We start from the raw sequence: 55,794 nt of genomic DNA on the forward strand, positions 1-55,794 counted from the left end.
GGAGTTTATGACATGGCCGAAATTACTCTGTTAGATGGCTCGATCGGGCAGGAGCTGGTCAATCGCAGCGGTAATCAACCGACGCCGCTCTGGTCGACGCGGGTGATGATGGATCAACCGGAATTGGTGCGCGAGGTTCATGCCGAATACTTCCGGCGCGGGGCCACAGTTGCGACAACCAACACCTATGCCGTCCACCGCTCGCGCCTTGTGCGCGAAGGGATCGAGGACCAGTTGGCGCAATTGATCCACACCGCCGTGTCTCAGGCCGATCTGGCGCGCGCAGGGAATGGCGGGCGCATTGCCGGAGCGCTCGGGCCGCTATTGGCCTCCTACAGACCCGATCTCGAGCCTGATCCGGAGGAGGCCGGACGCAAATTCGCTGAACTGGTCGCGCTTATGGGGGATGGTGTGGACCTGATCCTGATCGAAACCGTCTCGTCGGTGATGGAGGCCGAAGGCGCCCTGAGGGGCACTGCTGGCTGCGGGAAACCTGTGTGGCTGGCCCTGTCTCCGATGGATGAGGACGGAACGCGTCTGCGATCCGGCGAGCCTTTGGATCAGATTGCCCCCTTGGTCGAGCGTTACAATCCGCAAGCGGTGTTGATCAACTGCACCCGTCCCGAAGCGGTGCCAGCCGGGCTTGAGATATTGTCAGGGATGGGGCTGCCCTACGGCGCCTATGCCAACGGCTTCACGCATATCGCCGAGGGGTTTTTGCAAGACGCTCCCACGGTTGATAGTCTCGCACAGCGCCACGACCTAAGCCCCGAGGCCTATGCCGACCACGCGATGGCCTGGGTCGACCAAGGCGCAACAATCGTTGGCGGATGCTGCGAGATCGGCCCGGATCATATCGAGGCCCTCGCGCGTCGCCTGGAATCAGCCGGTCATCGGATCGTCTGAACCGACAAGGGAACGGTATGTCCGAGACACTATCGCCAGCCCCCACCACGCGTCCGACCAGCCCCGTGCATTTCGACATTCTGGTGGCGCCGGGCTTTGTGCTGCTGGAACTCGCGTCGCTGGTAGATGTTCTACGGATTTCCAATCGGGTGTCTGCAACGCCGCCGTTCACCTATACCTACCGGTCCCTGCGTGGCGGTCCAATCGCCAGCAGCAGCGACGCAACGGTTCAGACCGAAACCATCCCGAACCAACCCGATGCCACCTATCTGTTTGTGATTGGCAACTCGGATCCGGATCACCCTGACTTGTCTTTGGGCCGGGTGGTGTCGAACTATACCTATCGCGGCGCACAGGTGTTTTTGCTGGCCGAAGCGGCAAGCCGGTATATCGACGAACAGGGCACCGCTGATCTGGCAACCCATTGGGAAAACGCCTCATTCCTGCGGGAACGCGGCGCGCGATTCGAGGCGAAACTGTCCATCGCGACCGAGCGCGGCGCAGTCGTCACCTGTGCAGGTATGGGGGCCACCACCGATATCGCACTGGTCGTGATCGGGCGGCATATCTCGGGGCCCACGCAATTGACCGTGGCGGACGTCATGCTGCATGAAAACATCCGCGATTTTTCGTCGATGCAGCCGTTCTCGGGCGCGAAAAACACAGCGACTGGGGACAAGAAACTGGATCATTGCATCAAGCTTATGCAGGCCAACATCGAAGACCCTTTGCCGATCCAGGATCTCGTGGACAGCCTTAATATCTCGAATCGATCGCTCGAGCGGAAGTTCAAAGCGTTCTTCGGGACCACACCCAACGGGTTCTATCGAGAAATGCGGTTGGCCAAAGCGAACAATCTTTTGCTGAACACCACCATGAGCGTGCGCGAAATAGGTTTGGCCTGCGGTTTCCCGAACGGGTTCTCATCAGTTTACCGGAGTTTTTTCGGTGTGACGCCCTTTGTGATGCGCCAACAAAAGAGACAAGCCGCGCAGAGATGATTTTTGCGGATGCGATGACGTTTTTGATGGATTCCGCGCCGATTTTTCATGCCATTCAGGGACAAACCTGAACGAACGGAGTCTTCACTATGGTTGATCTTCCCAGCAAGGCCCGCGTGGTCATCATCGGCGGCGGCGTGATCGGATGCTCGGTTGCCTATCACCTGACCAAGAAGGGCTGGAAAGATGTTGTGCTGCTTGAACGAAAGCAACTGACCAGCGGTACCACCTGGCATGCGGCCGGTCTGATCGCCCAGCTACGCGCGACGGCGAACATGACCAAGCTGGCGAAGTACAGTCAGGAGCTCTACGGCTCGCTCGAGGAAGAAACCGGCGTTGCGACAGGTTTCAAACGCTGTGGCTCAATCACCGTCGCGCTGACCGATGAGCGCAAGGAAGAGATCTACCGCCAGGCCGCCATGGCCCGCGCCTTTGGCGTTGAGGTCGAAGAGATCTCGAACGAGCGCGTAGCCGAGCTGTATCCCCATCTCAACATCGAAGACGTCAAAGGGGCTGTGTATCTGCCGTTGGACGGGCAGGGTGACCCGGCGAATATCGCGCTGGCGCTGGCCAAGGGCGCGCGCCAGCGCGGTGGCATCGTGAAAGAGCGCGTGAAGGTCACCGATGTTGTCAAGCAAGGGCGCAAGGTCACCGGTGTTGACTGGGTTGCCGACGACGGCAGCGCCTCAGGCCATATCGAATGCGATATGGTGGTGAACTGCGCCGGGATGTGGGGCCACGAAGTGGGTCGCATGGCGGGCGTGAACGTTCCGCTGCATGCCTGCGAGCATTTCTACATCGTGACCGAGGGCATCGATGGCCTGACTCAGCTGCCGGTGCTGCGTGTCCCGGATGAATGCGCCTACTACAAGGAAGACGCGGGCAAAATCCTGCTGGGTGCGTTTGAACCGAACGCCAAGCCTTGGGGCATGAATGGTATCTCCGACAGCTTTGAGTTCGATCAACTGCCCGAGGATTTCGACCATTTTGAACCGATCCTCGAAGCGGCGGTGAACCGTATGCCGATGCTGGCCGAAGCCGGGATTCACACCTTCTTCAACGGACCTGAATCTTTCACTCCTGATGATGCCTATCACTTGGGTCTTGCGCCCGAGATGGACAATGTCTGGGTCGCGGCGGGCTTTAACTCCATTGGTATCCAGTCGGCCGGTGGCGCGGGCATGGCGCTGGCCGAATGGATGGACAGCGGTGAGAAGCCGTTTGATCTGGGCGATGTCGACATCAGCCGGATGCAGCCGTTCCAAGGCAACAAGCAGTACCTGTTCGAACGCTCGAAAGAGACTCTGGGCCTGCTCTACGCTGATCACTTCCCTTACCGTCAGAAAGCCACCGCGCGCGGCGTGCGGCGAACCCCGTTCCACCATCACCTGCTGGAGCAAGGCGCAGTCATGGGGGAATTGGCCGGTTGGGAACGCGCCAACTGGTTCGCCAATGACGGGCAGGAACGCGAATACCAATATAGCTGGAAGCGTCAGAACTGGTTCGAAAACTCTGCTGCAGAACACCGCGCCGTGCGCGAGAATGTTGGCATGTATGACATGTCCTCCTTCGGGAAAATCCGCGTCGAAGGCCCCGACGCCGAGGCATTCATGAACTATATCGGCGGTGGCGACTACTCGGTGCCGAATGGCAAGATTGTCTACACCCAGTTCCTGAACCGCACCGGCGGGATCGAGGCCGACGTAACCGTGACCCGCCTGACCGAGACCGCCTATTTAGTCGTCACGCCAGCCGCGACCCGTCTGGCAGATCAATCATGGATGCAGCGCCACGCGGGAAAATTCAACGTGGTCATCACGGATGTGACCGCCGGCGAAGGCGTTCTGGCCATCATGGGACCGAACGCGCGCGCTTTGCTCGAAAAGGTCTCGCCCAACGATTTCTCGAACGCGGCCAACCCATTTGGTACCGCGCAAGAGATCGAGCTTGGCATGGGCCTCGCCCGCGCGCACCGTGTCACCTATGTAGGAGAGCTGGGGTGGGAGATCTATGTCTCGTCGGACATGGCGGGTCATGCCTTCGAGACGCTGCACGCAGCCGGGCAGGATATGGGTCTGAAGCTGTGCGGCATGCACATGATGGACAGCTGCCGCATCGAAAAGGGCTTCCGCCATTTTGGGCATGACATCACCTGTGAAGACCACGTGGTTGATGCAGGGCTGGGCTTTGCCGTCAAGGTCGACAAGGGCTGCGACTTCATCGGTCGCGAAGCCGTGATTGCGAGGAAAGAGAGCGGCCCCAAAAACCGCCTCGTGCAATTCAAGCTGACGGATGCAGAGCCGCTGTTGTTCCACAACGAACCTATCGTGCGCGATGGTGAATATGTCGGCTACCTGAGTTCCGGCAACTACGGCCACACTCTGGGTGGTGCTATCGGTCTGGGCTATGTGCCGTGTGAAGGCGAAAAAGTTGCGGATGTGCTGGGGTCGAGCTACGAGATTGACGTTTGCGGTGTCAAAGTGAATGCCGAGGCGTCTTTGAAGCCCATGTATGATCCCAAGTCCGAGCGCGTGAAAGTTTAACCCGCAGAGCAGGGGGGCTCTGCCCCCGCCGCGGCAAGCCGCGACTCCCCCGGGATATTTAGGGCCAGATGAAGCAGGGGATCCGGTCTTCATCTGGCTAAAAATATCCCGGAGCGCGAGGCAGAGCCTCGCAAAATAGCGCGGTTTCAAAGTCGACCCATCACAATTCGTTATGTGCGACTTCACCGTTTTCAGAGTTTTCAACCCTTCCGGAACTGCCGTAAATGGGTCCGATACTTGTCGGAGATTTCCCGTGGCGACTGCCTCCTCAACTTCACAAAATGCGGACACCCCAAAAGGGTTTGTGTTGGCGGTTTCTGCCTATGTCATGTGGGGTTTCCTGCCGCTTTACATGAAAGCCCTCAGCCATATTGGCCCGGTTGAGGTTGTGGCGCATCGTGTCATCTGGTCGGTGCCGGTGGCAGGGCTTCTTCTGGTCATTCTGGGGCGGACCCGAGACCTTAGGGCGGCGTTGGGCAATCCCAAGATGTTGGGAATGGCGGCTTTGACGGCGGCGCTGATCTCGGTGAACTGGGCGATTTATGTCTGGGCGATCTCAACCGGTCATGCGCTGGATGCGGCGCTAGGGTATTATATCAACCCTTTGTTCAGTATCGCCTTGGGCGCAGTGTTGCTGCGAGAACCTCTGACGCGCATGCAGCTGGTTGCTGTCGGGCTGGCAGCTTTGGGTGTTCTGGTTCTGGTGGTCGAGGCTGGTCGCCTTCCCTGGGCAGCGCTGGGTTTGATGGTGAGTTGGGGTTTCTATGCATTCTTTAAAAGGTCTCTGCCGATTGGCCCCAATCAGGGGTTTCTGCTTGAGGTTTTGATCCTTTTGATCCCCGCGATCGCCTATGTGACGTGGCTGGGTTTTCAGGGGACTGGGCATTTTGGGGTGTTGGCGTCGGATACGTTCCTATTGTCCTGCGCTGGTGTCGTGACCGCGGTGCCTTTGCTGGTCTATGCCAATGGGGCCAAACTCGTCAGGCTGTCGACGATGGGCATCCTGCAATACATCGCGCCCACCATGATCTTCATCACCGCCGTCGCCGTGTTCGGAGAACAGATCGACCGGGCCCGCATGATTGCCTTCCCTCTGATCTGGGCGGCGCTTGTGGTGTATTCGATCCCGATGATCCGACAGGCGAGGGCTCAAGCCTGAAGCAGAAGACGCGCGGCGTTTTCGGCCCAAATCGCATAGGTTTTGGGGCTGGGGTGATATCCATCCGGCGCAGCCAGAGCCGGATCATCCGGTAAAGCCAGAGACAAGTGTCGAAGTTGAGGATGGGCGGCAACGACCTGTTGCAGACCACGATCCAGGCGCGCGGATTGTCGACCCAATACCCAAGCCAATGGATGGGGTAGGGACGGAAATCGATTCATCTGTGGCACTGCTGTCACCACAACGCGTCGCGCACCGAAGCGTTGGGTCAGCATCCTGGCCAACTGGTTTTGCCGTTCAACGAAACGTTTGTAGGTTACGCCTCGGGTCACGTCGTTCACGCCGAGCGCGGTGACTACCGCATCGAATGTGCCATCAATCGCTTGCAACCTCTCAAGCGTGTCTCGGGTCGTGTTTCCGGTTGTTGCCTCAAGCCGCCATTCGACCGAGTGATGCCGCGCCAAGTGTTTGACCAAATGGCCTGACAGCGCCTGTTCTTGCGTGCCCGCGCCTACGCCGGCGGCAGAACTGTCGCCCGCAATCAACAGGCGCAGGCGAGGCCCACGGCCCGTTCGCCCTTCGCGCGGCCCGATTGGTTCCGGCAGCAACTGGGCTTTGCGGCGCACAGCCCAGCCCTGCGCCGCCAGAACTGGCAGCAGGGGCACACGCAGAATCTGATCGGCGGCAAGCGGATTTGACATGATCAGCTTAGGGCGGATTTGAATTCCAGAAACCGCGGGTCGGTCATCACACGGGCCATCATCGCCTCACGCAGGGCACCAATGGTCTTGTGAGGGCGCATGACGACCTCGAATTGCTGGATCAAACCGTCGTCGTTTAGTGTGATCAGGTCCACGCCAACGGCATCCAGCTCACCGACCTTGCATTGAAACTCGAGCGCCCAGTCATTGCCGCTACCCATGATCCGTCGGTAGCGAAAGTCGGAAAATACCTTGCCCACATGGCCCAACACCGCCGCAACCGGCGCGCGGCCGGTCCATGTACTGTAGTATGTGGGCGGCATGAAGCGGACGTCCTCGGCCAAAAGCTCATGGATGAGGGCTTCGTCCCCTTTGGCGACAACCTCTTGCATGCGTTCGATTGTTGGATGCATGTCCTCTCCCCTTTTGCCTCAACGGTTCACGATACGCGCCCCGCACGCAAGGACGACGTTGCGGGAAGTGGCGCTGTGGGATAGGCACGCGGGCATGAGCGAGACCTACGATCCCCCCCAGACACCGCTGGATGTGCTGCATGAAGATGCGCAACTGATTGTGGTGAACAAGCCCTCGGGCTTGTTGTCGGTGCCGGGGCGCGGTGCGCATTTGGCGGATTGTCTGCTAACCCGCGTACAGGCGGTTTTTCCGCAGGCCCTGCTGGTGCATCGGTTGGACCGGGACACCTCGGGCGTGATGGCCTTTGCGCAGACGCCCCACGCGCAACGCAATCTGAGCATGCAGTTCGAGCAGCGCCAGACCCGCAAAACCTACATAGCCCGCGTTTGGGGGCGGCTGGAGGCCAAGACGGGCACGGTTGATCTGCCGCTGATCGTCGACTGGCCGAACCGACCGCGTCAGATGGTGTGTCATGATACAGGCAAGCAAGCCGTCACGGATTGGCGTGTTGTCAAATACGAAAGTGATACGACGCGCGTGCGTCTGTTTCCGAAAACCGGCCGCTCGCATCAGTTGCGCGTTCACATGCTGGCCTTGGGCCACCCGATTCTGGGTGACCCGTTTTACGCCGAAGGCGCAGCGCGCGATTTCCCACGCCTCATGCTGCATTCCGAGGAATTGCGCCTGAAAAGCCCCGAAGGGGGCGTTGCGATGAAGTTTCGTGCCAAGGCGGATTTCTAGGTTCAGGCCACGTTGGTCCACAACAGTTTCAGGTTCCCGAGAGAAAACCTACGCGATCTTTTGCGGCGCGCGGGTTGTGCGAGGTGTCGATCTGCGGCTAGTTCACGCTCGATCTCATAGGCGCGAAGGGTGTGATCCTGCGACCAGCGTTCAAGTTTCAGCTGCATCAGAACATGGTTGTCCAGATTGGGCATATCGGGCCTCCGATTTTTTGAAATCTGACCCAATCTCGCGCACCACTCCTGACACCCCCTTGTCAGGGGGATGTGCTAGGCTGTCAGCAGTTTGACAGGAGACCCCGACATGAGCCGCTCGACCCGGTTGTTCGAAATCATCCAGATGCTCAGGGCCGCAGATGCGCCCGTGACGGCCGATCAACTGGCCGAAAAGCTCGAGGTGTCCACGCGCACGGTCTACCGCGATATTGCCGAGCTACAGGCGCAGCGCACACCGATCGAGGGCGAGGCAGGCGTGGGCTATCTGATGCGGCGCGGCTATGATCTGCCGCCACTGAATTTCGACGCCGAAGAGGTTGAGGCGCTGTGGGTCGGGCTGTCGATGCTGGCGCGCACCGGGGACAGTCATCTGCAACGGGCAGCGCGGCGCATCTGTGACAAGATCGACGCGCTCCATTGTCCTGCCGATTGGCTGCAGGTCTCGACCTGGGGTGCGCCGGTTGATGATCCCGCGAAAGGATGCATCCCTGTGGCCAGTTACCGCGAAGCGATACGGGCCGAGCAGAAACTGCGCATCACCTATGTCAACGGTGCGGGCGAACGCTCGGAACGGGTCATTCGGCCCGTGGCTCTGATCTACCACATCGAATGCACGATGCTGGCCGGGTGGTGCGAGCTGCGGGGCGGGTTCCGGCATTTCCGGACGGACCGTATCTGGGCCTGTGAAGACACGGGCCAGAGTTTCCGAGGCCAAGGCAGTTCGCTCCGGGATTTGTGGAACGAGCAGGAGGGCAAAGATCCGGCCGCGCAGACCGTCTGAACCGGTATGGGCGGGGATTCGCCGACTTCACCGCTTTGTTGCTTGAGCCCGCGCAACGCTGCCGTGATATACTGATCTGCAACAAGGCAAACCCGATCAACGGGTGCCCGAGCAGAAGGTGATACTATGACGATTTCCAAGTTTTTTCTGGCAACCGGGCTATGCTCGGCCATGACTCTGGCGGCCTGTACCGATCCGGGCACGTTGAATCTGCCCTCCGATCCGAATCAGAATGCCAAGCAGGGCGCGGTTTTGGGTGGTTTGGTTGGTGCTGGTGTCGGCGCAATCGCGAATAATTCGAACCCTCTTTTGGGCGCGGTGGCAGGCGGTGCGATCGGCGCGGCTGGCGGAGGCCTGATCGGCAACCAACTTGATAAACAGGCCGCAGAATTGCGTCAGCAGCTGGCCAATGATGGGATCACCATTGTCAACGCGGGCGACCGGTTGATTGTGACCGTTCCCAATGACATCACCTTCGACACTGACAGTGCGACGGTCCGCCCGGCATTGCGCGCCGATCTGGTGCGAGTTGGTCAGAACCTCGTGAACTATCCGAACTCGAACGTGCAGATCATCGGTCACACCGACAGTGATGGCGAGGCCTCCTATAACCAAGGCCTGTCCGAGCGTCGCGCCAATGCGGTTGCTGACGTCCTTCAGGCGAACGGTGTGAACTACAGCCGGATCGTCACCATCGGACGTGGTGAAAACAACCCGGTTGCCTCGAACCTGACGCCGGAAGGCAAATCGCAGAACCGGCGGGTCGAGATCGTCATCGTACCCAGCGCAAACTCGTAATTCTATGTGCATTGCGGGCGGTCTTAGGGCTGCCCTTTTGCGCGCACGATCTGTGCAAGAAATGGGGTTTGGATCGGGCGCGTCTCGGTCTACCTATTGGGAAACACTGAAACGGAGTTTCCCGCAATGTCCCAACCGACCCTTCTTGGCCTGTCCGGTTCCCTGCGTCAGTCAGCAACAAACCGTAAACTACTGCGAGAGGCGGCACGCCTTTTTGATCCTGCCAGCTTTGTCGAAGCGGATTTGAACCTGCCCCTCTATGATGGGGATCTGGAAGAGGGTGAGGGCATCCCAGCCGCCGTGCAAACGCTGGCTGACCAGATCGCGCAAGCGGATGCGGTGATTATATCCACACCGGAATACAACAAGGGGCCGTCGGGCGTGCTGAAGAATGCTCTGGACTGGGTCAGCCGCACGTCGGGCAAACCTTGGGCCGACAAGCCGGTTGCGGTGATGTCCGCCGCGGCGGGTCGGGCCGGAGGGGAGCGCGCCCAGATGGTCCTTCGCGCCTATTTGGTGCCGTTCCAACCGCGCATTCTGCAAGGCCCCGAGGTCCATCTGGCCGACAGCTCCAACGCGTTTGACGACGGGGGACGGCTGACAAGTGAGCGCTACGAAAAGACCATACATGCGTTGATGCAAAAACTGCGGGCTGAGGTCGGGCGTCTTTAGGCGGATACGGTATGCATGAGGATCGGCAAAGCGATGTGATGGACCCGGCCCGGGCGGCGGCCTTGCAGGTTGGGCTGGGGTTGGAGCCTACGATCTCTGACGGTTCTGCGTTGCCACCGTTCTTTCATCAGCTTTATTTCTGGTCCCCGCGCAGGCCATCTGATCTGGGGCGTGACGGGCACCCTCGGGTCGGGATTGATCTAATCCCGGACATGGGACTGCCGCGTCGGATGTGGGCCGGGGGGCGGTTGCATTTCCATACGCCACTGCGGGCAGGTGCAGAGGCCGAGCGGCATTCCGTTCTGGAGAAACAGAGCCGCAAAACCGGGCGCACTGGGCCATTGGGGTTTGTAACGCTCAAGCATGAGATCTGGCAGGATGGGGCGCTCGGCGTCACAGAATGGCAGGATCTTGTCTATCGAGAAGATCCCGGTCTGGATGAGGTAAAGCCAACGCCGCCCGTGGCGCGACGCGACGAAACGGACCGCCGCGAGGTGCGCTTCGACAGCACCCTATTGTTCCGGTACTCTGCGCTTACTTTCAACGGCCACCGGATTCACTACGATTTGGACTATGCGCGCGATGTCGAAGGGTATGGCGGGCTGGTCGTACACGGGCCGCTATTGGCGCAGTTGTTAATGCTGTTTGCGGAGGAAGTGATCGGCCCGCTGACGTACTTTTCCTTCAGGGCAACCGCGCCGCTTTTGCATTTCGAGACGGCCACACTCTGCCGCAATGGACAAGACCTGTGGGTTCGAGGCCCCGACGGGCGACAGTGCATGCAGGCAGAAGCGCGGTCAGAGTGACGCTGCGGGCAGAAAGTCCTCAGGGATTTCATCGCGACTGTCCAGCATCAGGTCCGCCATCACCTCGGCCACTTTCGGAGCCATGCCAAAGCCGATCTTGAAGCCACCATTGGCGATGAACTGACCGTCGCGGAGCGGGTGTGCACCCAGCATCGGAGCGCGGCTTTTGCTGCGAGGGCGGACACCGGCCCATCGCTCGATCACCTCGGCTCCGTGCAGCACGGGAACGGCGCGGGTGGCTCGGTCGATTACATCCTCAAGCGCGTCGTCGGTGCTGTTTGGATCATCATAGTCCCGCTCCGAGGTCGAGCCGATCGCAAGCGTGCCGTCTGCATGCGGCACGATATGGATCGCATCTGCAAAAAGCTGCGGCACCGCGCCCGCATCAAAGCGCAGCAATGCCGCCTGTCCCTTGACGCCATTGCCGACGGTTTTCCCGAAGCTTTGGCTGAGCTCCTGCAATCCGGCGACACCTGTTGCATGCAGAACATGGCCCTTGTCCGGGGCCTCACCAACCACCTCAACCCCCATGACCGAGAGCGCCGCAACCAGCGCGGCACAGGCCCGGCGCGGGTGCATCCGCGCGGTCAGGGTGTCGTGGATGACATAGCCGGTCGGGCTGGGTGGGCACCATTGGCCTGCCTCCGACGTGGCCAGCACCCGCCACTCGGCCAGGCCCTGCCAGAGCTCTTGCGCGGTGGCATGCCGTTGGTGCGCCAGTTGCAGGGTGCGCTCATCCATGATGGGTTGCAGACGTCCCAGACGCCCATACCCGGCTGAGACCCCTCCGGTCGCTTCGACCTGCGCCCAAAAGGGTTCGGCCATGATCAGGCTATCGAACTGAAAGGCTTTCTTGGCATTCCAGTTCTCGGGCACATGCGGGGCCAGAGCGCCCACCAACCCACCGCTGGAGCCTGCACCGGGGCCAAAGGGATCGACGACTTGCACCTTTGCGCCGCGCCGGGCGCAGGTCCAGGCGATGGACAGGCCAAAAATGCCAGCGCCGCGTACCGTCACATCGACCATTGCCAAACCCCTCTTCCTTGTTCAGTGTCGCGCCGCTTAGCTACAGGATTCCCCGATGGCAGACCAGCACGCCGAATTGACATGGAGAGAGGACAGGATTCCGGTTTCGGACCAGTTCAATGACCCCTACTTCTCGTTGCAGAACGGGTTGGAGGAGACGCGGCATGTCTTTCTGTCGGGCAACGACCTGCCCGCACGCTTTGCGCCGGGGTTTCATATTGCCGAACTGGGCTTCGGCACCGGCCTGAACTTGCTGACCGCCTGGTCCGCGTGGGAGGCCGCAGGCCAGACCACCCCACTGCGGTTCACCAGTTTTGAGGCCTTCCCAATGGCCCCCGAGGATATGGCGCGCGCCTTGGCCGCATTCCCCGAGGTGCAACCTTGGGCAGACCGCTTCCTGTCGCAATGGCACGGCGGGTCCTGTCAGTTCGACACGCTGCACCTTGAGGTGATCGAAGGCGACGCGCGTCAGACGCTGCCGGGTTGGACCGGCAAGGCCGATGCGTGGTTTCTGGACGGCTTCTCACCCGCCAAAAACCCCGAACTCTGGGGCGCGGATTTGATGCAGCAGGTATCCGATCACACGGCACCGGGCGGCACCGCGGCCACCTACACCGCGGCAGGCTTTGTCCGCCGCGGGTTGGAGGAGGCCGGTTTTTCGGTCACTCGCGCACCCGGCTACGGTCGCAAACGGCATATGACACGGGCGGTGAAAGCGTGACGCAGCAGAACAATATCTCGGCCGGGATCGCGCTGATGATCGCCTCAACAGTGGTTTTTGCCTTGCAGGACGGGATATCGCGCCATCTGGCCGGAACCTATAACACTTATATGGTGGTGATGGTCCGCTACTGGTTCTTCGCCGCTTTTGTCATCGCACTGGCGGCCCGCGCTCCGGGTGGGTTGAAGGCTGCGGCGCGTACCGACCAGCCGAAACTCCAGATCTTTCGCGGCGTTTTGCTGGTGACTGAGATTTGCGTCGCCGTTTTCGGCTTCACCAAGCTAGGTCTGATCAACAGCATGGCGGTCTTCATCTGCTACCCTCTTCTGGTCGCGGCTCTCAGTGGCCCGGTTCTGGGAGAAAGCGTGGGCTGGCGGCGTTGGACTGCAATCGGGGTCGGCTGCGTCGGCGTGTTGATCATCCTTCAACCGGGGGTCGGTGTGTTTAACCCCTGGGCGATCATTCCGTTGATCTCGGCCTTTCTGTTTGCGGTCTATTCACTGCTCACCCGCTATGCCGCGCGCCGAGACAGCGCCGCCACCAGTTTTTTCTGGACCGGCGTCAGCGGTGCCGTTGCCATGACGCTAGTCGGCATGTGGTTCTGGGAACCGATGGCAAAGGCGGACTGGGCCTGGATGGCAACGCTCTGTGTCAGCGGGGCCTTTGGTCATTGGTTGCTGATCAAATGCTATGAGGCGGCCGAGGCCAGTGCGGTGCAGCCCTTTGCCTACCTCCATCTGGTATGGGTCGCGATCCTTGGTATCGCGATCTTCAACGAGGTCCTCCGCCCCGAGGTCGTCATCGGCGCAGGGCTGGTTGTTGCTGCGGGGCTGTTCACCCTATGGCGCGAACGCCGCAAGGGTTGATCCGGCCAGTTCCTGCGAGAAGGGCACGGGCAGGGCTGGTTTCCCCAGACGCGCGCGGTAGACCGGAAGGCTTTCGGTCACGCGCATCACATAGTTGCGCGTTTCGCTGAAAGGGATGGTCTCGATCCAGTCGACCACATCCACTTCACCGGCGCGGGGGTCGCCATAGCGCTCCATCCATGAGATCGGTCGCCGTGGTCCGGCATTATACCCGGCGGACATCATGACCACATTGCCGTTGAAATCCGCCGCAAGGCTGGACAGGTAGTTAGCCCCCAGCTTGGCATTGTATTCCCAGTCCGTGGTCAGCCGACCAGTCTGATGCCCACTTAGAATCCCAAGCTCCTGCGCGACCAGTTTGGCCGTCGCTGGCATCACCTGCATCAAGCCACGCGCGCCTGCGCCGCTGATCACAACGGGATCAAATTCGCTTTCACGCCGAGCGATGGCCAAGGTCATCTCTTTGGCCATTGGCAAGCCGATATCTGCGACCGGATGCACAGGGTAGTAGGCGGCGGGTAGAACCGTTCCCGTGGTCGCGGCGCGTTTGGCGATCATCACGGCCAGATGCGGCTCTTTCAACTCGATGACCAGATCGCCCAGCTGATTGGCTTGCGCTGTATCGAGGCTTTCGACCAGGTGGGTCAGAAACCGTTCGGAGAGATTGTCCTCCCCTGCCTTTAGCAGCAGCAGACCGGCCTCCAAAACGCTGGAGTTCGCAAATTCGGCTTGCCGCCAATGCGCGGCGCGCGGCGGGTTGGCGAGGGTGCTGTCGAAAGGTCGCCCGATCTGCTCGGCTGCCAGAATGCCGTAGAAAGACGTTTGATAATCTGCACCCATTGCGTAAGCGTCATAGGCTTTCTCGGCATCCCCTTGTGCCGCGTAAGCGCGACCCAGCCAATAGCCGGCGCGGCCTCGTGATATCGGAGACTTCACCGCGCCTTCGAAGTTTTGGAAATGCCGAACCGCCGTCGCGGGGTCGTTCAACTTGCGCAAAGCCAGAAACCCGGCCAGCCATTCCAGATCGGCGTATCCATAACCCATTTCGGGCGTCATGTAGTGATTGGCGGCAACCTCATAGGCACGGGCCGCACTGCCTTGCCGCATCTCAAGCCGGGCCAGTCGGCGTCGCCCTTCGGCCCATTTTTCCGGCTCACCCAAGGCGTCTGGGCCGGTCGATCGCGCCAGCATCAAATCAATAGCGCTGTCGTCCAACTCTTTCTTGTCGCGCCAGACAAACCGATCAAACGCCAGGCCCGGAGACCCTGCCAGAGCCTTGGGTACGGCAGAAATCTTGCCATCCACGCCCGGTTCGCGTTTTTGCAGGGCAATGCGGGCTTCCGCCAACTTGCGCTGATCCGCGCTGACCAGTGGCAGCATACGCCCGGCGCTGACCAGATGATTGTCCCACAGCATCCGATCCAGTCGAGCAGTGTGGTGCGGTTTTAGCAACTTGCCGAAATTCTCAAGATAGTCCTTCTGCAAGCCCGACCCCATGGGCATGGTGCGCCAGGCTGTGACGATATCGGCCTCGGCATCCCCAATCCGACCTTTGGCTTTTAGGGCAACAGCATAGTTCAGCGCGCCTTCGGCCGTTTGCGGCGGCTGATCGGCGTAGAAGTTCACCGCTCGATCCGGATCAGCCCCGGTAAAGGACGGCTCGCTCTTGCGGCGCAACCAGGCCAGTCCGGGCCAGTCGGGGCGGCGCTCAAGAAACACAAGCACATCGCCTGAGCTGCCAAAGCCCTCTCGCAGCCAATGCCACACGATAATGTCACGCGTAACCGAGCCGCGTGCGCCAGAAACCGCTAGCGCTTCGTTCCAGTCACCTTTGCGCATTTCGGCCAGCCCGGCGCGCAGATCACCGGCAGCATCGGCCTGCGCGGCGCTTGCCTGCATCCCAAAACACAGAATCACTGTTGCCAAAAAGGCCAGAACGCGTGTCATCCCTTGCATTTCCCAACCAACCGAGGATAGAGCCATTCAGGATAAACCTTGCGCCGCCAGTATCAACTCACAAAGCCAAAAACGTGAGCGAGGATGGCGCAAATACTGCAACCGCACTTCAAGGAGCGCGACCCATGTTCAAAGGCTCGATGCCAGCCCTCGTCACCCCGTTCAGCAACGGCGAGTTGGACCTGGATACGCTCAAACACTTGGTAGAGTGGCAAATAAAGGAAGGTTCGACCGGTCTGGTTCCCGTGGGCACCACCGGCGAAAGCCCGACGCTGAGCCATGAGGAACACGAAACCGTTGTGGCCGAAGTGGTCAAAGCTGCCGCAGGTCGGGTGCCGATAATTGCGGGCGCAGGTTCGAACAACACGGTCGAGGCAGTTCGATTCGTCCAGTTTGCCAAGAATGTCGGGGCCGATGCGGCACTGGTGGTCACACCATATTACAACAAGCCGACCCAAAAAGGCCTGTTGGCCCATTTCCGCGCCCTGCACGATTGCGCCGAGATTCCGATCGTCATCTACAACATCCCGGGCCGTTCGGTCATCGACATGACCCCCGCGACCATGGGTGAACTGGCAAAGCTGCCACGGATTGTCGGTGTCAAAGACGCGACGGGCGATCTGGCGCGCGTCAGCCAGCAGCGAGCAAGCTGTGGCACCGACTTCTGTCAGCTGTCGGGCGAAGACGCCACCGCGTTGGGCTTCAACGCGCATGGCGGGGTAGGCTGTATCTCGGTCACGGCCAACGTGGCTCCGAAACTTTGCGCCGAGTTCCAACAGGCCACGCTGGCGGGCGACTACGCCAAGGCTCTGGACTATCAGGACCGCCTGATGCCTCTGCACGAAGCCATCTTCATCGAGCCCGGCCTGGTAGGCGCGAAATACGCGCTGAGCAAACTAGGCCTGTGCAGCACCGAAGTTCGCTCGCCTCTGACTGAACTGGAAGACAGCACCAAGGCTGCGATTGAAGCCGCGATGGCGCATGCAGGTCTGATCTAAGTTAGACGTTCTTATGAAAAGGGCGGCCTCGAATATCGAGCGCCGCCCTTTTTTGTTTGTTGCAAAGGTTCTCACCGCTTGCCGTAGTAGAGCCCAACCACATGCTCCGCCTGCGCGAAGAACAGCCAGCGTGACGCGGCAACCCCAGCCAAGTGCGAAACCACTGCCAGCAGCGCAAGCAGGTGTTTTAGCGCGAGCCCTTCTAACGGGATCGCGATGAACACGACGGGCAGCGCAAAGGCCAGCAGGAACGAGATGATCCGCAGCTTCTCGGCATGTTTACGGCCAACCACGTGGACGAACTCGCGTAGCAAGTAGTTGGTCCCGGTATGCGGAGGCTCAAACGCCCGCACAGACCCGCGCTGACCCAATCCTGTTGCTGTCCCAAGGTCAGTCCCCGAGTTGGCAAGCGCCTTGTCCCCCTGACGCCAGTACAGAATCTGCACCAGAGCAGCGATCAACAGCAAGGGTAGAGCGACCGAGGTCTGCCCGGCCATCAAGGCCCCACCGGCCAGGCTGAAGCTGAGGAACATGACCGGTGTCAGTTTCATGTTCCAACGGGGGATCGTCTTAAGTTGGGTGTAGATCATTGATGTGGTGAACACCGTGGCTAGCGAGAACAACGCGCCGAGCCAGCCCAAAAGGCTCCAGCGTTCACCTAGAAAGACCGAACCGATTGCGAACAGGCCCATCAGGACAAGTGCGATCACCGCGCACCAGCCCTCGCGGCTGAGCCAGCTTGAGCGCCATTGCGTGAACGCTTTCCACGCCCGCTCTGGGTGACCGAGGTGAAAGGTTGACGCCAGCAATCCGCCGACGGCCAGCCCGTAGGCAATCAGGAAGAAGACAAAGGCGACCCAGCCTGTAACGTCTGGCATGCCGAGGCCCAGGAAGAACAGCAGCCCAAATCCGAGGCCGGACAAGGTGGTGAAGATGATAACGGAAGGGGCCGGATGCATCAGAGCTTCTCCAGAGTTTTGTCAAGCCAGCCAAGGAACCCTTTGGTCTCTTCCGCGATGGGGGCGAGCAGTGGGGCCAGAATGTCGATCTGGTCCTCGATCTGATCCTTGGGTCTGGGCGGCAGGTATTTGTTGACGGGTTTGGTGCCCATTTCGGACATCAGGTCCATGCCGTCCCGTTCAGCGACCAGCTTGCTGACGTCGCTGTCTGGATCACTGAGGTCCCCGAAATGTCGAGCGCCGGCTGGGCAGGTGCGGACGCAGGAGGGAACACGATCCACTTCGGGCAGGTTTTCGTTGTAGATGCGATCAACGCAGAGGGTGCACTTCTTCATTACGCCCTCGGCCATGTCCATTTCCCGCGCGCCATAGGGGCAGGACCAGGCGCAGAGGCCGCAGCCGATGCAGTCGCTTTCGTTGACCAGCACGATCCCATCCTCGACGCGTTTGTAGCTGGCCCCTGTTGGGCAGACCGTGACGCAGGGAGCGTCTTCGCAATGCAGGCAGGATTTGGGGAAGTGAACCAGTTGGGCGGGGCCCTCGGTCGGTGTGACCTCGTAGGAGTGGACACGGTTAAGGAATGTGCCCGAGGGGTTGCCGCCATAGGCATCCTGATCAGACAAGGGTGCGCCGTAGTTTTCGGTGTTCCAGCCTTTGCAGGAAATCACGCAGGCGTGGCAGCCGACACAGGTGTCGAGGTCGATGACGAGGCCCATTTTGCGGTCTGTGGATTGGGGGAGCTGGGTCATATCAGGGAACCTCGGCTTTGGTGGGCGGGGCAGGGGGCCAGCCCCCTCTTGAGCCGTTGGCTCAATTCACCCCCGAGATATTTTTGGCCAGATGAAGATTGGATCATTTGCCTACCTTCCACGCGATATCCTTCGGGCCGGTGCCGACGGGGGAATTGATCGGGGCAAATTCGGGTTGGCTTTCGGCATCCGCTGGAGGGGCGGCTTTTTCGATCCTGACTTTCAGGTCGAACCACGCGGCCTGACCGGTGATCGGGTCAGAGTTGGCCCATCGCATACCGTCCCCCTTGGACGGCAGCAGTTCGTGTATCAGGTGGTTGAGCAGGAAGCCCTTGGTGGCCTCGGGTGCGTCTTCCTGTAGCGCCCAGGCACCTTTGCGTTTGCCGATGGCGTTCCAGGTCCAGACGGTGTTTTCATTCAACGCAGCCATTTCCATCACGGGTACGGTGATCTCGCCGTGGGGGGAGTTGACCTTGGCCCAATCGCCGTCTTGGAGCCCGTGTTCGCGCATCAGCTTGGTGGGGACGTAAAGCGGGTTGCGCCCGTGAAGTTGCCTCAGCCAGGCGTTTTGGGTGCCCCAGCTGTGGTACATCGCCATTGGGCGCTGAGTCAGGGCGTTGACGGTGAAGCCTTCGTTGCCCTGTTGGTCGGTCTCGTACCAAATGGGCAGAGGGTCCATGGCGTCTTTGATGCGTTGTCGCAGGTGGTCGGGGGGCTGGTTCGGTCCGTGTCCTTCGGCGGCCAGTTGGAACTTGCGCATCGGTTCTGAATATAGCTGGAACAGGTAGGGCTGCGGGCTGTCGTAGAGGCCCATTCCAACGGCCCAATCCTGATAGGCGGCGTTCCAAGGTTTGTAATAATCCGCGCCTTCCGGAATATGCGCGACGTAGAAGCCTCCGTTTTCGATATATCGGTTCAACTGGTCCGGATTGACCTCTCCGCGTCCTTCCTTGGTGCCATCTTCGCCTCTGAACCCGGCCAGTGGGCCGATGCCGGGTTTGCGCTGGTGATTGACGATATAGTCGGCATAGTCTTTCCACTTGGGTGTGCCGTCTTCGTTGGTGAAGCCCGGCAGGCTCATGCGGTTGGCGAGTTGGATCAGCACCGACTGGAACCCGCGCACGTCGCGATCGGGTTCGACCACCGGCCAGCGGATGGCATCAGCAGCGGCGTCGGCCTCGCAGATCGGGCGATCCAGCAGCGAGATACAGTCGTGACGCTCCAGATAGGTCGTATCTGGTAGGATCAGGTCGGCATAGGCGACCATTTCCGATGAATAGGCATCCGAGTAGATGATATGCGGAATGACGTATTTGCCGTCTTCGGTCTTGGCCGACAGCATCTCCATCACACCTTTGGTGTTCATGGAGGAGTTCCACGACATATTCGCCATATACATGAACAACGTGTCGATCTTGTAGGGATCGCCTGAGGCGGCGTTCGAGATCACCATGTGCATCAGCCCGTGGGCCGACATCGGGTTTTCCCATGTAAAGGCTTTGTCGATACGCTGAGCGGTGCCGTCCTCGTCTAGCAGGAGGTCTTCGGGGCCACGCGGGAAGCCAAGGTGAGGGCCTTCCAGTGGGCGGCCCGGGCGGCGGTCTCCGTGCGGTGTCGGGTGCGCCTCGACGGGTTTGGGGTAGGGCGGTTTGAAGCGAAAGCCGCCGGGAACCTCGACCGTACCCAGCAGGATCTGCAGCACATGCAGCGCGCGACAGGTCTGGAAGCCGTTAGCATGGGCCGAGATGCCGCGCATTGCGTGGAAACTGACCGGGCGACCTGTCATTTTCGAATGTTTCTCGCCGCGGAAATCGGTCCATTCCTGATCGAGCTCGATGGCCTCTTCAAAGGCGACGCGGGCGATTTCGGCGGCGATGGCGCGGGTTTTCTGTGCCGGAATACCACAGCGCTCGGCCACGTTCTCGGGGGCGTGATTGTCCGAGAGGTATTTCTCGGCCATCTGATGGAAGACCGGGCGGTGAGTTACGCCATCCTTGTCGTAGGTGGCGGACAGATCCGGGCGCACGCCGGGTTTGTCAAAGGCGGTCGGCTCACCGGTCACACGGTCGATAACCAGAGGCTTTCCGTCTGCATCGCGCAGGAACAGGCCCTTCTCCGGGCCGTCAGTAGCATTCACCAGAACCGGCGCGTTGGTGTAGCGGGCAAGGTAGTCGAGGTCGATCTTGCCAGCTTTCATCAGCACATGGATCAGTGACAGGATGAACAGCCCATCGGTGCCCGGCGTGATCCCGACCCAATCGTCAGCCACCGCGTTGTAGCCCGAGCGGATCGGGTTCACCCCGATCACCCGCGCACCGCGCGCCTTGATCTTGCCGATGCCCATCTTGATCGGGTTGCTGTCGTGGTCCTCGGCCACACCGAAAAGCATGAACAGCTTGGTGTGGTCCCAATCGGGCTGGCCGAACTCCCAAAACGCGCCGCCCATCGTGTAGATGCCGCCCGCTGCCATGTTGACCGAGCAGAACCCGCCATGGGCCGCATAGTTGGGTGTACCAAAATTCTGTGCCCAGAAGCTGGTGAAGCTCTGGCTCTGGTCGCGCCCAGTAAAGAAGGCCAGCTTGTGCGGTGCGGTCTCGTGCAACTCGTTCAGCCAACCGACGGCGGTGCTGATCGCCTCGTCCCATTCGATCTCGCGGAACTCACCTGAGCCGCGCGGGCCGACCCGCCGCAGAGGCTTGCGCAGGCGGGATGGCGCGTTGACCTGCATGATGCCGGCGCTGCCCTTGGCGCAAAGCACGCCTTTGTTGACCGGGTGGTCGCGGTTACCTTCGATATAGGCAACCTTGCCGTCCTTCATGTGAACATTGATGCCGCAGCGACAGGCACACATATAACAGGTGGTGCGCCGGATCTCGTCCGAGACTTTCGGGCTGGTGTCGATCTTCGGTTGCTGGATTGTCATCTGGCGTCCTTATGTCGGGGCGGCGGGTCAGGTTAGGAATGTTAGTCCGGCGAGGATAATTCCTGCAATAAAAAGAGTTTCCACAACGATCAGGGCGATGGCTGCGCCTCCGACCGAGAGGATTTGTTTTAAGTTCGTCTTCATTCCAACCGCCGCGATCGCGATCAGAAGCAGCCAGCGGGATGTTTGGCTGAGCAACTCGGAAAGGAAGGGCGGGATCAGGCCGAACGAGCTGGCCGCAGCCAGCACCAGAAACCCGATCACAAAGCCGGGTAGGATCGGGGGGCGCTTGCCCGCTTCGTCCATGTGGGTGACGTTGCGGATGATCAGCGAGGCGACCAAAACCACCGGCGCCAGCATCGCCACGCGGAACAGTTTGACCAAAGTGGCGGTGTCGCCGGTCTGTTCCGAGATTGAGAACCCTGCGCCGACAACCTGTGCCACATCGTGGATCGTGCCACCCAGAAACACACCACCCGCCACGTCATCCATGCCCAACGTGCGCACCAGAATCGGGTATGCGATCATAGCGATGGTCGACAGGACGGTGACGCCCAGAACGGTGAAGATCAGGCGTTCCTCGGATCGTTCATCCTTGGGCAGGATGGCGCTGATCGCCATTGCCGCAGACGCGCCACAGATGGCGACAGAGCCGGCGGTCAGGAATGCAAAGCGCCATTTGTGACCAAAGAACCGTGCGATCAAAAGACCGAACGCAATGGTGGCCAACACGCCGCCAACCACAAGAGCGATCAGGTCCCAACCCAATCCCATCATCAGCGTCATGGAAATCCGCACACCCAAAAGCGCCACGCCAAGCCGCAGCAGAGATCGGGCTGCAAAACCGATGCCGGGCACGGTTTTGCCCTCTTCGCCCAGAAAACTGAGCGCGATGCCAAGCAGCAAGGCCATCAGCATGGCTGGCGTCGCGTAATGCTCGGACAGGAATTTCGCCGTTACGGCAACGGTGATCGCCACCATAACCCCGGGGAACATGGTTCGAGCCGTCTGGGCGATATCCGCGCCGAAGGAGCTTTTGAGTTCAGTCTTACCCAGCATCGGTTCGTTGATCTTTCTTGAACACGTTTACAGTTAAGCGGCAAAGCCGCAGAGGTTATGCAGTAGCTGGATGAACTGGCTCTTGCGATGAACCCACTTGTTGTGCCTGCACGGCGGTCACGGCGATCATGTGCAGCACATCGTCCGAAGAACAGCCGCGCGAGAGGTCGTTTGCGGGTTTGGCCAAGCCTTGTAGAACGGGCCCAATGGCTTCGGCCCCGCCAATGCGTTGGGCGATCTTATACCCCAGGTTGCCCGCATCGAGATTGGGAAAGACAAACACGTTTGCTCTCCCTTCCAGTGGCGAATTCTTGGCCTTCTTGCTGGCGACCTCTGGCACATAGGCAGCGTCGAATTGCAACTCTCCGTCAATGACCAGGTCAGGATTAGCGGTTTTGGCAATTTGTGTAGCCTCAACCACCTTGGACACTTTCGGATGGCTGGCACTGCCGCTCGTCGAGAAAGACAGCATCGCAACACGAGGCTCTTTTCCGGTGAGTGTACGATAGGACGCGGCCGAGGCCTGAGCGATCTCGGCCAACTCGCGTTCGTTCGGATCAACGACCAATCCGCAGTCGGCGAAAATATGGGCGCCCTGAACTGTGTGATGGTCACGGTCATAGATCATCAGAAAGAAACTGGACACCATATGGGCGTCAGGTGCTTTACCGATGATCTGCAAAGCGGCACGAACAGTGTCCGAAGTGGTTTCCACAGCACCGCCGACCGTGCCATCAGCCAACCCGAGATGGACCAACATGGCGGCGTAGTTAAGACGGTTTTGCACCAGCGACTTCGCAGTCTCAGGCGTTGCGCCTTTGTGTTTGCGCAGTTCGAAATAGGCATCGGCAAAGCGATCCAAGTGGGGCGAAGTAACCGGATCGTGAATGTCTATCCCGGCTACATCACTTCCGCCTTTTTCAGCCAGAAAAGAGGCAACTTTGGTCTGATCGCCGACAAGGATAATATCGGCTGCATCTTCGGCACGTGCTTTCAACGCACCTTCTACAACACGTGGATCATCGCCCTCTGCAAGGGCGATGATCTTTTTGGAACTGGTCGCAGCCCCGAGAATTTGATGTAGGGGCTTCACCGCGATCAGGCCTCGACTTGCGGCTTCATGTCTGCTGCTTCGATACCCGCAACCGCAACCGGCTTCTTCATAGCGTCGCGACGGAACGGCTCACCCAGTTCCTGGTTGATCATGGCTTCGATCAAGGTGGTGATGCCGTTCTTCTGATCTTCGATCGCCTGGTTCAGCGCAGCTGTCAGTTCGTCCTGCGTACGGGCGACGACGCCTTTCAGACCGCAGGCTTCTGCGATACCGGCGTAAGAGACCTTGGTGTCCAATTCGGTGCCGACGAAGTTGTCGTCGAACCACAGGGTCGAGTTCCGCTTTTCAGCGCCCCACTGGTAGTTGCGGAAGACGATCTGGGTCACCGCGGGCCATTCTTCACGGCCGATTGCAGTCAGCTCGGTTACGGCGATACCAAAGGCACCGTCGCCCGAGAAACCAACAACGGGCACATCCGGGCAGCCGATCTTGGCGCCGATCACCGACGGCAGACCATAGCCACAGGGGCCGAACAGGCCGGGGGCCAGATATTTGCGGCCTTCCTCAAACGAGGGGTAAGCGTTGCCGATGGCGCAGTTATTGCCGATGTCGGACGAGATGATCGCCTCTTTCGGCAGTGCTGATTGAATCGCACGCCAAGCCATACGCGGGCTCATCCAGTCCGGCTTGGCTGCACGAGCGCGTTCGTTCCAGGTCGTGCCCGGGTCGTCCTGCTCGTGGTCCATCGAGGTCAGTTCCTGCGCCCAACGCGACTTGGTTTCGGCAATTTTCGCCTTACGCGCATCGCGGCCTTCATCGCCCGCAGTGCCCGAAAGCTGTGCCAGGATGCTGGTTGCAACGGTGGCTGCGTCGCCAACGATACCAACGGAGACCTTCTTGGTCAGGCCGATGCGGTCCGGGTTGATGTCGACCTGAATGATTTTTGCTTCGGTCGGCCAGTATTCCATACCGTATCCGGGTAGGGTCGAGAACGGGTTTAGACGGGTGCCAAGGCACAGAACAACGTCCGCTTCCTTGATCAGCTCCATCGCAGCTTTCGAGCCGTTGTAACCCAGAGGGCCGGCAAACAGCGGGTGCGAGCCGGGGAAGGCGTCGTTGTGCTGGTAGCCAACGCACACGGGGGCGTCCAGACGCTCGGCCAGTTCTTTCGACGCTTCGATGCCGCCCGCGGACAGTACCGTGCCAGCACCGTTAAGGATGACTGGGTTCTTGGCATCGGACAGCAGAGCGGCGGCTTCGGTCACGGCAGAGGCGCCGCCCGAAGGCAGTTCGAATTCGACCACGGCAGGCAGTTCGATATCGACGACCTGAGTGAAGAAGTCACGGGGCACGTTGATCTGTGCCGGGGCTGAGGCGCGCTTGGCTTTGGTGATCACGCGGCTTAGGACTTCGGCCATACGCGACGGGTCGCGCACTTCTTCCTGATAGCAGACGCAGTCTGCGAACATCCGCATCTGCTCCATTTCCTGGAAACCGCCCTGACCCATGGTCTTGTTCGCGGCCTGAGGGGTAACCAGCAGCAGTGGGGTGTGGTTCCAGTAGGCGGTTTTGACGGCGGTGACAAAATTGGTGATGCCGGGGCCGTTTTGCGCGATCATCATCGACATTTTGCCGGTGGCGCGGGTGTAGCCGTCGGCCATCATGCCGCCCGAGCCTTCATGCGCGCAATCCCAGAAGGTGATGCCAGCTTTCCCGAAAATATCCGAGATCGGCATCATGGCAGAACCGATGATGCCAAAGGCATGCTCGATCCCGTGCATCTGCAGAACCTTAACAAAGGCTTCTTCCGTGGTCATTTTCATCGGTGGCTCTCCAAAACTGAATGCGTGAATTGGCCGGGGGGTTCAGCCCGGCCTTTGATACGGTTTTGGCGTATGGGTGCGGATGGCGTTAGGGCCAGATGAGGCGGCGGAATACGTCCAGCCGACGGTCAACTGGCCCGGATCGCATCCGCGATCAGTTTCACCCCGGCCTCTATGCGGTCGGGAGCAATGGAGGAATATCCCAGACGGTAGAAGTTCCGAGGCGGCCTCGGCCCTGAGAAGAAGGGCGCACCGGGTTCGATATGCACCCCTTGCGCCTGCAATGTGGTGGCCAGTTGCGCGGTGTCTACATGCGAAGGGGCTTGCATCCAAATGGACGACCCGCCAAGCACGCCGCGCCCTGCGACCTGTAGCGCATGGGTTTGAACGGCTTTGTCCAACGCCTCGCGCCGTTCGGCCAAGGCGTTCGACATGCGCCGGATCTGTGCGTCGTAGTGCCCGAGGGACAAGAAATAGGCTGCCGTGCGCTGAACATGCCCCGGCGGATGCCGCAACACCAGCGACCGAAGCGCACGCGCCTCTCGGATGAAGGTCTCGGACCCGACCATGTAGCCCAGGCGCAACCCCGGAAATAGCGATTTCGAGAAGCTGCCCACATAGACCACCCGCCCGTCGCGATCCATCGACTTGAGCGCGGGTGAGGGCGCCCCCAGATAAGCCATCTCGAACTCGTAGTCGTCCTCAACGATCATGGCGTTCAACTCACTCGCGCGTTCCAGCAGGGCGGTTCTGCGGCTGACGGGCATGGTGGCCGTTGTGGGGCTTTGGTGGCTGGGGGTGGTAAAGATCACATCGGTGTTGTCTGGCAGAGCCTCGGGCGGCAGACCGTCACCATCCACGCGGATCGGCGCCATGGTGCAATCCGAATGGCTCAGCAGCTCACGCAAAGCGTAGTAGCATGGGTCTTCGATTGCCGCTGTGCGCCCTTTTTTCAGAAGAATGCGTGAGGCCAGCCATAACGCGTTCTGCGCGCCCAACGTGATCAGGATCTCTTCGGGGCGGGCGGTGATGCCTCGGCGTGGCAGGGTGTGGCGGGCAATGAACTCGACCAGCAGCGGATCGTCCTGATCAGCGTAGTCAGTTGTTAGGGACTCGAAATCCTTGTGTCCCAGCGCCCGAACCGCACATAGCCGCCAATTCGCGTGGTCAAACAGTGTCCTGTCGGCCTGCCCGTAGATGAACGGGTATTTGTAGTTGCGCCAGTCCTGAGGTTTGGTCAGCACATTGCCGCCCGAGAACCGCCGGGCCAGCGCGTTGTCCCAGTTGACCGTCTCTTCGCTGCGCGGGACGGGCGTGTATTTCGGCGGGACCGGCGCATTTTCTGATACATAGTAGCCCGAACGCCCTTTGGCGGTCAGGTAGTCATTGGCCAGAAGTTCGGTATAGGCCAGTGTCACCGTAATCCGACTGACGCCCAGATGGGTTGCCAGCTTGCGGGACGACGGCAGCTTTTCCCCAATGTGGAACCGACCCGACAGAATGCCTTCGGCGATCATCTGCTGGATTTGCGCCTGCAGCGTCCCCTGTCCGTTCAGCTCAAGAAAGAAAGTGTCAACCGAGATAGCCATGAGCGCTTATAGGTTGGACTTAAGGCGGTGGCAATCTGGACTTACATGCCTCGGAGTGAATTTGTGATGTGGCTTGACGAGGAAATTCGAATCACCTAAATAACTAGAAATATAGTTTAATGGAGAATTCAGATGTGGGAAACCGCTGCAGCAGGATTTTCGGCCATGGGGTCCGAGGCCCGGTTGAAGGTTCTGAAAACACTTGTGAGGGCCGGGCAGGCCGGTCTGACCGTGGGTGAGATCCAGACACGTACCGGCATCGCCCCCTCCACCCTTGCGCATCACCTTCGGTTTCTGGCTGCAGGTGGTGTGGTTGAACAGGAAAAGATCGGGCGCACGACGATCAATCGCGCCTGTTTCAACGAGTTGCGAAACCTGGCGCAGTTTATTCTAAGCGAATGCTGCGCAGACGAAGTCGGAAAGGCCGCAAACGATGGCTGAACTATCACAAAACCCAAAAGCCTCGGCCAAACTCGCGCTGGATGTGATCAAAACGCCTTGGGCTTTGATCGTCGCGATACTGGCGTTGGTCGCAGTTTTCGATCCGGGCAACTGGGCTGAGGTCGTAACCTTCGCCGCCAAGGCGCTTGCGCATACGGGCCAGTACATTCTGTTCGCCGTCCTTCTGCTGTCCTATCTCAAGGCCACCGGGGCCGAAGTCATGGTGGCGCGCGCTTTTGAGGGGCGAGAAACCCGGATGATCTTTCTGGCCGCCCTGTTCGGAGGGCTTGCGCCGTTTTGTTCCTGTGAGGTGATCCCGTTCATCGCCGGGCTTCTGGCACTGGGCGCGCCGCTCTCTGCGGTGATGGCCTTCTGGCTTAGCTCTCCGCTGATTGATCCGCCGACATTGCTGATCACCGCAGGCGCATTGGGGTGGCCCTTTGCCATCGGCAAGGCCGTTGCAGCAGTTGCCTTGGGTCTGTTCGGCGGGTTCGCCGTGCGCCTTCTGATGCGCAACGGAGCCTTCGCACAGCCCCTGCGGGAATACAAACCCGTCGGTTGCTGTGGGTGCGGCCCCAAGTTGGATGACAAACCGGTTTGGAAGTTCTGGCAGGAACCCGGACGCCGTCAGCGTTTCCGGTCTGAGTTCGTGCACAACGGTTTCTTCCTGCTGAAATGGCTTGCTCTGGCCTATGTGCTTGAGGCGCTTCTGGTCAGCTATGTGCCTGCAGACCTGATCGCACGCGTCGTCGGCGGAGAAGGCGTGCTGCCCATCGTCGTAGCCGCGCTGGTCGGAATGCCCGCCTACTTAAACTCCTATGTCGCGCCGCCGCTTCTGGCGGGGCTGACGGAGCAAGGCATGACCGCAGGGGCCGCGATGTCCTTCATGGTGGCAGGCGCGGTCAGCTCAATCCCGGCCATGGCTGCAGTCTGGTCACTGGTGAAACCGCGCGTCTTTGCAACCTATTTGACCCTTGGGGTTGGGGGCGCGATTGTCGCCGGGATCCTGTTCCAGATGCTCTGAAAAAGAAAACGCCCGGCGCATTGTCCGGGCGTTTTCCTCTGGTTCGCTAGGGATCAACCAGCCTCGCAGAACCGAGGCAGTTTGAACCGGTATCTTGCCTCTCCGCTTTCCACGTAGACGCGTTTTTCCACGCAGGCGCTGGTGCCCACCGATTGGGAAACCGGCGCCTCGGTCGAGGTGATCGACGTGGCCGTCCCATCCGGCAGACGAACTGAGGCGATGACCCCGTTCTTGAGATCCCCGTTGATCGCTGTGGCCGACAAAACCGGGACGGTCATGAAGGAATGATGCTCATGCTCGCCGTCATCCCCCAGCAGGAACAGGCCGCCGACAATGACCGCCATGACCACAGCAGCAGCCAGACCCAAACCCCAGGTTTTCAGGAAGGCGTAGATCGTAACGGCGCGGTGTGGGCCAAAGATGGCAGATAGAATGCTGAGCATGAGAGGTCCCAAGAAAACGCCCCAGCCAGTTTAGACCGGGGCGGGCCAGAAATCAGGGGCGCAGATCGTCTTCTTCGTCGTCGTCCCCGCCACCTTTGGGCAGGTTGAAGAAGCTGTCGGCGTCCACGATCGGATCACTGTCTTCCTTGTCGGCTTCCGGCTCTTCAGACAGCGAGAAGGTTTCCAGACCTTCAATCGCGGTCGGGATCTTCGGTGCTGCGTCCATTTCCAGCGACTGCTCGGTCGAGACCAGCTTGCGGCGCTCGTCATCGCTCATCACGCCGCCTTCGGCGGCTTTCTTCGCAGCGGCCTTCTGCACCACGGCGTCCAGTTCGGACTGTTTGCACAGGCCCAAGGCAACCGGGTCGATGGGCTGCATGTTGGCGATGTTCCAGTGCGTACGTTCGCGGATCGACTGGATGGTCGGCTTGGTGGTGCCAACCAGCTTGGCGATCTGACCATCGCTAAGCTCGGGGTGGAACTTGACCAGCCACAGGATCGAGTTCGGACGGTCCTGACGCTTGGACAGCGGGGTGTAACGCGGGCCACGGCGCTTTTCCTCGCCCGTTGCCGACGGGTTGAACTTGAGCTTCAGTTTGTGCAGCGGGTTGTTCTGCGCTGCATCGATCTCTTCCTGCGTCAACTGGTTGTTGGCAAGCGGGTCGAACCCTTTAACACCAGCGGCCACATCGCCATCGGCAATGCCCTGCACTTCAAGCTCGTGCATTCCTACGAAATCCGCGATCTGCTTAAAGCTGATCGTGGTGTTGTCCACCAGCCATACGGCTGTTGCCTTGGCCATAAGCGGTTTTGCCATCAGCCCGTCTCCTATACATACATCTGTCCCGTCGCCGGAATTCGGCGGCCCCGGGTATTGGGGCAGGTTTCCGTTGTCGGGGAACTTGGGGTGTATATAGTCGCCGCGACGCAAGAAGGGAAGAGGCGAATGCGCCATGGGTTTTTAGCGCTGGTTTTGTGGGCCATAAGCGCAGTCGCCGCGCTGGCCGAGGGCGAAAAGGCCGGTGAGTTCGACTATTATGTCCTCGCGCTGAGCTGGTCTCCGAACTGGTGCGCGCGCGAAGGGGATGCGCGTGGATCAGATCAATGCGACGCCCGGCACGACCACGGTTGGATATTGCACGGGCTCTGGCCGCAGTTCCATCAGGGCTGGCCCTCCTATTGCCGCACGCCCGAGGCCCCGCCGTCGCGCGCAATGACCCGCGCGATGGAGGATATTCAGGGCAGTGCGGGCCTTGCATGGCATCAGTGGAAGAAACACGGCACCTGTTCGGGCCTGTCGGCGCGGGGCTATATGGATTTGTCGCGCGAAGCGTATGGTCGCGTGACCCGGCCCGAGGTGTTCCGCCAGCTTGATACCTCGGTCAAACTGCCCGCGTCGATCGTCGAAGAGGCCTTTCTAAAGGCCAACCCTAAGTTCGAGCGCGACATGATCACCATCACCTGCAAACAGGGCTACATCGAAGAGGTGCGCCTGTGCTTGTCCCGCGACCTTGATCCTGTGCCCTGCGGCCGCGATGTCATCCGGGACTGCACGGCCAAAGACGCCCTTTTCGACCCGATTCGTTAAAGCTTTCTGTTCTGACAGTCTCGTGCGTATTCCAGCGCCTTTGCAGTGCCTTTGAGGTCGATGGCCATCACTACTTCGCCCGCCGGGTTGTAAACCGTCATCGTCTTGTTCTGAGCAATCGCGGTGACGAAATTCCGGTCCGTGAAAAAGACGGTCGCGCCGGGGACGTCACGCTCGTTGAAGCCAATGGCGGTGGCGTCATAGCTTTTGCCGTCCAGAGCAAATCGGATCGGATAAGATTTTCCCTGTTCGATATCGCCCCAGGCCTTGTTGTAGACGGCGAAATACCCTCGATTGCCTAGCGCGTCGTAACCGATCCGCACCACCGAGAGGTCCTGATACACCGTCTGGATCAGGCACCCATTGCCCAACGCTGGGTCCATCATGATGTTCCAGCCATCGACAAAGCCCTTGTCGATCAGTTGCTGCGAAAACGCTGCAGTGGCTGTAAAGGCGGCAAGTGCGAGGGCAAAAAGGCGTTTCATAACAGTTCCCAAAATCAAACGGATAAGGTCATAGCCATAGTACACGCCGCGTGCGGCAGGCAAAGGCCATTCTTGACTGATGGCACCACGAAAGAAGACCTATGTGCATGGCTGAACCCGGCTATGCCTCGCTGGGTAGGCGCTTGAAACTCGGCTTTGGAACAATAGTTTTCGTCCCATAAAGCAAGGAGCGAGCCATGCCGCAACATCCAAGAACGTTCTCTCACATCGGATTGTCCGTCCCAAACGTTGACGAGGCTGTAAAGTTCTACTCCGAAGTCCTTGGTCTATACGTGATCATGCCGCCAACGGACGTGGTAGAGGATGATACGGATATTGGTGTCATGTGCACAGATGTGTTTGGTCCGGAATGGAAAAAACTACGAATTGCGCACCTCGCGACTGCTGATCGCATCGGGTTCGAGCTTTTCGAGTTTGACGGGAATTATGTACCGGAAAACAATATCGACTTTCGCCAGAATGGTACGTTCCATTTTTGCGTCCAAGACCCGGATGTCGAAGGCCTGGTAGAAAAAATCGTTGCAGCAGGTGGCAAACAACGTATGCCGATTCGATACTATTATCCCGGAGAGAAACCCTACCGAATGGTCTACGTCGAAGACCCCTTTGGTATTGTCTTCGAGATCTACAGCCATTCCTACGAATTGACTTACTCGTCGGGTGCCTACACCTGACAGACGAGACCGGGCCAGGTGTGCAACCGGAATGGACGAAAGCGTTTCGGTTGCTTACGAAGTGCACTGCTCAGAGCTCTTTTCGTGCCCTCAATGCTGCGGTAATCGTCCCGTCATCCAGATAGTCGAGCTCGCCTCCAATCGGCACGCCTTGCGCTAGTGAGGTCAGGCGGACCTGCCCCTCCAACTGATCAGCGATGTAATGTGCCGTGGTCTGGCCGTCGACGGTGGCGTTCAGGGCCAGAATGATCTCGGTGACGCCTTCGGCCACCACCCGGTCCTTGAGGCGGGGAATGCGCAGCTCATCCGGGCCAACACCATCCAGCGCTGACAGCGTGCCGCCCAACACGTGGTAGCGGCCATTGAACACGCCTGAACGCTCCATCGCCCAGAGGTCGGCGACGTCCTCGACCACGCAAAGCTCTCCGGTCGCGCGGGCCTCATCGTTGCAGATGTCACAGATTTCGGTGGTGCCCACATTGCCGCAATTCAGGCACTCACGGGCGGTGATGGCGACCTGCTGCATCACGTCGGACAGGGGCGTTAGCAGCAGGGAGCGCTTCCGGATCAGGTGCAGCACCGCGCGGCGAGCCGAGCGGGGGCCGAGGCCGGGAAGCTTGGCCATCAGGTCGATCAGATTGTCGATGTCGCTGTTGGAACTCACGGCCTGTCCTGTCTGGCGCCTGAGGGAGCCTCCGGCGAGTGTATTCGCTCAATGATGAAGATCAGAACGGCAGTTTGATGTCTGCGGGCAGGCCCATGCTTTCGGTTAGTTTGGTCATTTCGGCCTGTGAGCGCTCAGCGGCTTTGGTCTGAGCGTCCTTGATCGCCGCAAGGATCAGATCCTCGACTACTTCCTTGTCGTCGCCATTGAAGATCGACGGGTCGATATCCAGGCCCTTCAACTCTCCCTTGGCGGTTGCCGTCGCCTTGACCAGCCCTGCGCCGGATTCACCGACAACCATCAGGTTGTTCAGCTCTTCCTGCATCTCCGTCATCTTGGTCTGAAGATCCTGCGCGGATTTCATCATCTTGGCCATATCGCCCAGGCCGCCTAGTCCTTTGAGCATCTTGCTTCTCCTGTAAGTCCGGTTTGTGCCTAGATACGGGGGTCACCGTGTTGACACAAGAGCAGAGCGCGCTCCCGCCTTTCGTCAAGGTCTTTGGCAAAACCTTTCCTCCCGTTGGACCCGGCAGCGCTCGGGCAAAGCCCGAGCGCTGCCGGGCCCAAGGCCGCTCAGGGTGATCGGCTTTAGCCGATTGCCCGTGGCGGGCGCGGGAGGGTTTTGCTTTTTATAGAGGTCAGTCTTCTTCGAAAGGATCCCATTCATCTTCGACCTCGGGCAGGGCTTCGGTCTCGACTTGGGCGGCGCGTTGTTCCGGTGTTTCGATACGGGTGATTTTGGCCTTGGGGAAACTTGCCAGAACGGCCTGAACCAGCGGATGTGCCGTGGCCTCTTCTTTCAGAGCCAGTTCGGCTTTATCGCGGATTTCGGCGATCGTCGGAGCGTCGCCATCCGATACAATGGACACCGCCCATCTGTTGCCAGTCCAACGTTGCAAGGCCGATCCCAGCCGTGGTGCAAGATCAGTCGGGGCTTGCGCTGAAGGGGTGAACTCGATCCGTCCCGGCTGGTAAGAGACCAGCCGCACGCCGTTTTCGACCTCGACCAGAAGTTTGACGTCTCGGTTGTTCCGGATCAGCTCGACCACATGTTCGAAACTCGGGTATCGCGCCAATGCGGTCTGCGTGTCTTGCGCCAAAGCGGCGACTGGAGCGCCGCCGGACCTGCGTGGCGCAGGGGCGTAGCTTGTAGCGGCGCGGGCTTCAACCGGGGCCGCGCCGTTGCTTTGGATTGGCATCCCGCCGCCTGGGCCGCCGTTGGGGGGCGGAGGCGTATCCTGCAGCCGTTTGATCAACTCTTCCGGGCTGGGTAAGTCGGCCACGTGAGTCAGGCGGATCACAGCCATTTCGGCAGCCATCATGGCGTTGGGGGCGGCTGAAACTTCCTCAAGCGCTTTCAACAGCATCTGCCACATCCGAGTCAGTACCCGCATGGGGAGGGCCTCAGCCATCTGCTGGCCCCGGGCGCGTTCATCCGGGGAAACTGTAGGGTCTTCGGCTGCGTCCGGAGTGATCTTTACAACAGAGACCCAATGAGTGATTTCGGCCAGATCACGCAGCACGGCCAGTGGATCAGCCCCTTCGGCGTATTGGCCACCAAGCTCGGTCAGCGCCCCAGCTGCATCGCCCCGCAGGATCATGTCCATGAGATCCAGAACCCGGCCACGATCCGCCAGGCCCAGCATCGCGCGTACTTGATCTGCCGTCGTCTCTCCGGCCCCGTGTGAGATCGCCTGATCCAGCAATGAGGTCGCGTCGCGAGCAGATCCCTCGGCAGCACGGGTGATCAGCGCCAGCGCATCCTCGGCAATCTCTGCGCTCTCAGCTGAGGCGATCTTGCGCAGCAGGCCGATCATATCCTCGGGCTCGATCCTACGTAGGTCGAAGCGTTGGCAGCGCGACAGAACCGTGACGGGAACCTTGCGAATCTCAGTTGTGGCGAAGATGAACTTCACGTGCGCGGGAGGTTCTTCAAGCGTCTTGAGCAGCGCGTTGAAGGCGCTGGTCGACAGCATGTGGACTTCATCGATGATGTAGATCTTGTAGCGGGCCGAGGCGGCGCGATAGCGAACACTATCGATAATCTCGCGAATATCATTCACGCCGGTGCGGCTGGCGGCGTCCATCTCCATGACGTCGACATGACGACCTTCCATGATGGCGACGCAGTGCTCACATTGGCCGCAAGGCTCGGTCGTGGGCCCGCCAGTTCCATCCGGTCCGATACAGTTCATGCCTTTCGCAATGATCCGTGCGGTCGTGGTTTTACCGGTTCCGCGAATGCCTGTCATGACAAAGGCTTGCGCGATGCGATCCGCCTCGAACGCGTTTTTGAGCGTGCGGACCATCGCATCCTGACCCACCAGATCGGCAAAGGTTTCCGGGCGGTATTTTCGGGCGAGAACCTGATAGGCGGGGCTGTCTGAGTCGGTCATGTCTGCTCTGGCGGATTCGGAACGTCACTGCAGCGTAGAGGCCCGCGCCGCCCGCGTCCACATGAGTTGCAGAACGATTTTGTTTTGGAAACTGGCGCGTCAGGGGTACACTCTGCAGATTGTGAATCAAGCCTAAAGTCAGGATCAACGCTTCCGGGGGGATGCTGTCATGACGAATTTGGTCATTCATGCTTTGCAAGTGGGCGGGGGCACACTTGCCCTAACGTCGATGCCGGGAAAGGGCGGCGACTATGCTGGCGACCTTGAAACGATTGGAGATTGGAGGCCGGGCCTTGTGCTGTCGATGACAACCGAGGCCGAGCTGGTCCAGTTCGGAGCCCGCGATTTTGGCCGCGACGTTCAGGGTCGCGCCAGCCGCTGGGTGCATCTGCCGATTCAGGATTTCGGCGTGCCACCGTCAGAGGTTGATGCGCAATGGCCCGATGTCAGTGCCGCGGCGCGTCAGGCTTTGTCTGGCGGAGGGCGCGTGCTTGTCCATTGTCAGGGCGGATGCGGTCGCTCCGGCATGGTGGTGCTTAGGTTGATGATCGAATGCGGCGAGGCTCCAACCCAAGCACTGGACCGGTTGCGCAAGCTGCGCCCCTGCGCAGTCGAAACCGATGCACAGAAGCACTGGGCCACCTTGCCCGCCCGAGCTTTGGCGGATTCTTAAGCCGACAGTTGCAGTTCCGCCGGGGCCGGTTTGCGTGGCGCAATCACTGATGCCTCGAGCATGGCGCAGGGCAGGGAAGTCATGGCTGCGGCAGGCAGGCTGCTCGTGTCGGTACCGAACATCAAATCGGCATAGAGATCGAGGACCTCACTGTCGGCATCAGGGTCCGCTCCGCAATAGACCCGCACCTGAGACTGGCTGGCCCGAAACCGGGCGTGGCAGCCGTCCGTGCAATGGGTCAGGTCGCTGCTGCCTTCTATTTCGAAATCCGATGTGGTCGCCGGACCGGCTTGGTCCAGCGCGTCAACCATCGAACGCGCCAGCCGTGCAAGTGCAGGGCATGTCTTGCCGGTATGTTGGCAGATGGTTGCTGAGAACCTATGTGTCTTCGTCTTCCAGATCATCCTGCGCCCTCCGCGCGGTGGACAGGGGCTGGGATCAGGTGGGGCAGATAGGGTCTGTCACGGCCTGCCCGGACACCCCGCCCGAGTTTGGGTTATGTTGACGATGGCAGGTCTCCTGACTTGCGGGTCATCGCTTTGCCGACCTTCCCGGCCTTTCGGCCAGTGGCTCTTCGACATCGCTCACCGCTTACAGTTGCGGGGGCAGTCGCGGACTTGGTTCATCCCGAGCGAGCCGGGTAAAACCGCACCGTGTTCCCTTTTCATCCCGACCTCTTGCGAAAGCCGGGAACCATCGCACCATCGCTAGCGTTCAAAACCATTTTGAGTCAAGTTGAACTTTCTGCGCTGCGGAATGCGGATCCGCAAAGTGGACGCGTGGTCAAGCTGGATCGCAGTTGACTTACATGGGCTGTCTGGGGTCAAGTTGCAATATGAACTCATCAGTTCAGTTTTCCACCGAGGATACCCATGTTGGATTCAAACCATACTGTGCTGATCGAAGATGTTCAGATCCCGGTGGGGGATGGCGCCCTGTCCGGGCGAATCTACCGGCCCGTGGCGCAGCCCGAAACCGTAGTGGTGGTCAACAGCGCGACGGGAGTTCCGCGTGACTACTACAAGCATTTCGCACAGTGGTTGGCGTCGGATCGGGATATCGCCTGTCTGATCTATGACTTCCGGGAATTCGGTCATTCGAAATCGGGGCCGCAACGTCGGTCGAAAATCTCAATGGCCGATTGGGCGTTGCAGGACATGCCCGCGGCGCGGGCCGAGATGCGCCGCCGATTCCCGCTGGCGCAGCAGTGGTCGGTTGGTCATTCGCTTGGAGGGATGCTGGGGCCGGTTCAACCGGATATCGACAAGATTGATCGCATGATCTGCGTCTGTTCCGGCCTTGTGAAATTGGGTGATCACCCTTGGCCGTACCGCGCTCTGGCCGGGTTGTTCTGGTATGGGCATGTGCCTCTGGTCGTGCGCGGCCTGGGGTATTTGCCGGGCAAGGCACTTGGGTTTGGATCAGACCTACCGCCTAAGGTCTATTGGCAATGGCGCAAGTGGTGCACCGCACCGCAAAGCTATCTGCCCGAGATGGGAGACACCCTGCCGCAAGCTACATGGAAAGAGGCTAACGTTCCCGTCGACCTGTTTGCCTTCACGGATGATGAGATGGTCCCCGAGGCCGCCGTTTGGCGGTTGGCCGAACTATACGGGCCGAAGGCACGCCGCCACCTTTTGTCGCCAGAAGAATTCGGCGTTCCGGAAATCGGCCATATCGGTGTGTTTGCCCGCCGCAATGCGGCAGTCTGGCCCCGATTGATCGCTTGATGGGGGACGTCGGCGAACCGGCGCCCCTTTTTCAGCCCGTGTTTTAATCGCCGCGCCGCGCGGATTTTCCGTGCATCGCCGACCGGACCATCTTGCCGAAAGCCCTGTCGCGTGCCCGCGCCTCGGCCACGGTCTCAGAGTTGCGCTGATCCTCGCGCCTCAGCTTGCGCCAGCGTTCCAACCGATCTGCATCCAGCGTGCCTTTTTCTATCGCCGCTTGCACTGCGCAACCGGGCTCGGCCTCATGCTGGCAATCCGAGAACCGACAGGTTTGGGCCAGTTCTAGAATGTCCGAGAACACTTCGTCCACCCCGTCCTGCGCATCGAGCAGGCGCAAGGCGCGCATGCCGGGGGTGTCGACGAGCCAACCGCCGTTTTGCATCGGATGCAAGGCGCGAGACGTCGTGGTGTGACGGCCTCGGGCGTCATCCTCGCGGATTGCGGCTGTTGCCAGATCCTGACCGGTCATTCCGTTGGCGAGCGTTGTTTTGCCAACGCCTGATGACCCGACCAAAGCTGCCGTCTGACCTGCCGGACACCATGCCAGAACCTGCTGCAGGTCTAACTTGTCATGCGCGTTGACCGTCAGGACTGTCAAAAACGGTGCCAGCGCTTCGGCCTGCTTGGCGTAGGCTGCTGGGTCCGAGCAGCTATCTGCTTTGGTCAGGACCACGACAGGATAGCAGCCCGCCTGATGCGCCAGTGCCAGATACCGTTCGAGCCGGGACACATTGAAATCCGCATTGCACGAGCTGACGATGAACAGCACGTCAACATTGGCTGCGATCAACTGCGCCTCGGCCCCGGTTCCGGCAGCACGGCGTTGCAACAGGCTGCGCCGGTCAAGCAGATGCTGAACGCGATTCTTGTCATCGGCCAGCACCCAATCTCCGACAGCAAAGTCGCCGGTAGAGTGACCAGGGGCAAACAGAGATGCTTCACCAGCCTCGTTCATCCCGACCAGACGGTCCCGGTGAACGGCGGTGATACGAAAAGGCGTGAGCTGCGCGTGCGCCGTGTGCTGTGCAGCAAAGTGAGAGGACCATCCCAGGTCCGAAAGAGTAAAAGACATTGGTTTGCCTGTGTTCAGATATAGCAATCCCATCTGATGGCAGACGCGCATCCGTTGGTGATGTGTTCAGGCAATCGGAGAGTTGGGTTTAGAACCGATCTGCCCGAAGGGTGTTTACTACAATCACGAAGCCCTCCTGCGGCTGATGGTTTCTATAAAGTGAGAGGTTGGACATCGACCCAAGCGGGGCTCGTTGTGGCTGCTTCCTTCCGGACCTGACCAGGTTGGCGAGGCGCTCGCCCGCGCCAACCTCTCAGGGCCTGATATAGGGAAACGATGTGAAAATGACAACCCGTCACAAAGTCAGTCGTATCCTTTCAAAGCCATCGGTATCCCGCCCTAGCAAGTCAGGGGAGTAAGCGCTGAGCTCAGGCAAATACTTCAACGCTCCGCTGCCGGTTCTGAGGATCGTGTGCGCACGATTCATTGGAGCGAAGGAGAACGGGTAAGGAGCCTGATCCAGAGGGTCTGCGGGCAGGCGATCTGACAGGTAGTCACGCAGTATCTCTTTGATATCCCTGGACGGCAGCGGAATGTTCTCGGCGTGCGCGACGAAAGGGAAATGCCCACCGCCGCTGGCGCGGTAGTTGTTAAGGGCGACGACAAAGCTCTGGTCGTCGCGGATTGTTTGCCCATCAAAGCGCAGGTTGCGGACGCGCCGGGCAGTTGGATCAGTCAGGGTGCCGTTGCTGTCGAACCGCGCCGGGCTGGACAAGTCGATCTGATAGGTCACACCAAACACCACGTCAAAGTTATGCCCCGCCCGGTGGGAATCGGTTAACTCGGTTTGGGTGTTTGGGTGGATCCGATTGAAAACACCCGCCGACATTTCAAGCCAATCCCGCAGTTGCGCGCCAGTGATTTCGACGGCGCGCAATTCGTTGGGAAAAACATGCAGGTCAGCGACGTGTCGCAGGCAAATCTCACCCACAGGCACGTCTGTGTAGTTCCTCGGCCCGGCGCGTCCGCCGAATTTGTAAGGAGACACTGCTGACAGAAGTGGAACTCCAGCGAAGGCGGTGCCGTGCAGGAACGGGCGCAAACCCGCCGCTTGTGCCGCCGCGACCAGGGCCAGCCCTCGATCTGGCGCGCAGAAGCTGAAATAGCTGTGCAGGCTCTGCGTGGTATGGCTGACAGGTTCGGCCATCATCTTGCGCGTGGCCAGATGAGCGGGCTTGAACATCTCGCTCAGGTCCTCGTCTTCGACCTCATCGGCTGTGGCGACCAGGCTGCAGTGGTGATCCGTGATTTGCCAGCGCCCCTCGGGTGCCTTGGTGATGTGCAGGTCTATGACCCCCAGATATGACCCAGCGGACCCGGCCATGACCACAGGTGTGCCGTGGACCAGACCATTTTCGGCATCAACGCCGTCAAGCCCTTGATGGGCTGCGCCCGGCAGTGTGAGATGTGTGTGGCCGGCAACAATCGCGTCAATGCTCGCAATCTTGGCAAGGGGGGCGACGGCGTTCTCAAATCCCGGCTGAGCTGCCGATTGCTCCAACCCCGAATGCGCCAGAGCGACGACCAGATCGCAGTCATGCGCACGCAACGCCTCAGCCGTTCTTCGGACGGCGGTTAGGATATCTTCGGCAATGACCTTGTCTTTCAGATGATGCGCCTCCCACATTGTGGTTTGAGGCGGAAGCACGGAAAGCACGCCGATTCGAACCGGAGTTCCCTGCGCAATGGACCGGGTCAGAACAACACTGCGCAGCCAGGGCTGCTGGTCGTCCACATAGGTCAGGTTGCTGCAAATCACGGGGCAAGGGGCTTGGCCTATGACGCGTTCAAGCACATCCAGCCCGAACCCGAAATCATGATTGCCCAAGCCGATCGCGTCATATTCCAGTGCTTTGAAGGCCTGCATCATCGGGTGCGGGCCATCGTTTTCCACCGCCCAGTCCCCAATCGGCGTTCCTTGCAGCGCGTCGCCATTGTCGAACAGAAGGGTCAAGGCACCCTTGGCCTGTTTGCGGGCGTTTCGGATCGCCGACGCCGTACGCGTCAGCCCGATGATCGGGTCCGTTTTGTCCGCATAATAGTCGAACCCGGTCAGGGTCATGTGCAGATCGGTGGTTGCCAGAATGCGGATATGCACGCCGGCGTCCTGCGCGTCTTTCATGCGCGGGGAGATTGCGGTCACGTTCGGTTGTCTACTTTTGCGCTATGAGAGTTAAGAAAATTTACCAAGAGGACAAATAAGTGAAAAATCCGAGGCGGTCATGCGGTGTTTCGGTGACACCTGTCGATATGCCGCAGTAGCGAATTGACATTGCAACACCTGCGCGGACATGGCAGCCCTAGGCGCAAAAGGCCGAGGGGACCCCAATGAAAAACGCAGAAAACGTGACATTCGGCAGCTCAGGCCTTGAGCGTGCGGCCCATCTGCGGGGAGACGCGGACAAGCTGACCGAAGCGGCCCAAGATCCAAACGCCCGCTGCCTGTTGCTGTGGCGTGGAAAAGTGCTGGTGCAGGGCGAGGCTCTGGATCGGTTGGGGCTGGTCAATATGGCGCATCCTCTGGTCGCCAATGGCCCCGGTGGTGTGGTTGAGGCTCCGATCTTGCTGGGCTGCTCCGATGACGGGGCGGCGATGTTTGCCGCAGATATCTCTGAATGGCAGGCCGAGGGGCTGGATCTGGCGAGCTTGGGCAATTTCATCGATCCGTCCGAGCAACAACATCCCGATCTGCCTGAGGGCCATGTGTTTGCCGAGCTGCGTCGGATCATGACGCGCCTATCCGCCCGCGATGCCGAGCTTTCGGCGACAGCCAAGGCGGTGATCGGCTGGCACGAGACGCACCGCTTCTGTGCCCGCTGCGGCGCGCCAAGCGACGTATCGCAAGCCGGATGGCAGCGCAGTTGCCCGGCTTGTGGCGGCCAACACTTCCCACGCACCGACCCGGTTGTGATCATGTTGATCACCCATGGCGACAGCGTGCTGATGGGGCGCTCGCCGGGATGGCCTGAGGGCATGTTCTCGTTGCTGGCAGGTTTCGTCGAGCCGGGCGAGACACTCGAATCTGCAGTGCGGCGCGAGGTGATGGAGGAGGCGGGCGTTCCCGTGGGCGCCGTGTCCTATCTGTCCAGCCAGCCCTGGCCATTTCCGGCGTCGCTGATGTTCGGCTGTGCCGGCGAAGCTTTGTCTCGGGACATCCAGATCGACCCGGTTGAGATTGAAGAGGCAATGTGGGTCAGCAAATCCGAGATGATGCAGGCCTTCGCGGGGGAGCATCCGCGCCTGCTGCCCGCTCGCAAGGGGGCGATTGCCCATTTCCTGTTGCGGAACTGGCTTGCAGATACACTGGACTAAAGAAACACTAAACGGAAAGAACGAGCAGCAAAGGCCCACATGCAGTTTTCAGCGCGCGAAGATATCGAGGCTCCCATCCACTCGGTTTTTGACATGGTTGCCGATTTCGATCGGTTCGAACGCATGGCGATGCGCCGTGGCGTTGACGTGCGCCGTACCGCTGGCGGGGTCGCACCCTCCGCAGGCACGGCGTGGGAGACCGAGTTCAAGCTGCGCGGCAAACCCCGCCAGATGTCCGTACTGCTGACCGATTGCGACCACCCCTCGCAAATGCGATTCGAGGCGACGGGCAAGGGCATGACCGGGGTTACGGTGGTTGACTTTATGGCCCTGTCTCAGCGTCGGACCCGCTTGAGTGTGGACCTGTCACTCAGCGCCAAGTCCCTGCCGGCGCGGTTGCTGCTGCAGTCGATGAAGCTGGGCCAAGCGCGGTTTCGCAAACGCTTTCAAATGCGCCTTGCGGAATTCGCCCGAGAACTGGAGCAGCGCCACAGGCATGGCGCTTAAACTCACATTTACCTGAAGCGCGGGCCTAGCCGCGTGGCTGGGCTGCCGGGTAGACGCCAAGTATTTCCACATTGGTGGTGAAATGCTCAAGCTCGTCCATTGCCAGTTGCACGTTCCGGTCTTCCGGATGCCCGACAATATCGGCATAGAACTGGGTCGCGGTGAACGAGCCATCGACCATGTAGCTTTCCAACTTGGTCATGTTGATCCCATTGGTCGCAAACCCACCCATCGCCTTATAGAGCGCCGCAGGAATGTTGCGGACCTGAAAGACAAAGCTGGTGATCATGCCATGCTCGCCCCGACGCGACAGGTCGGCCTTGGGTGACATGACCAGAAAACGCGTGGTGTTGTCGCCATGATCCTCGATATGGCGGGCGAGGACGTTCAGGCCGTAGATCTCTCCGGCGAGTTCGCTGGCCAGAGCGGCTGAATGGATTTCACCCGCCTCGGATACCTCGCGCGCGGCGCGGGCGTTGTCGGGGCTGACCCGTCCGTGAATACCGTGCTGGCGCAGGAACCCCGCGCATTGAGGCAGCAGGACCAGATGGGAATGCGCCTCGGTGATGTCGTCCAGCGTCGCGCCGGGCACAGCCAACAGGTTGATGTGGACGCGCACGAAGGCCTCATCAATGATCTGCAGACCACTATGCGGCAACAGCCGGTGGATATCGGCCACCCGCCCATAGGTCGTGTTCTCGACCGGCAGCATCGCCAGATCGGCCGCGCCGGAGCGAACCGATTCGATCACATCCTCGAAAGTCCGGCAGGGCAGCGCCTCCATTTTCGGGCGTGCGTTGCGGCAGGCCTCGTGGCTGTAGGCGCCGGGTTCGCCTTGAAAGGCAATGCGTTTGGTCATTTGGTCGGTCCCGTGCAACAAGTTACAAAATTGGGCGTTTCGTCGCGGTGTCTATACCTTGCCTCTCGCAAGTGGAAGCCTTAGACACCTTTTCAGACAGCTGAAATGGACTAGCGATCAATGTTCGACACGATGACAGTTACCAAGGCCGCTGCGGGCCTGTTCGGCACGTTCCTTGTGCTGCTTCTTGCCAAATGGGGTGGTGACATCCTGTACCATTCGCATGGGGGCCATGGGGATGCACAGGCTGCCTACATCATCGAGACCGAAAGCTCGGGTGAAAGCGCCGATGGCGAAGAGGTGGTCTTTGAAGACCTGCTGGCCGCCGCAGACCCTGAAAAGGGCGCCAGAGTTTTCCGCAAATGTACTGCTTGCCACAAGTTGGAAGACGGTGCGAACGGCACCGGACCCTACCTATACGGCATTGTAGACCGGCCCGTTGCGTCGGCCAAAGGCTTCACCGGCTATTCGGCGGCGATGCAGGCGCATGGTGGCAACTGGACCCCCGAAGCGCTTGATGCCTTCGTTGAAAGACCCAACGCATATATCTCGGGTACATCCATGAGCTTTGCCGGCCTGAAAAAGCCTCAAGAACGCGCTGACCTGATTGCCTATCTGCAAACCATCGGCAACTGATTGCCATCACGTTTGTGAAAAAACCCAAAGCCGCTGCCTTGTGCAGCGGCTTTTTTTATGTCGAAAATCTTCACAAAGCGTTCACGCATTCTAAACTTGAATCAGCCAGGACTGGCGATTTAGCTGGCGGAACAAACATAGATGACGACAACAATCCAGAGGATGAGCCATATGAAACCCCTCCTGCCTGCTGCGCGCGACATCAGTATTCGGCATTGGGGGGTGGTCTTAGGGTTGGTCGCCGTAACGCTCGGATCAGCCGAGGTCGCCCAAGCGAATGATGAAAATGTTACAACCAGTCATGGGTACTCCTATTTTGGAAATCTGGACTACCCGGCGGACTATCCGCATCTGAATTACGTCAATCCCGACGCTCCCAAGGGCGGTGAGATGTCACTGGCAGCGTCTGGAACCTTTGACTCGCTGAATCCTTACTCACGAAAGGGTCGGAGCGGAGCGTTAACCACAATCCAATATGACCGCCTGTTTGAAAGCGCGGATGACAGCGTCGGTCAGTACTACGGTGTTCTGGCGGAAAGCCTCGAGTACGACGAAGGGCGCAACTACGTCATTTTCAACTTGCGCCCTGAGGCCATGTTCTGGGATGGAACACCGGTCACGGCTGAAGACGTTGTTTACAGCCACCGTTTGTTCATCGAGCAGGGCCTGCCGTCTTACGCGCAGGCTGTCGGGCGCATGGTCACCGGGGCCGAGGCGCTAGACGATCACACTGTGAGGTTCACGTTCAACCCAGAAGTCACGCGCCGTAGCTTGATCGAAACCGTAGGATCGACGCCTGTCTTCTCAAAAGCGTGGTTTGAAGCCGACGAGTCGCGTCGTCTGGATGAACCTCGGCTGGAAGTGGCGGTCGGTTCGGGTCCATACAAGCTGGACAGTTATGACATCAACCGCCGTATCGTCTACAAGCGCCGCGACGACTATTGGGGCAAAGACCTGCCATTCAACGTAGGCCGCAACAACTTTGACACTATTCGCGTCGAATATTTTGCTGACCAGACTGCCGCGTTCGAAGGTTTCAAGGCTGGTGAGTATACGATGCGGATCGAGAGCGATCCCAAGCTCTGGGCGACAAGTTATGACTTCCCCAAGCTGACAGAAGGTTCCGTTGTGCGCGACGAAATCATGGATGGCAGCCCGCCGACACCGTCTGGTTTTGTGTTCAATCTCGGCAAGCCGCAATTCGCAGACAAGAACGTCCGCAAAGCGTTGGCTCTGGCATTCAACTTTGAATGGGCAAACGAATCCTTGTTGTTTGGATTGAATTCACCTCGCAACTCTTTTGTGCAAGGCACACCGCTTGAAGCGCAGGGCACCCCAGCGGGCCCAGAGCTGGCCTTCTTGGAAACGCTTGGCGATGTCGTCCCAGCCGATTTTATATCCGAGGATGTCGTCGTTGCGCATGAATCCAACCCGGCGCGCCTGAACGACCGGCGCAACTTGCGCAAAGCGTCGAAGATGTTGGACGAGGCGGGTTGGCCCGTGGGCGAAGGTAACGTGCGTCGCAATGCCGAAGGGCAGACGCTGAAGGTGAATATCCCTTACCCCTCGAACTTGCCGACATCGACGGCGACGATGATCGAAACCTACGTTCAGAACCTTCAGGCATTGGGTGTAGATGCATCTGCGGAAAAGGTTGATCCGGCACAATACACATTGCGTAGCCGAGAGCGCGACTACGATATGGTCTATTCCACGCGGTATGGGTCGTTCCTGTCGACCGGCGGCGGATTGAGCCAGATGTATGGGTCCGAAGAGGCAGCCTTTAGCCTGTTCAATCCCGCTGGCCTGGCAAGCCCGTTGGTCGACGCGATTATTGAAGCGTCTTTTGAAACCGACAATCAGGCTGATCAGGACGCAGCACTTATGGCTTTGGATCGTGCCCTGAGGTATGAGTTTTTCGTGATCCCCGTGGGATACATCGCGGACTACTGGACAGCTTATTACGACATGTACGAATACCCTGAGAACCTGCCGCCCTATTCGTTAGGTCATTTGGACCTTTGGTGGATCAACCCCGAGAAAGAAGCCGATTTGAAGGCAAAAGGCGCGCTGCGGTAAAATGGGCGCCTATATTCTAAGACGCCTGCTTTTGGTCATCCCGACCTTGCTGGGCATAATGGTTGTCAACTTCACGCTGGTGCAGTTTGTTCCGGGTGGACCCGTTGAGCAAATAATAGCTCAGATCGAAGGACAGGGCGATGTCTTCGCGGGCTTCGCTGGGGGTGGAGACGCAGGTGCAGGGTCCGAGCCTGCAGGCGGTGTCTTCGACGACAAATATGTGGGTGCGCGCGGCCTGCCTCCGGAGTTCATTGCCGAATTGGAAAAGGAATTCGGTTTCGACAAGCCGCCGCTTGAGCGTTTTCTTGGAATGATGGGCAACTATCTGACGCTCGATTTTGGCGAGAGCTATTTCCGGTCGATAAGCGTGATTGATTTGGTGTTGGAAAAGATGCCCGTGTCGATCTCGCTGGGCCTATGGTCGACGCTGATCGCCTATCTGGTTTCGATTCCGCTAGGCATCCGCAAAGCAGTCAAAGATGGGTCGCGGTTCGATACCGTGACCAGCGGCGCTATTATCGTGGCCTACGCGATCCCCGGTTTCCTATTTGCCATCCTGCTGCTGGTGCTGTTTGCCGGTGGATCCTACTGGCAGATCTTCCCTCTGCGAGGGCTGACCTCGGACAATTGGGACAGCCTGAGCCTTTTGGGCAAGATCGCCGACTATTTCTGGCATATCGCGCTGCCGATCATTGCCTTGACCATTTCGGCCTTTGCGACGCTGACGCTGCTGACCAAGAACTCGTTTCTGGATGAGATCAAGAAGCAATATGTCATGACTGCTCGCGCCAAGGGATTGGGGGAGCGCAAGGTCCTCTATGGTCATGTCTTCCGCAACGCGATGCTGATCGTGATTGCGGGTTTCCCGGCGGTGTTCATTGGTGTCTTCTTTGGCGGTTCGATCATTATTGAAACGATCTTCTCTTTGGACGGTCTGGGTCGCCTCGGGTTCGAGGCCGCCGTGGCGCGGGACTATCCGGTGATCTTTGGCACTCTGTTTATCTTTGGTCTGATGGGGCTGGTTGTCGGTATCATCAGCGACCTGATGTATGTGCTGGTCGACCCACGCATCGATTTCGAAAAGCGGGAGGGGTAAATGGCGCTTTCTCCCTTGAACCAACGGCGTTGGCGCAATTTCCGACGCAATGGCCGCGCTTTCTGGTCGCTGATCATCTTCTCGGTGCTGTTCGGCCTGTCCCTGTTCGCCGAGTTCATTGCCAACGATAAACCGATCCTCGTGCAATATCGTGGTCAATTCTACACGCCGATTTTTAACTTCTATCCCGAAACTGAATTTGGCGGCGATTTCCAGACCGAGGCGATCTATCGCGACCCTGAGGTCCGCTGCCTGATCGACAGTGGTGGGATCGAGGACTGTTTCGACGACCCCGAAGGTATCATCGAGCAGATCGAGGCAGGGACTTATCAGGCCGAAGGGTTCGAGCGCGGCTGGGCGATCTGGCCGCTAATCCCTTATTCCTACAACACCAGTGTCGATCGCCCTGGTGCGGCCCCCTTGCCGCCGAATGGTCAGAACCTACTGGGGACGGATGATACCAAACGGGACGTGCTGGCGCGGGTGATTTATGGTTTCCGCCTGTCGATCCTGTTCACGCTGATGGTGACTGGTGTGGCCAGCCTGATCGGTATTTTCGCCGGGGCCATTCAGGGCTTCTTCGGTGGCTGGCTCGACCTGATTTTTCAACGGGTCATCGAGATATGGTCCGCGACCCCGTCGCTCTATGTCATCATCATTATGTTCGCCATTCTGGGCCGAAGTTTCTGGCTTCTGGTGGCTCTGATGATCCTGTTCAGTTGGACCGGACTTGTGGGCGTTGTGAGGGCCGAGTTTTTGCGGGCGCGAAATCTGGAATATGTGCGCGCCGCGCGGGCGCTGGGCGTGGGTAACATGACGATCATGTTCCGCCACATGCTGCCCAATGCGATGGTTGCGACGCTGACCTTCATGCCCTTCATCGTGACTGGCACGATTGGCGGGCTAGCCTCTTTAGATTTCCTTGGCTTTGGCTTGCCATCCTCAGCCCCGTCGCTGGGCGAACTTACTTTGCAGGCCAAACAGAACCTGCAAGCCCCGTGGCTGGCCTTCACCGCCTTTTTCACCTTCGCCATCATGCTGTCGCTGCTGGTCTTCATTTTCGAAGGCGTCCGCGATGCATTTGATCCCAGAAAGACCTTCTCATGAGCCTTTTGGATGTAAACAACCTCAAGGTCTCGTTCCGCCAGGACGGCGAGGTATCAGCTGCGGTCAAAGGCGTCTCCTTCACCGTGGATCGGGGGGAAACGGTTGCTCTGGTGGGTGAGTCTGGCTCGGGAAAATCGGTGACGGCTTTGTCGACCGTGTCGCTGCTGGGCGACAGCGCCATGGTCGAAGGTTCGGTCAAATACGACGGGGCCGAGATGATCGGGGCGTCGGAGGACAAGCTGATGGAGGTGCGCGGCAACGATATCAGCTTCATTTTTCAGGAACCGATGACCTCGCTCAATCCCCTTCACACGATCCAGAAGCAGATGGCGGAATCGCTGGCTCTGCATCAGGGCTTGGCTGGGGATGCCGCGCGCGACAGAATTGTGGAGTTGCTGAACAAGGTTGGCATTCGCGACCCTGAGGATCGTCTGGATAGCTATCCGCACCAGCTTTCGGGCGGGCAGCGACAGCGTGTGATGATTGCCATGGCGCTGGCCAACAAACCGGATGTTCTGATCGCGGATGAACCAACGACCGCCTTGGATGTGACCATTCAGGCGCAAATTCTCGAACTATTGGCCGAGCTGCAAAAATCCGAGAACATGGGGATGCTGTTCATCACCCATGACCTTGGCATCGTGCGTCGGATCGCCGACCGGGTCTGCGTGATGAAAGACGGTGAGATTGTCGAAACCGGAATCACGGCTGAGATTTTCAACAACCCACAGCACCCCTACACGCGCAAACTGCTGGAGGCCGAGCCTTCAGGACACCCCGACCCCGTCGCCGCAGACGCGGAAGAGGTCGCCCGGACAGATCACCTGAAGGTCTGGTTCCCGATCCAGCGCGGTTTTCTGAAACGCACGGTCGGCTATGTAAAAGCCGTCAACGATGCAACGTTTAGCGTGCGGGCCGGGGAAACCCTTGGGATTGTCGGCGAAAGTGGCTCGGGCAAGACGACGATGGCGCTGGCCATCATGCGGTTGATCGCGTCCGAGGGTGGGATCACCTTCCGCGATCAGGATGTGCGCCGCTGGTCCACGCGAGAATTGCGGCGCCTGCGCAAGGACATGCAGATCGTTTTTCAGGACCCGTTCGGCAGCCTGAGCCCACGTATGACATGCCAGCAGATCATCTCCGAGGGACTCTCTATTCACAACGTCGACCCGCATCGCGCCCCGCGCGAGCTGGTGGCCGAGGTGATGACAGAGGTGGGCTTGGACCCGGCCTCAATGGACCGCTACCCGCATGAGTTTTCGGGCGGGCAGCGTCAGCGGATTGCGATTGCGCGGGCCATGGTGCTGCGTCCGAAACTACTGGTTCTGGATGAGCCGACAAGCGCGCTGGACATGACGGTACAGGTTCAGATCGTTGACCTTTTGCGCGATCTGCAGCGGAAATACGGTTTGGCGTATCTGTTCATCAGTCACGACCTGAAAGTTGTGCGGGCGATGTCTCACAAGGTCATCGTCATGCGCAACGGCGACGTGGTCGAGATGGGCGCATCCGAGGATTTGTTTGAAAATGCGCAAACAGATTACACCCGTGAACTTATTGCGGCGGCGGGCTAAGGCCCGCCTCGCGTTTCCCTCAAGCGCTGGCTTTCTCGCGATCGGCGGATTTGGGGACCGGTCCGCGCAACTCTTCATAGTGATCGAAGCTCAGATTGACCCACCCCGTTCCCCGCGTGGCACTGGCGAGAGTTCGGTGCAACTCATCTTGCGCCACGGCCGGAAGTTGGGCGTTGAAGATTTCCCAACCTGAGGCATTCGGATTGCCCTCGAACCCCAATACCTGCCCTTGCAGCGAACTGATCGTGGGAACCAGATCTCCGACGAAATCTGACGGCAGATGAATCTCGGCCGTGAGAATCGGCTGCAGTACCACGGGCTTGGCCTGCGGCAGTGCCTCACGCACCGCATTCTTGCCCGCCGTCCGGAACGCGTAGTCCGAGCTGTCGACATTGTGGTGTTTGCCGTCGCTGAGGGTGATTTTGACATCCACGACCGGGAAGCCTTCGGGGCCTTGTTCCAACGCGTCCTTGGCCCCGTGCTCCACGGATGGGATGTAGTTCTTCGGCACCGCGCCGCCCTTCACAACCTCTTCGAATTGAAAGCCCGAGCCACGGGGTAGAGGCGCGACCGAGATCACAACGTCGGCGAATTGTCCGGCGCCGCCCGATTGCTTGCGATGACGGTGGCGATGTTCGACCGGCGTACGGATGGTTTCGCGATAGGCGGTCTCGACGGGGTCGGTTTCGATCTCGATCCCGAAATCCTCCAATAGCTTGGCCGTCACGCGCCGCATGTGTTGTGGACCCTGAGAGCCGAGTACGGAATGTCCGCTCAGCTCGTCTTGTACCATATGCAACCCCGGGTCGATCTCGACCAAACGGCTCAGGGCGTTAGACAGGCGCACGTCGTCGCGCTCATGCGCGGGTGAGACGACCTGCCGGTGCGCAACTGGGTGCGAAGACGCCCAATCCGGAAGCGGCGTAGCCGACCGGCTGTCATAGATGTATCCGGGGTTGAGGTGATCAGACTTGACCGCAAGCCCGATCTGTCCGGCCTCCAACGCACCGATCTGTGTTTTGGCGTCCAGGCTCGTCAAATTGCCGACCGTTTCGCCTCCCAAAGCCTCATGCGCTTTGACGCCATCGCCCAGCCCGCGCAGCACGGTGATCTTGCCGATATGTTTCTTCACATCAGCAAAGCCCGCAATCGCGCGTGCATTGTCCGCGGCCTCATCTCGCCCGGCAGCGATATCGAATTCGGGCGCTTCGTGTCGCAGCGCTTTCATCAAGCGGGTGAGCCCATTGCCATGTTGCGCGGCCCCCAGGCAGGCCGGAATCAACTGGTGATTTTGCAGGACCTGAGCGGCCAGATCGTAAATTTCGGCGCTGGGGGGCTGCTTGTCTTCGATCAGTTGCTCCAGCAAATGGTCATCGAAATCCGAAAGCGTTTCCAGTAATTCAGTGCGGGCTTCCTGTTCGCGGTCCTCGACGGATTGAGGCAGTTCGATCAAGGCCGAGGGCTGGCCTTCTTGGTACTTCCACGCGCGTTCCGAGATCAGATCGACCGCGCCAATGATTGTATCGCCGTCGCGGATCGGGACCTGCCGCAAGGCGATGTGATGGGTGCAATAGGTCTGCAAGGCCGCGATGATGTCGCGGATACGGCCGTTGGGGTTGTCCATTCGGTTGATGAATAGAAAGCAAGGGATGCCCGCCTCTTCCACCAGCCGCAGGTACGGCGCGCATAGAACGGCGGCATCGGGGTCTGGCGGGACGACGACCACGGCGGCGTCCGAGATCGCCATGGCTGGTCCAACATAAGCCAGCGCATCGCCGCCGCCATCCACGTCAACCGCGCACCACGGTTCGTCCAAATAAGAAAAACCGTGCAAATGCACGGTTCCGGAAATGTCGAATGTCGTGGGGCGCCCGTCGAGGCGGCTGATGGCCTCGACCAGAGTGGATTTGCCCGATTGACTGGGGCCTAGGACGGTAAAAACGCGCATATGTGCTGTCCCTCTTTCAGGTTGCAGAGTGGCTGCACGAAAGGGGCTGCCTTGCGCAAATGCGTTGGCACGGTCTGTCTGCGGATTTGCCTGCCTCGGGCTGTGGACCTGATCGAAGACCCACGCCCTGAGTGTGGAGAAAACACCAGCCTTGCGTCAAGCCCCCGTTCGGGATCGGCTTGGGCCCGCCGAAAACCGGGCCGCTTGCTCAAGGTCAGATCGCAGAGCTATGTCCGGCTTTGCTCAGGTCATAGGCATCGAAGCTGCGGGCGATAATTCGGGTCAGGGCACGCGCCTCGGGCGGGATGAACAGCCCGTCTTCGGTGACTCGCAAAAGGCCGTCAAATCTTGCGTTCACCTCGGCATACATCTTGTTCAGCTCTGCGCTGGATACATCATAACCGCGCAGGATCTCGGCGGAGTCGATCCGGAAATCGCACATCAACGCTTCGATCAAGCGGGCACGCAGCACGTCCTGTCCCTTGAACAAATGCCCACGCGAGGTCGAGAACTGACCGTCGCGGATTGCCTTGGTATGGGCCGAGGTCGCGGGGTTGTTCTGTGCGTAGCCTTGAGGAAAGCGCGAGATCGAGCTTGCACCGACGCCGATCAGAACCTCGGCCTGATCATCGGTATAGCCCTGGAAGTTGCGTTTCAGTTGGCCCGCTTTCAACGCTTTGGTCAGCCCGTCCTCTAGCGTTGCGAAGTGGTCGATTCCGATCTCGGCGTAGTTGTCCCACATGAACAGGCGGCGGGCGGTGTCGAACAAGTCAAGGCGCTGCTCGGGTGTTGGCAAAGCCTCGGACGGGATCAGTTGCTGCCGTTTCGCCATCCAAGGCACATGGGCATAGCCATAGAGCGCGACGCGGTCCGGGCTGAGCGACAGAAGCTTCTGAACGCTTTCGGTCATCCGCGCTTTGGTCTGGTGCGGCAGGCCAAACAGGATATCGGCATTCAGGCTGGTGATCCCGCGTGCGCGGATCATATCCACCGCATCCCGCGTGGTGTCGTAGCTTTGGATGCGCCCGATGGTTTTCTGGATCTCGTCATCGAAGTCCTGCACCCCGATTGAGGCGCGGTTCATGCCCGCTTCGGCGAGGACATCCAGCCGCGCTTCGTCAATCTCATTTGGGTCGATCTCGACCGAGAACTCGGCATCCGGTCCCAGCGGCACGATATCCAGAATGTAGCGCGCCAGATCGCGCATCAGGTCGGCATTCAGCAGGGTTGGGGTGCCGCCGCCCCAATGCAGGCGGGATAGAACCACCCCCTCGGGCAGGCGCGCGGCCAGCAGGTCAAGCTCGGCCTTTAGTACGTCCACATATGCGACCACGGGGCTGTCGGTTTGTGTACCTTGCGTGCGGCAGGCGCAGAACCAGCAAAGACGCCGACAGAAGGGGACATGGACATAAAGCGAAATGGCGCTGCCCGGCTTGATCCGGGCGATCCAGTCACCAAAAAGATCAGCCCCCACGTCATTGCTGAAATGGGGGGCGGTCGGGTAGCTGGTGTAGCGAGGCACCTTCGCGTCAAAAAGTCCAAGCCTTGCCAATTGTGATTTATCTATCATGGAGATACCTTTAAGGGACCCAAGTCTTGGTTGCTTTGATAGAGATCAAGTAGGAAAGCGAATGTCAGTAGAGATAAAGTTTGATCATTCCAACTGTGACGAATGCCCGATTCGTCATCGGGCCGTCTGCGCCCGGTGTGATGCGGATGAGCTGCAGTCCCTTGAAGAGATTAAATATTATCGCAGTTTCGAAGCGGGTCAGACGATCATCTGGTCCGGCGATCAGATGAACTTTGTCGGCTCGGTCGTCTCGGGTATCGCGTCTCTGACCCAGACGATGGAGGACGGGCGGACCCAGATGGTGGGTCTGCTGCTGCCCAGTGATTTTGTCGGGCGACCGGGGCGTGATTCTGCGCCTTATGACGTTCAGGCCACCACAGATGTGGTGATGTGCTGCTTTCGCAAGAAGCCGTTCGAAGGGTTGTTGAGTGAGACCCCTCATATCGCGCATCGTCTTTTGCAGATGACATTGGATGAGCTGGACGCCGCGCGGGAATGGATGCTTGTTCTGGGCCGCAAGACGGCGCGGGAGAAGATCGCCAGCCTGCTTTCGATCATCGCGCGCAGGGATGCGTCGATTACGCAGAAAGGGCTGTCAGGCCCGCTCGTGTTTGACCTGCCGCTGACGCGTGAGGCGATGGCGGACTATTTGGGTCTAACGCTGGAAACGGTGAGCCGGCAGATATCGGCCCTGAAAAAGGACGGGGTTATCGTGCTGGAAGGCAAGCGCCACGTGACCATCCCCGATCTGGGTCGCCTTATGGAAGAGGCCGGAGATGACTCGGACGGAGGTTTCCTCGTTTAGACGCCACCCGCCAGTCACATACCAAAGCGATCGAGCCGCCCCGCAGGGCGGCTTTTTTTGGTTCAGGACGCGATCAGTGTGCCATGAAGACCGGTACAGCGGATTGTTCCAGCATGTTGCGCGTAGCACCGCCAAGGATCGCTTCGCGAAAGCGGGAATGGCCGTAGGCGCCCATGACAATCATATCTGATTCCGTATCCGTAGCGTGGCGGTTCAGAATGTCAGACACCCGTGTCATGGTTTTGCTGAGGACTTCGATATCGCACCTGACACCGTGCCGCGCGAGCATCTGGGACAGCATGCCACCTGGGTCAGAGCGGTCGGGCCCATGCCGTGGCGGGTCGATCACCACGATACGTGCCAGATCGGCATCTTTCAGAAATGGCAGGGCGCAGCGCACCGCACGCATAGCCTCGACGCTTTCGTTCCACGCGATCATGATGTTTTTAGGCTTCGAAACAGGTTGCCCCGCGTTCGGGACGACCATGACCGGAGCGTGACCTTCGAACATGGCGGCTTCGACAATCGGTTCCGCTTCGGCACCGCGCCCTTCGCCATAGGGGTGCGGTAGGACAACCAAATCCGAGAACCGTGCCCGATGGGCAACGTGGCGTCCAATGTCCGCGATCTGGGCGACTCCGTTTTCGGCCGACCACCGCACACCGGTTTTTCCCAGAAAATCCTCGGCATAGCTTAGCAGTTCATCGGCCTCGGCATTGGCCCGGCTGAGGGTTTCCTGAAGGATAAGTGCGTTCGCCCCGGCGTAGTAATACCCTGTCTGACTGCGATCGACGCCCAGGCACAGGGCCTCGGCATGACCATCCTGCGCTTCGGCCAATGCCGCTGCCTGAGACAACGCTGCCTGCGCATTCGTAGTTTCCGTCATGATGGTGAGAATTGATTTGTAAGCCATATCGACCTCGTCTTTCGAGCAGCCGATCCAATGCGACCAGCGCCCCTCCACTTGACAATGGGTGTCACAGAAAACAACGGATTGTCTTGACTCAGATCAAAGCGGCAGAGGGTGTTCTTCTACATTACGGTGGACAGTCAAAAAGGTTCTGTGCGGCACGTAAATCGCGCAGGGCAGGGTAAAGGGACGCAATATGTCGAATTACATCAAGCTGATCGTGCTTGGTCTGGTCGTGCTGTTTGCCGCGATCGGGTCCAATTATGCACGCGATTTGGCGTATCAGGTGCATGCGATACTGGTGATGATCATCGCCGGTGGTCTGTTCATCTGGACGCTTCGAAACACGGATGAGCCAGATATTCTTGTCGATCGCTCCGGCGAGTACATGGACGGCGTGATCCGCTACGGCGTGATCGCAACTGCCTTCTGGGGCGTGGTCGGGTTCCTGGCGGGAACTTTTATTGCGTTCCAGCTGGCATTTCCAACGCTCAACTTCGAATGGGCGCAAGGCTATCTGAACTTTGGGCGGTTGCGTCCGCTGCACACCTCAGCGGTGATTTTTGCCTTTGGGGGCAACGCTCTGATTGCGACCTCGTTCTACGTGGTGCAGCGCACCAGCGCGGCGCGTCTGTGGGGCGGAAACCTGGCATGGTTCGTGTTCTGGGGTTATCAGCTGTTCATCGTTCTGGCAGCAACCGGATATGTTCTGGGTGGCACGCAGTCCAAGGAATATGCCGAGCCTGAGTGGTATGTGGACCTGTGGCTGACCGTCGTCTGGGTCGCCTATCTGGCTGTCTATCTGGGCACGATCATCAAACGGAAAGAGCCGCATATCTATGTGGCCAACTGGTTCTACCTTGCCTTTATCGTGACCGTTGCGATGCTGCACCTGGTCAACAACATGACCATCCCGGTCAGTATCTGGGGTTCGAAATCGGTTATCGTCTGGTCGGGCGTACAGGATGCTATGATCCAGTGGTGGTATGGCCACAACGCTGTGGGCTTCTTCCTGACTGCGGGCTTCCTGGGCATGATGTACTACTTCATCCCGAAACAGGCCGAACGTCCCGTATTCTCGTACAAGCTGTCGATCATCCACTTCTGGGCGCTGATCTTCCTGTATATCTGGGCCGGTCCGCACCACCTGCACTATACCGCGCTTCCCGACTGGGCCTCGACGCTGGGCATGGTGTTCTCGATCGTGCTGTGGATGCCGTCTTGGGGTGGTATGATCAACGGTCTGATGACGCTCTCGGGCGCATGGGACAAGCTGCGCACCGACCCGATCATCCGTATGATGGTCATCTCGGTCGGCTTCTACGGTATGTCCACCTTTGAGGGTCCGATGATGTCGATCCGTGCGGTGAACTCGCTCAGCCACTACACCGACTGGACCATTGGTCACGTACATTCGGGCGCGCTGGGCTGGAACGGCATGATCACCTTTGGTGCGCTGTACTATCTGGTGCCTGTCCTGTGGAAGCGTGAGCGTCTGTACTCCTTGCAGATGGTCAGCTGGCACTTCTGGCTCGCGACGATCGGCATCGTTCTCTATGCCGCGTCGATGTGGGTCACCGGTATCATGGAAGGCCTGATGTGGCGCGAAGTGGATGCCAACGGCTTCCTGGTGAACTCGTTCGCTGACACCGTTGCCGCCAAGTTCCCGATGTATGTGGTTCGCGGTCTGGGTGGGGTTCTGTTCCTCGCTGGCTCGGTG

Annotated in this window: 52 protein-coding genes, 1 other RNA gene and 1 riboswitch (1 of these 54 running past the window's edge); of the genes, 27 read left to right on the top strand and 26 right to left on the bottom strand. The window is 59.5% G+C overall.

Annotated elements, in window-relative coordinates:
* Positions 1-12: 12 nt before the first annotated feature.
* The 4 genes from ACR0C3_RS07270 to rarD all read left to right on the top strand — a co-directional run bounded on the left by ACR0C3_RS07270 (position 13) and on the right by rarD (position 5,609).
* Positions 13-906: a homocysteine S-methyltransferase family protein gene (locus tag ACR0C3_RS07270; RefSeq protein WP_480757897.1), complete on the top strand. Its 894-nt coding sequence runs from the start codon at positions 13-15 to the stop codon at positions 904-906.
* 17 nt (positions 907-923) lie between these two features.
* The gene (locus ACR0C3_RS07275) at positions 924-1,907 is read left to right on the top strand and encodes a GlxA family transcriptional regulator (RefSeq protein ID WP_480757898.1); all 984 of its coding nucleotides are present in this window, start codon (positions 924-926) and stop codon (positions 1,905-1,907) included.
* 89 nt (positions 1,908-1,996) lie between these two features.
* Positions 1,997-4,450 carry a GcvT family protein gene (locus tag ACR0C3_RS07280; RefSeq protein ID WP_480757899.1) on the top strand — a complete coding sequence of 818 codons (2,454 nt, stop codon included), beginning with the start codon at positions 1,997-1,999 and terminating at the stop codon, positions 4,448-4,450.
* Between the two features lie 253 nt (positions 4,451-4,703).
* Positions 4,704-5,609 carry an EamA family transporter RarD gene (gene rarD, locus ACR0C3_RS07285; protein WP_480757900.1) on the top strand — a complete coding sequence of 302 codons (906 nt, stop codon included), beginning with the start codon at positions 4,704-4,706 and terminating at the stop codon, positions 5,607-5,609.
* Here the strand turns inward: rarD and ACR0C3_RS07290 are convergent.
* Both ACR0C3_RS07290 and ACR0C3_RS07295 read right to left on the bottom strand, forming a co-directional pair.
* The gene (locus tag ACR0C3_RS07290; protein WP_480757901.1) at positions 5,600-6,310 is read right to left on the bottom strand and encodes an SGNH/GDSL hydrolase family protein; all 711 of its coding nucleotides are present in this window, start codon (positions 6,308-6,310) and stop codon (positions 5,600-5,602) included. The genes rarD and ACR0C3_RS07290 overlap by 10 nt on opposite strands.
* A gap of 2 nt (positions 6,311-6,312) precedes the next feature.
* Entirely contained in the window at positions 6,313-6,723 is a 411-nt protein-coding gene (locus tag ACR0C3_RS07295) for a nuclear transport factor 2 family protein (protein ID WP_480757902.1), read from the bottom strand.
* 94 nt (positions 6,724-6,817) lie between these two features.
* Between ACR0C3_RS07295 and ACR0C3_RS07300 the strand changes: the two genes are divergently transcribed.
* Positions 6,818-7,465, top strand: a complete 648-nt coding sequence (locus ACR0C3_RS07300; RefSeq protein WP_480757903.1) for an RluA family pseudouridine synthase — start codon at positions 6,818-6,820, stop codon at positions 7,463-7,465.
* Positions 7,466-7,467: 2 nt separating this feature from the next.
* Here the strand turns inward: ACR0C3_RS07300 and ACR0C3_RS07305 are convergent, their stop codons facing one another.
* Positions 7,468-7,659: a hypothetical protein gene (locus ACR0C3_RS07305; protein WP_480757904.1), complete on the bottom strand. Its 192-nt coding sequence runs from the start codon at positions 7,657-7,659 to the stop codon at positions 7,468-7,470.
* Positions 7,660-7,768: 109 nt separating this feature from the next.
* Here ACR0C3_RS07305 and ACR0C3_RS07310 point away from each other — a divergent pair, with 109 nt between their 5' ends.
* The 4 genes from ACR0C3_RS07310 (at position 7,769) to ACR0C3_RS07325 (ending at position 10,737) form a co-directional block, all read left to right on the top strand.
* Complete coding sequence (locus ACR0C3_RS07310; RefSeq protein ID WP_170375494.1) at positions 7,769-8,461, top strand: helix-turn-helix transcriptional regulator; 693 nt, start codon at positions 7,769-7,771, stop codon at positions 8,459-8,461.
* Between the two features lie 126 nt (positions 8,462-8,587).
* A complete protein-coding gene (locus tag ACR0C3_RS07315; RefSeq protein ID WP_170375492.1) occupies positions 8,588-9,259 on the top strand; it encodes a YiaD family glycine zipper/OmpA-like lipoprotein in 672 nt (223 codons plus the stop codon).
* 126 nt (positions 9,260-9,385) lie between these two features.
* Entirely contained in the window at positions 9,386-9,931 is a 546-nt protein-coding gene (locus ACR0C3_RS07320) for an NADPH-dependent FMN reductase (RefSeq protein WP_170552461.1), read from the top strand.
* An 11-nt stretch (positions 9,932-9,942) separates the two neighbouring features.
* Positions 9,943-10,737 carry an HTD2 family dehydratase gene (locus ACR0C3_RS07325; RefSeq protein ID WP_480757905.1) on the top strand — a complete coding sequence of 265 codons (795 nt, stop codon included), beginning with the start codon at positions 9,943-9,945 and terminating at the stop codon, positions 10,735-10,737.
* Here ACR0C3_RS07325 and ACR0C3_RS07330 read toward each other — a convergent pair.
* Positions 10,729-11,763, bottom strand: coding sequence for an NAD(P)/FAD-dependent oxidoreductase (locus ACR0C3_RS07330; RefSeq protein WP_480757906.1), 1,035 nt, complete (start codon positions 11,761-11,763; stop codon positions 10,729-10,731). The two genes, ACR0C3_RS07325 and ACR0C3_RS07330, sit on opposite strands and share 9 nt — an antisense overlap.
* A 55-nt stretch (positions 11,764-11,818) precedes the next feature.
* On the opposite strand from ACR0C3_RS07330, the gene mnmC2 reads away from it, so the two are divergent.
* Positions 11,819-12,484: a tRNA (5-methylaminomethyl-2-thiouridine)(34)-methyltransferase MnmC2 gene (gene mnmC2, locus ACR0C3_RS07335; protein WP_480757907.1), complete on the top strand. Its 666-nt coding sequence runs from the start codon at positions 11,819-11,821 to the stop codon at positions 12,482-12,484.
* Positions 12,481-13,350 (top strand): DMT family transporter, encoded by an 870-nt coding sequence (locus ACR0C3_RS07340; protein ID WP_480757908.1) that lies wholly within the window; start codon positions 12,481-12,483, stop codon positions 13,348-13,350. Before mnmC2 ends, ACR0C3_RS07340 begins: the two co-directional genes overlap by 4 nt.
* On the opposite strand, the gene ACR0C3_RS07345 is transcribed toward ACR0C3_RS07340, so the two are convergent.
* Positions 13,324-15,297: a lytic transglycosylase domain-containing protein gene (locus tag ACR0C3_RS07345; protein ID WP_480757943.1), complete on the bottom strand. Its 1,974-nt coding sequence runs from the start codon at positions 15,295-15,297 to the stop codon at positions 13,324-13,326. The two genes, ACR0C3_RS07340 and ACR0C3_RS07345, sit on opposite strands and share 27 nt — an antisense overlap.
* Positions 15,298-15,431: 134 nt before the next feature.
* Between ACR0C3_RS07345 and dapA the strand changes: the two genes are divergently transcribed.
* Entirely contained in the window at positions 15,432-16,304 is an 873-nt protein-coding gene (gene dapA, locus ACR0C3_RS07350) for a 4-hydroxy-tetrahydrodipicolinate synthase (protein WP_480757909.1), read from the top strand.
* A 71-nt stretch (positions 16,305-16,375) separates the two neighbouring features.
* Here the strand turns inward: dapA and ACR0C3_RS07355 are convergent, their stop codons facing one another.
* From ACR0C3_RS07355 to pdxR, 7 genes are all read right to left on the bottom strand, one after another.
* Positions 16,376-17,263: a dimethyl sulfoxide reductase anchor subunit family protein gene (locus ACR0C3_RS07355; protein WP_480757910.1), complete on the bottom strand. Its 888-nt coding sequence runs from the start codon at positions 17,261-17,263 to the stop codon at positions 16,376-16,378.
* The gene (locus ACR0C3_RS07360) at positions 17,263-18,012 is read right to left on the bottom strand and encodes a 4Fe-4S dicluster domain-containing protein (protein ID WP_480757911.1); all 750 of its coding nucleotides are present in this window, start codon (positions 18,010-18,012) and stop codon (positions 17,263-17,265) included. Before ACR0C3_RS07360 ends, ACR0C3_RS07355 begins: the two co-directional genes overlap by 1 nt.
* 103 nt (positions 18,013-18,115) lie before the next feature.
* A complete protein-coding gene (locus tag ACR0C3_RS07365) occupies positions 18,116-20,935 on the bottom strand; it encodes a molybdopterin oxidoreductase family protein (protein ID WP_480757912.1) in 2,820 nt (939 codons plus the stop codon).
* Positions 20,936-20,962: 27 nt separating this feature from the next.
* On the bottom strand, positions 20,963-21,994 hold the full coding sequence (locus ACR0C3_RS07370; protein WP_480757913.1) for a YeiH family protein: 1,032 nt from the start codon (positions 21,992-21,994) through the stop codon (positions 20,963-20,965).
* A 55-nt stretch (positions 21,995-22,049) separates the two neighbouring features.
* The gene (gene pta, locus ACR0C3_RS07375) at positions 22,050-23,087 is read right to left on the bottom strand and encodes a phosphate acetyltransferase (protein ID WP_480757914.1); all 1,038 of its coding nucleotides are present in this window, start codon (positions 23,085-23,087) and stop codon (positions 22,050-22,052) included.
* Between the two features lie 5 nt (positions 23,088-23,092).
* A complete protein-coding gene (xsc, locus tag ACR0C3_RS07380) occupies positions 23,093-24,871 on the bottom strand; it encodes a sulfoacetaldehyde acetyltransferase (RefSeq protein WP_170642664.1) in 1,779 nt (592 codons plus the stop codon).
* Positions 24,872-24,999: 128 nt separating this feature from the next.
* On the bottom strand, positions 25,000-26,460 hold the full coding sequence (gene pdxR / locus ACR0C3_RS07385; protein ID WP_480757915.1) for a MocR-like pyridoxine biosynthesis transcription factor PdxR: 1,461 nt from the start codon (positions 26,458-26,460) through the stop codon (positions 25,000-25,002).
* 132 nt (positions 26,461-26,592) lie between these two features.
* Here pdxR and ACR0C3_RS07390 point away from each other — a divergent pair, with 132 nt between their 5' ends.
* Together ACR0C3_RS07390 and ACR0C3_RS07395 are read left to right on the top strand one after the other, a co-directional pair.
* Positions 26,593-26,901 carry an ArsR/SmtB family transcription factor gene (locus tag ACR0C3_RS07390; protein WP_170375462.1) on the top strand — a complete coding sequence of 103 codons (309 nt, stop codon included), beginning with the start codon at positions 26,593-26,595 and terminating at the stop codon, positions 26,899-26,901.
* Complete coding sequence (locus ACR0C3_RS07395) at positions 26,894-27,925, top strand: permease (RefSeq protein ID WP_480757916.1); 1,032 nt, start codon at positions 26,894-26,896, stop codon at positions 27,923-27,925. The genes ACR0C3_RS07390 and ACR0C3_RS07395 overlap by 8 nt, the downstream gene beginning before the upstream one ends.
* A gap of 53 nt (positions 27,926-27,978) precedes the next feature.
* On the opposite strand, the gene ACR0C3_RS07400 is transcribed toward ACR0C3_RS07395, so the two are convergent.
* Together ACR0C3_RS07400 and ACR0C3_RS07405 are read right to left on the bottom strand one after the other, a co-directional pair.
* A complete protein-coding gene (locus ACR0C3_RS07400; RefSeq protein ID WP_480675141.1) occupies positions 27,979-28,368 on the bottom strand; it encodes a hypothetical protein in 390 nt (129 codons plus the stop codon).
* Positions 28,369-28,420: 52 nt separating this feature from the next.
* Complete coding sequence (locus tag ACR0C3_RS07405) at positions 28,421-29,185, bottom strand: DUF1013 domain-containing protein (protein WP_480757917.1); 765 nt, start codon at positions 29,183-29,185, stop codon at positions 28,421-28,423.
* Positions 29,186-29,314: 129 nt separating this feature from the next.
* Between ACR0C3_RS07405 and ACR0C3_RS07410 the strand changes: the two genes are divergently transcribed.
* Positions 29,315-29,956: a ribonuclease T2 family protein gene (locus tag ACR0C3_RS07410; protein WP_480757918.1), complete on the top strand. Its 642-nt coding sequence runs from the start codon at positions 29,315-29,317 to the stop codon at positions 29,954-29,956.
* On the opposite strand, the gene ACR0C3_RS07415 is transcribed toward ACR0C3_RS07410, so the two are convergent.
* Complete coding sequence (locus ACR0C3_RS07415) at positions 29,953-30,441, bottom strand: hypothetical protein (protein WP_480757919.1); 489 nt, start codon at positions 30,439-30,441, stop codon at positions 29,953-29,955. The two genes, ACR0C3_RS07410 and ACR0C3_RS07415, sit on opposite strands and share 4 nt — an antisense overlap.
* 197 nt (positions 30,442-30,638) lie before the next feature.
* Between ACR0C3_RS07415 and ACR0C3_RS07420 the strand changes: the two genes are divergently transcribed.
* Entirely contained in the window at positions 30,639-31,136 is a 498-nt protein-coding gene (locus tag ACR0C3_RS07420; protein ID WP_480757920.1) for a lactoylglutathione lyase family protein, read from the top strand.
* A 70-nt stretch (positions 31,137-31,206) separates the two neighbouring features.
* Here the strand turns inward: ACR0C3_RS07420 and recR are convergent, their stop codons facing one another.
* The 3 genes from recR to ACR0C3_RS07435 form a co-directional block, all read right to left on the bottom strand.
* Positions 31,207-31,800 (bottom strand): recombination mediator RecR, encoded by a 594-nt coding sequence (recR, locus tag ACR0C3_RS07425; RefSeq protein WP_480525799.1) that lies wholly within the window; start codon positions 31,798-31,800, stop codon positions 31,207-31,209.
* A gap of 61 nt (positions 31,801-31,861) precedes the next feature.
* On the bottom strand, positions 31,862-32,206 hold the full coding sequence (locus ACR0C3_RS07430) for a YbaB/EbfC family nucleoid-associated protein (protein WP_480525801.1): 345 nt from the start codon (positions 32,204-32,206) through the stop codon (positions 31,862-31,864).
* A 232-nt stretch (positions 32,207-32,438) separates the two neighbouring features.
* Entirely contained in the window at positions 32,439-34,196 is a 1,758-nt protein-coding gene (locus ACR0C3_RS07435; RefSeq protein WP_480757921.1) for a DNA polymerase III subunit gamma/tau, read from the bottom strand.
* A 169-nt stretch (positions 34,197-34,365) separates the two neighbouring features.
* Here ACR0C3_RS07435 and ACR0C3_RS07440 point away from each other — a divergent pair, with 169 nt between their 5' ends.
* A complete protein-coding gene (locus ACR0C3_RS07440) occupies positions 34,366-34,869 on the top strand; it encodes a phosphatase domain-containing protein (protein ID WP_170642670.1) in 504 nt (167 codons plus the stop codon).
* Here the strand turns inward: ACR0C3_RS07440 and ACR0C3_RS07445 are convergent.
* Positions 34,866-35,273, bottom strand: coding sequence for a hypothetical protein (locus ACR0C3_RS07445; protein WP_480757922.1), 408 nt, complete (start codon positions 35,271-35,273; stop codon positions 34,866-34,868). The two genes, ACR0C3_RS07440 and ACR0C3_RS07445, sit on opposite strands and share 4 nt — an antisense overlap.
* An 87-nt stretch (positions 35,274-35,360) precedes the next feature.
* Positions 35,361-35,582: riboswitch (cobalamin riboswitch) on the bottom strand.
* 159 nt (positions 35,583-35,741) lie between these two features.
* Between ACR0C3_RS07445 and ACR0C3_RS07450 the strand changes: the two genes are divergently transcribed.
* On the top strand, positions 35,742-36,599 hold the full coding sequence (locus tag ACR0C3_RS07450) for an alpha/beta hydrolase family protein (protein ID WP_480757923.1): 858 nt from the start codon (positions 35,742-35,744) through the stop codon (positions 36,597-36,599).
* A gap of 43 nt (positions 36,600-36,642) precedes the next feature.
* On the opposite strand, the gene rsgA is transcribed toward ACR0C3_RS07450, so the two are convergent.
* From rsgA to ACR0C3_RS07465, 3 genes are all read right to left on the bottom strand, one after another.
* Positions 36,643-37,671: a ribosome small subunit-dependent GTPase A gene (gene rsgA, locus ACR0C3_RS07455; RefSeq protein WP_480757924.1), complete on the bottom strand. Its 1,029-nt coding sequence runs from the start codon at positions 37,669-37,671 to the stop codon at positions 36,643-36,645.
* 157 nt (positions 37,672-37,828) lie between these two features.
* An RNA gene (gene ffs, locus ACR0C3_RS07460) (signal recognition particle sRNA small type) lies at positions 37,829-37,927 on the bottom strand.
* A gap of 39 nt (positions 37,928-37,966) precedes the next feature.
* On the bottom strand, positions 37,967-39,814 hold the full coding sequence (locus ACR0C3_RS07465; protein ID WP_480757925.1) for a bifunctional 2',3'-cyclic-nucleotide 2'-phosphodiesterase/3'-nucleotidase: 1,848 nt from the start codon (positions 39,812-39,814) through the stop codon (positions 37,967-37,969).
* A 185-nt stretch (positions 39,815-39,999) separates the two neighbouring features.
* Here ACR0C3_RS07465 and nudC point away from each other — a divergent pair, with 185 nt between their 5' ends.
* Positions 40,000-40,983, top strand: coding sequence for an NAD(+) diphosphatase (gene nudC / locus ACR0C3_RS07470; RefSeq protein ID WP_480757926.1), 984 nt, complete (start codon positions 40,000-40,002; stop codon positions 40,981-40,983).
* Positions 40,984-41,022: 39 nt separating this feature from the next.
* Positions 41,023-41,490: an SRPBCC family protein gene (locus tag ACR0C3_RS07475; protein WP_480757927.1), complete on the top strand. Its 468-nt coding sequence runs from the start codon at positions 41,023-41,025 to the stop codon at positions 41,488-41,490.
* A 25-nt stretch (positions 41,491-41,515) separates the two neighbouring features.
* Here the strand turns inward: ACR0C3_RS07475 and ACR0C3_RS07480 are convergent, their stop codons facing one another.
* Positions 41,516-42,349 carry a prephenate dehydratase gene (locus ACR0C3_RS07480; protein ID WP_480757928.1) on the bottom strand — a complete coding sequence of 278 codons (834 nt, stop codon included), beginning with the start codon at positions 42,347-42,349 and terminating at the stop codon, positions 41,516-41,518.
* A gap of 120 nt (positions 42,350-42,469) precedes the next feature.
* On the opposite strand from ACR0C3_RS07480, the gene ACR0C3_RS07485 reads away from it, so the two are divergent.
* From ACR0C3_RS07485 to ACR0C3_RS07505, 5 genes are all read left to right on the top strand, one after another.
* Complete coding sequence (locus tag ACR0C3_RS07485; RefSeq protein WP_170471271.1) at positions 42,470-42,985, top strand: c-type cytochrome; 516 nt, start codon at positions 42,470-42,472, stop codon at positions 42,983-42,985.
* A gap of 171 nt (positions 42,986-43,156) precedes the next feature.
* Positions 43,157-45,064: an extracellular solute-binding protein gene (locus tag ACR0C3_RS07490; protein ID WP_480757929.1), complete on the top strand. Its 1,908-nt coding sequence runs from the start codon at positions 43,157-43,159 to the stop codon at positions 45,062-45,064.
* 1 nt (position 45,065) lies between these two features.
* Positions 45,066-46,160 (top strand): microcin C ABC transporter permease YejB, encoded by a 1,095-nt coding sequence (locus ACR0C3_RS07495; protein WP_170460207.1) that lies wholly within the window; start codon positions 45,066-45,068, stop codon positions 46,158-46,160.
* On the top strand, positions 46,161-47,267 hold the full coding sequence (locus tag ACR0C3_RS07500; RefSeq protein WP_170552545.1) for an ABC transporter permease: 1,107 nt from the start codon (positions 46,161-46,163) through the stop codon (positions 47,265-47,267).
* Positions 47,264-48,841 (top strand): ABC transporter ATP-binding protein, encoded by a 1,578-nt coding sequence (locus ACR0C3_RS07505; protein ID WP_170552547.1) that lies wholly within the window; start codon positions 47,264-47,266, stop codon positions 48,839-48,841. Before ACR0C3_RS07500 ends, ACR0C3_RS07505 begins: the two co-directional genes overlap by 4 nt.
* Before the next feature lie 19 nt (positions 48,842-48,860).
* On the opposite strand, the gene ACR0C3_RS07510 is transcribed toward ACR0C3_RS07505, so the two are convergent.
* Together ACR0C3_RS07510 and hemN are read right to left on the bottom strand one after the other, a co-directional pair.
* Entirely contained in the window at positions 48,861-50,789 is a 1,929-nt protein-coding gene (locus ACR0C3_RS07510; protein WP_480757930.1) for an elongation factor G, read from the bottom strand.
* 214 nt (positions 50,790-51,003) lie between these two features.
* Positions 51,004-52,359 carry an oxygen-independent coproporphyrinogen III oxidase gene (gene hemN / locus ACR0C3_RS07515; protein WP_480757931.1) on the bottom strand — a complete coding sequence of 452 codons (1,356 nt, stop codon included), beginning with the start codon at positions 52,357-52,359 and terminating at the stop codon, positions 51,004-51,006.
* Positions 52,360-52,420: 61 nt separating this feature from the next.
* On the opposite strand from hemN, the gene fnrL reads away from it, so the two are divergent.
* Positions 52,421-53,164 carry a transcriptional regulator FnrL gene (fnrL, locus tag ACR0C3_RS07520; protein WP_170375417.1) on the top strand — a complete coding sequence of 248 codons (744 nt, stop codon included), beginning with the start codon at positions 52,421-52,423 and terminating at the stop codon, positions 53,162-53,164.
* Positions 53,165-53,237: 73 nt separating this feature from the next.
* Here the strand turns inward: fnrL and ACR0C3_RS07525 are convergent, their stop codons facing one another.
* Positions 53,238-54,077, bottom strand: coding sequence for a universal stress protein (locus tag ACR0C3_RS07525; protein ID WP_170690606.1), 840 nt, complete (start codon positions 54,075-54,077; stop codon positions 53,238-53,240).
* 193 nt (positions 54,078-54,270) lie between these two features.
* On the opposite strand from ACR0C3_RS07525, the gene ccoN reads away from it, so the two are divergent.
* Positions 54,271-55,794, top strand: partial view of a cytochrome-c oxidase, cbb3-type subunit I gene (gene ccoN / locus ACR0C3_RS07530; RefSeq protein WP_170690605.1) — the 5' portion only. The gene runs 84 nt beyond the window's last position; only the first 1,524 of its 1,608 coding nucleotides appear in the window; the start codon lies at positions 54,271-54,273; its stop codon lies beyond the right edge, outside the window.

The organism is Ruegeria sp. CK3 (genome assembly GCF_056536565.1).

What these genes read in the sequence shown, in the direction of transcription:
- ACR0C3_RS07355 (WP_480757910.1), bottom strand. Translation starts at nt 17,263, where the DNA reads ATGCATCCGGCCCCTTCCGTTATCATCTTCACCACCTTGTCCGGCCTC.
- rsgA (WP_480757924.1), bottom strand. Translation starts at nt 37,671, where the DNA reads ATGTCTTTTACTCTTTCGGACCTGGGATGGTCCTCTCACTTTGCTGCA.
- ACR0C3_RS07390 (WP_170375462.1), top strand. Translation starts at nt 26,593, where the DNA reads ATGTGGGAAACCGCTGCAGCAGGATTTTCGGCCATGGGGTCCGAGGCC.
- ACR0C3_RS07495 (WP_170460207.1), top strand. Translation starts at nt 45,066, where the DNA reads ATGGGCGCCTATATTCTAAGACGCCTGCTTTTGGTCATCCCGACCTTG.
- ACR0C3_RS07480 (WP_480757928.1), bottom strand. Translation starts at nt 42,349, where the DNA reads ATGACCAAACGCATTGCCTTTCAAGGCGAACCCGGCGCCTACAGCCAC.
- ACR0C3_RS07525 (WP_170690606.1), bottom strand. Translation starts at nt 54,077, where the DNA reads ATGGCTTACAAATCAATTCTCACCATCATGACGGAAACTACGAATGCG.
- ACR0C3_RS07345 (WP_480757943.1), bottom strand. Translation starts at nt 15,297, where the DNA reads ATGACACGCGTTCTGGCCTTTTTGGCAACAGTGATTCTGTGTTTTGGG.
- ACR0C3_RS07435 (WP_480757921.1), bottom strand. Translation starts at nt 34,196, where the DNA reads ATGACCGACTCAGACAGCCCCGCCTATCAGGTTCTCGCCCGAAAATAC.
- ACR0C3_RS07295 (WP_480757902.1), bottom strand. Translation starts at nt 6,723, where the DNA reads ATGCATCCAACAATCGAACGCATGCAAGAGGTTGTCGCCAAAGGGGAC.
- ACR0C3_RS07290 (WP_480757901.1), bottom strand. Translation starts at nt 6,310, where the DNA reads ATGTCAAATCCGCTTGCCGCCGATCAGATTCTGCGTGTGCCCCTGCTG.
- ACR0C3_RS07330 (WP_480757906.1), bottom strand. Translation starts at nt 11,763, where the DNA reads ATGGTCGATGTGACGGTACGCGGCGCTGGCATTTTTGGCCTGTCCATC.
- ACR0C3_RS07400 (WP_480675141.1), bottom strand. Translation starts at nt 28,368, where the DNA reads ATGCTCAGCATTCTATCTGCCATCTTTGGCCCACACCGCGCCGTTACG.
- hemN (WP_480757931.1), bottom strand. Translation starts at nt 52,359, where the DNA reads ATGATAGATAAATCACAATTGGCAAGGCTTGGACTTTTTGACGCGAAG.
- ACR0C3_RS07510 (WP_480757930.1), bottom strand. Translation starts at nt 50,789, where the DNA reads ATGCGCGTTTTTACCGTCCTAGGCCCCAGTCAATCGGGCAAATCCACT.
- ACR0C3_RS07440 (WP_170642670.1), top strand. Translation starts at nt 34,366, where the DNA reads ATGACGAATTTGGTCATTCATGCTTTGCAAGTGGGCGGGGGCACACTT.
- ACR0C3_RS07415 (WP_480757919.1), bottom strand. Translation starts at nt 30,441, where the DNA reads ATGAAACGCCTTTTTGCCCTCGCACTTGCCGCCTTTACAGCCACTGCA.
- ACR0C3_RS07445 (WP_480757922.1), bottom strand. Translation starts at nt 35,273, where the DNA reads ATGATCTGGAAGACGAAGACACATAGGTTCTCAGCAACCATCTGCCAA.
- ACR0C3_RS07500 (WP_170552545.1), top strand. Translation starts at nt 46,161, where the DNA reads ATGGCGCTTTCTCCCTTGAACCAACGGCGTTGGCGCAATTTCCGACGC.
- ACR0C3_RS07395 (WP_480757916.1), top strand. Translation starts at nt 26,894, where the DNA reads ATGGCTGAACTATCACAAAACCCAAAAGCCTCGGCCAAACTCGCGCTG.
- fnrL (WP_170375417.1), top strand. Translation starts at nt 52,421, where the DNA reads ATGTCAGTAGAGATAAAGTTTGATCATTCCAACTGTGACGAATGCCCG.
- ACR0C3_RS07360 (WP_480757911.1), bottom strand. Translation starts at nt 18,012, where the DNA reads ATGACCCAGCTCCCCCAATCCACAGACCGCAAAATGGGCCTCGTCATC.
- ACR0C3_RS07300 (WP_480757903.1), top strand. Translation starts at nt 6,818, where the DNA reads ATGAGCGAGACCTACGATCCCCCCCAGACACCGCTGGATGTGCTGCAT.
- ACR0C3_RS07325 (WP_480757905.1), top strand. Translation starts at nt 9,943, where the DNA reads ATGCATGAGGATCGGCAAAGCGATGTGATGGACCCGGCCCGGGCGGCG.
- nudC (WP_480757926.1), top strand. Translation starts at nt 40,000, where the DNA reads ATGAAAAACGCAGAAAACGTGACATTCGGCAGCTCAGGCCTTGAGCGT.
- pdxR (WP_480757915.1), bottom strand. Translation starts at nt 26,460, where the DNA reads ATGGCTATCTCGGTTGACACTTTCTTTCTTGAGCTGAACGGACAGGGG.
- ACR0C3_RS07430 (WP_480525801.1), bottom strand. Translation starts at nt 32,206, where the DNA reads ATGCTCAAAGGACTAGGCGGCCTGGGCGATATGGCCAAGATGATGAAA.
- ACR0C3_RS07410 (WP_480757918.1), top strand. Translation starts at nt 29,315, where the DNA reads ATGCGCCATGGGTTTTTAGCGCTGGTTTTGTGGGCCATAAGCGCAGTC.
- ACR0C3_RS07475 (WP_480757927.1), top strand. Translation starts at nt 41,023, where the DNA reads ATGCAGTTTTCAGCGCGCGAAGATATCGAGGCTCCCATCCACTCGGTT.
- ACR0C3_RS07420 (WP_480757920.1), top strand. Translation starts at nt 30,639, where the DNA reads ATGCCGCAACATCCAAGAACGTTCTCTCACATCGGATTGTCCGTCCCA.
- ACR0C3_RS07320 (WP_170552461.1), top strand. Translation starts at nt 9,386, where the DNA reads ATGTCCCAACCGACCCTTCTTGGCCTGTCCGGTTCCCTGCGTCAGTCA.
- ACR0C3_RS07275 (WP_480757898.1), top strand. Translation starts at nt 924, where the DNA reads ATGTCCGAGACACTATCGCCAGCCCCCACCACGCGTCCGACCAGCCCC.
- ACR0C3_RS07505 (WP_170552547.1), top strand. Translation starts at nt 47,264, where the DNA reads ATGAGCCTTTTGGATGTAAACAACCTCAAGGTCTCGTTCCGCCAGGAC.
- ACR0C3_RS07485 (WP_170471271.1), top strand. Translation starts at nt 42,470, where the DNA reads ATGTTCGACACGATGACAGTTACCAAGGCCGCTGCGGGCCTGTTCGGC.
- ACR0C3_RS07305 (WP_480757904.1), bottom strand. Translation starts at nt 7,659, where the DNA reads ATGCCCAATCTGGACAACCATGTTCTGATGCAGCTGAAACTTGAACGC.
- ACR0C3_RS07315 (WP_170375492.1), top strand. Translation starts at nt 8,588, where the DNA reads ATGACGATTTCCAAGTTTTTTCTGGCAACCGGGCTATGCTCGGCCATG.
- dapA (WP_480757909.1), top strand. Translation starts at nt 15,432, where the DNA reads ATGTTCAAAGGCTCGATGCCAGCCCTCGTCACCCCGTTCAGCAACGGC.
- ACR0C3_RS07280 (WP_480757899.1), top strand. Translation starts at nt 1,997, where the DNA reads ATGGTTGATCTTCCCAGCAAGGCCCGCGTGGTCATCATCGGCGGCGGC.
- ACR0C3_RS07405 (WP_480757917.1), bottom strand. Translation starts at nt 29,185, where the DNA reads ATGGCAAAACCGCTTATGGCCAAGGCAACAGCCGTATGGCTGGTGGAC.
- xsc (WP_170642664.1), bottom strand. Translation starts at nt 24,871, where the DNA reads ATGAAAATGACCACGGAAGAAGCCTTTGTTAAGGTTCTGCAGATGCAC.
- ACR0C3_RS07490 (WP_480757929.1), top strand. Translation starts at nt 43,157, where the DNA reads ATGAAACCCCTCCTGCCTGCTGCGCGCGACATCAGTATTCGGCATTGG.
- mnmC2 (WP_480757907.1), top strand. Translation starts at nt 11,819, where the DNA reads ATGGCAGACCAGCACGCCGAATTGACATGGAGAGAGGACAGGATTCCG.
- ACR0C3_RS07365 (WP_480757912.1), bottom strand. Translation starts at nt 20,935, where the DNA reads ATGACAATCCAGCAACCGAAGATCGACACCAGCCCGAAAGTCTCGGAC.
- ACR0C3_RS07370 (WP_480757913.1), bottom strand. Translation starts at nt 21,994, where the DNA reads ATGCTGGGTAAGACTGAACTCAAAAGCTCCTTCGGCGCGGATATCGCC.
- ACR0C3_RS07450 (WP_480757923.1), top strand. Translation starts at nt 35,742, where the DNA reads ATGTTGGATTCAAACCATACTGTGCTGATCGAAGATGTTCAGATCCCG.
- ACR0C3_RS07270 (WP_480757897.1), top strand. Translation starts at nt 13, where the DNA reads ATGGCCGAAATTACTCTGTTAGATGGCTCGATCGGGCAGGAGCTGGTC.
- ACR0C3_RS07310 (WP_170375494.1), top strand. Translation starts at nt 7,769, where the DNA reads ATGAGCCGCTCGACCCGGTTGTTCGAAATCATCCAGATGCTCAGGGCC.